Raw genomic sequence first — 56,838 nt, forward strand, 5'->3', positions numbered from 1 at the left:
TGTGCGTTTGCGTTTTCAGTGTGCGTTTGCGTTTTCAGTGTGCGTTTGCGTTTTCAGTAGAGGTTAGCTGACCTTTCGGCCAGTGATATATAATCTATATCACCCTAAGGCTGAAGTCAATCGCCAACCACAATCAGCCATGCGTGACAAGGAAAACGTTAGGTTTCACCCCGCCCGCGGCAACTCCCCCCACCGCGTCGTATACCCCCGCGACAGCAGCTCCCGCCGCATCTGCCACCCCGGATCAGCGGGCACGCGCCCAACATGCAGCGCCGCCCGCCCGTACCGCGCATTGATTCGGTCCACCACCTGCATCAGCTCGCTCGGGCGCCCCTGACCGGCAGGGGCGAAGAGGTCCGGCGTGAACTCGCCGGTCTGCACGATGCTGCCCAGCACCACCGCGCACTTCGAGTAGGCGTAGCCCTCGCGATAGATCGGGTCCAGCCCGGCCAGCGCGGCCTGCACCAGAGTGCGCGTGTCATCAGTCGGGTGCGCCAACTGGATACCGATGCTGCGGTAGTAGCGGCGCTCCTCGGGTTCGTGCTGGCCGGTCTGAATGCTCACCAACAGTGTGGAGCACAGCGACCCCTGCTCGCGCAGCTTCTCGGCAGCCCGGGTCACATAGGTGGCCATCGCCTCGCGTAGCGCCTCGAGGCGGTACACCCGGTAGCCGAACATCCGCGAGCTGATGATCTCCTTCTTCAGCGGCGGCGCTTCATGCAGGCGCATCCACTGCTCGCCGCGCAGCTCTCGCGCCGTCCGCTCCAGGACGCGGGAGAACTCCTTGCGCAGCATCCGCAGGTCGGCCCGGGCCAGCTCCTCGGCCGTGGTGATCCCGAGCCCCTGCAGCCGAGTGGTCAGCTTGCGGCCTACGCCCCACACATCACCCGCTGGTGCCAGCGGCAGCAGGCGCCCCTGCCGGAGCGAGTCGGTGAGGTCCACTACCCCTCCCGTCGCGCGCCAGGTCTTGCCGGCCCACTGGGCCAACTTGGCCAGCGTCTTGGTCGTCGAGATTCCCACGCCGACCGGGATGCCGACCCAGCGCCGGACCCGGGCCTGGATCTCCCGGCCGAGTGCGTCGAGGTCGCCCGGCATACCGGTGAGATCCGCCCAGCATTCGTCGATGGAATACACCTCAAGGTCCGGCACCATCCCCTGGATGGTGCGCATCACCCGGTTCGAGACGTCGGCATAGAGTTCGTAGTTGGAGCTGAAGACGGCCACGTTGTGCTGCCGCAGAAAGGCCCGATTCTGGAAGTACGGCACGCCCATGCCAATGCCGAGGGCCTTCGCCTCCCGGCTCCGGGCGATCACGCATCCGTCGTTGTTCGACAGCACCACCACCGGCCGGCCGTTCAGCTCGGGTCGGAACAGCCGCTCGCAGCTGCAGTAGAAGGAATTGCAGTCGATCAACGCGTAGACGCTCATGGCCGCAGGTCTCGCATCAGGAAGTCCACCACGCCCCAGAGCTCCACTTCGCCGATCAGGTCGAGAGGCCGCGGGTGGCCATCACGCCCTATCGTCGCTAGCAGCTGCTGCCGCTCCTGGGTGGTCAGCACCGTGCAGAGCCGGTGCTCACAGTCGGCCACTACGATCACTGCTCGCCCGGGCTCAACATCCCCGGCACGGTCCACGACCAGGACATCTCCCTGATGGATGCTCAGCCCCGCAAGGGCCTCGCTGTTCACCAACCAGAGCCAGAGGTTGGGTGCGCCCCAGCCAATCGCCTCATCGATCGAGAGCGGCAGCTGCGCGTGATCCTCGGCCGGGCTCTGGAAGCCGGTGATCTTCAGCCGCGCCTGGGAGAGCGCGAGCTGCGCGAGTCTGCGACCCCGTGTCTTGAAAGCGTCCATGATGGCACCTTGATACTGTACGTTTAAACAGTATAGGTGCTGGCTTTAGAGAGAGGTCAACAGACGAAGCGACGAGTGGTGTCTACTGGCGGGGAGGTAAGGGACCAGCAGCCCAGCGCATGCTGCGCGTCAACAGCAGGATGCGCCCCTGATCGGCGCTGGAAAGGTGACGGAAGGCATCAAGCATTTCTCGCTCGACTTCCACCAGGCGCACAGCGTCTTCTCGACGTTGTCGCGGCTCAGCCTGGGTGTAACTCACCTGCTCCATGGTTGCATGCCCTCACATTACTGTATTTGTATACAGTACATTTTGTGACGTAGGTCGCCAACCCTTAAGGGTTACTTAATGCGAAAAGCCCGGCGTAGAGGCCGGGCTTGCAGATCAGGACTTGGAACAGCGAGCAAGCGCTCGCTGGATCATTTCCGTAGGTGGTGGGACTTTCCAGGTGGTGCCAGTACCAACGGATTTTGGATCGTCGCGCCAGATCTCGGTCAAGTCATGCCAGCCCATCTTCGCGGCCTTGGATCGTGCCGAGCCATTGACGGCGTAGGTGGTATCGCCGACGCGCACGACGGTATAAGCCGGTGGCTCGCAATCCAGTAGCACGGCAGGCACGGTAAAGGGCCATTCCTGGCCGTACTCTTCTGCCGTGATTTTCTCGCCATGTGCAGTGGACGGCGCACCCAGAACCTTGATGAAAAACCAACCCGCGACCGTGATGAACGCCAGGCCGTAGAAGTAGTGCTTCAGACGGATACCTGGATTCTTTACCCCACAACCAGGGCAAACCTTGGCCGTCGGCGCCACCTGGTTGCTACAGGTCTTGCAGGGCGTCAGCGCCATGCGACACCTCCTGAAAAGGAGGCAGGGAGGCAGCTCGCGAGCGAGCGATGGTGATGGGTCATGGAACTACTCCTTGTGGAATCCATGCTTCCCGGCCCCCATGGCCGGGGCCGACAGGGCCTACGCCTTGTCGGAATCCAGTGCGCCGTCTGCTGCAGCCAGGGCGAAGGCCATGCGGCGCGCGGCGTCTTTACTGATTTCGGACATTCCCCGGAAATAGGTAACGAGCTCTCGCTCGTCATCCGAAAGTGCAGCTTCAAGGGCGGGCATTCGATCGCCAGTCATCACGTACCAAATGTCGATGCCGAGACGTTTTGCCTTCAGAAGATAGAGCGCATCAGGCGTTCTTTCCCCTTTTTCGTAGGCGTACTGGGTGTTTTTCCCAACCTCTAGGGAAGCGCCAAAATCCGTCTGGTTGGGACCGAGGCGGAGTCGCTCCTCCCGCAGCCGAGACCCAATTCCCAACATATCGTCCATTAGACCCTTGACACTCCCCGTATATAGGGAAAAACTAGCGGCGAATTCACACGAAACCACACGTAATCACACGAAGCCGAACTATGCCGAACGGATACCCAACAGAGCAAGCTTGTGACGCTGCACGCGACCGCCTGAAGCGTCTCGGGTTGAGCGCCAAGGAATGGGCGCAACAGAACGGACTGACCCCGAGCACGGTATACGCGGTGCTCAACGGCCAGAAAAAGTGCCTGCGAGGCGAGTCGCACCGTGCTGCCGTATTGCTCGGCATCAAGGACGGCGAGACCTCACCTGTGGCGGAACGATAGGGCCATCCGGCCCAGGGAGATACTGGAAGATGAAACGCCCCGCCCTAGAAACCCGCCGCCAGGTCATCAGCGCCGTGATCTGCGCTTATCCAGGTGGTCGCGAGTGCGCCGCAGCCCGCCTCGGCCTGCCGCTCAAGAAATTCGATAACCACGCCTACGAAACCGCCGGCTGCCGCCCGCTGAGTGATGCCCAGATCCTGCTGCTCGAGCAGGAGACCGGCACCACCCACCTGGTGGACTACCTGGCCTCTCAGTACGGCGGCTTTTTCGTGCGCCAGGCCGAGATCGGCGACCTGGACAACCTGGACCTCTACGCCCGCTCGGTGAAGACCGCCGTCAAACGTGGCCTGGTGGACCAGATCATCGGCCAGGCGCTGGAGGACGGCGTGATTGATGAGAAGGAGGTAGAGCAGATTCTCACCGCGCATCGCCGGCACATGGCGGCGCGTGAGGAAGAGGTCTGGGCGGTGATCACGCTGCACGCGGCCAGGTCATCCGGCCAAAAACACTAGCCGAAGGGCGAACCCTGAAAGCCTGCCAGGACAGCGGGCCCGAAGTCGGCGCGGAGCGCCAGAAACCGGCTAGGCCGGAGCCGCTACAGGCGGCAGGGAAGATAGATGGCTTTGTTCAAGAAACAGAAGAAGGGGCAATTCTGGTGCTGCTTCTGTGGCGCGCCCCTGGTCTGCCGGACCAGTTGGTTTGCCCATGTGTTCCTGCGGCAACAGGTTTTCCAATGTCACTTCGCGCCCTGCAGCGCGTCGTTTTATGCCCACACCGAGCTGACTCACCTGGCCAGCCCGAGTGGTTTGCCCAATGCGCCGGCGTGCGAGTTGCCCCCAAGCAACAGCCACCTGACTGCTATGGCGCAGAAGGTATACGAGAACAACGAGGCGATCCGTGAAGAGCAGCTCAATTTGCTCCAGGAAGAGCCCGAAGAAGATCAGCAGCACGTCAGAGAGGACATCGCATCGTGACCACCACCAACCACCCCGCCGACTACCTCGACACCATGCAGGCTGCTGCCCTTGCCTACCTGCGCTGCCACGAAGCCAAGCACCTCGGCCGCAGCCAGGCCCTGCAGGATGCAGCGGCCGCGCACCTGCAGCTGATGGGCGTGCCCCAGCACACTGCCGACCGCCTGGTCGCCCGCGCCAGTGATCAACTCGAAGCCCTTAAGGGCCACCGCTTCCTGGACATCGATGCCAGCACCGGCGACGTCGTTGTCCTGGTCAATCCGGCCACTGGCCTGCGCTACTGCATTCCGGTCGTGGAGATCTTCGACGCCCTGATCGACGAAGACCCCGGCACACGACAGAACGCCTCCCGCTAAGCCCCTGAATACCTGATCCATGCCCGCCTTGCGTGGGTATGGGTGAACTGCGCCTTTTTGCAGCGAGAAACATCATGCCGAACACCCTTTCCCTCCAGATCGAACTGCCACCGGCAGTCGCTGAGACCTACGCCCGCTGGCTCCAGGGCCGCGCCGACCACATCGTCAATCAGCACTGGAATGAGCCGCGCTACCTCCGGATCGAGGACACCGACAAGCGCCGCGCCTCCATCCTGCAGCGCTTCCCCTCCATGCTTGCCGCACACCAGACCGCCGCCCAGATCCGCGCTCAGCTCGCCACCCAGGAGGCCAACTGATGCGCCGCCAGCTCGATGTCACCCTTCACCGCAACGCTGGCCAGCCCCTGGTCGTTTCCAATGACGGCGCCCTGGGCAAGGAAGACTTCTGGACCCCCGCCGAGCTGCGCGAGCTCGCCCGTGCCTTGAACATCCTGGCCACCGACGCCGAACGCCATGAAGGCAGCGACCTGCGCCTGGTGCGCGACCTCGGTACCGGCCGCGCGGCGGAGTTCTGAGCATGTACCAAATGGATCACCAACTCCGCGCCGACGTGCTGCAGCGCCTCGAGGCTGACCTCGGCCTGCGACACATCAACGGCACGGACTACATGCGCAAGGGCACCTGCCCGGCATGCCACAAGACCGAGCTCTTCACCAGCCACGCTAATCCCTGGGTGGTGAAGTGCGGCCGCGAGGCGAAGTGTGGCCAGACCTGGCACGTCAAGGAGCTCTATAGCGACCTGTTCGAGGACTGGTCCGAGCGCTTCAAGCCCACCAACGACGCCCCGGCCGCCAGTGCCGATGGCTACCTCCAGTTCGCCCGCGGCTTCGATCTGGGCCTGATCAAGGGCTGGTACACCCAGGAGAACTACTGGGACCGCGACCTCGGCATCGGCTCGGCCACCGTGCGCTTTGAAATGCCCGCCGGCGGCTACTGGGAACGGCTGATCGATCGCCCGAACCGCTTCGGCAGCAAGAAGGCCCGCTTCAAGCCGGCCTGGAGCTACAAGGGCAAGCTCTGGGTGCCGCCGACCGTCGACCTGCTGCAGGTCCAGGAGCTGTGGATCGTCGAGGGGATCTTCGACGCCATCGCCCTGCTGCATCACGGCATCCACGCCGTCTCCATGATGTCGAGCGCGCCCTTCCCCGAGGAAGCCCTCAAGGAACTGGCCCGTACCCGCGGCCCCAAGCTGCCGAAACTGGTCTGGGCCCTGGATAACGAGCCGACCGCCCGGGAGAACATCCGCAAGTGGGTACGCCTGGCCAAGGACCTGGGCTATCGCAACCAGGAAGCCGCGCAGATTCCGCAACCAGGTGGCCGCAAGGTCGACTGGAACGATCTGCATCAGCGCTGGATGTTCGAGAGAGAGGACAAGCGCAAAGACCGCATCGCACGCGATCTGGAGATTGCTCATCACCAGGGCACCCTGCTGCTGGCCGACTCCCCCAAGGAGAAGGCGCTACGGATCTACGGCTTCGAGGAAGCGAGCAGCGAGTTCTACTTCGACTTCGGCAACCGCATGTACTGGGCCAAGTTCGACCTCAGCAAGCTGGACGAAGAGCAGCGCGCCATCCTGGACAGCGACGAGCCCGAGGACCGGATGCTCAACGAAAACAGCGCCCGCCGCCGCGCCCTGGAGAACGTCTGCTCGCTCAAGCTGCTGGCCAACTGCAACTTCGAGACCCTCTACAAGCAGATCAGCGAATCCACCGGCGAGGCCTGGTACTACCTCCGCGTCAACCCGCCCCACGACGGCCCGGCCGAGAAGCTGGCCTTCACGCCCAAGCAGATGGCCTCGAGCGGTGAATTCAAGGCCAAGCTCTTGCACGCCGGCGCCACCTGGCTCGGCACCCAGAAGCACCTGGACCAGATCGTCATCACCCAAACCGAGGGCGTGAAGACCGTCGAGACCATCGACTTCATGGGCTACAGCAAGGACCACCAGGCCTACATCTTCAACGACATCGCCTGCCACAACGGCAACGTGGTCAAGGCCAACAGCGAGGACTATTTCGAGCTGGGCAAGCGCCGGGTGAAGTCGCCGTCGCTCTTGAAGATCAAGGCGCAGCCCGATAGCACCGGCTACCGCGAAGACTGGTTGCCCAAGCTCTGGCTATGCTTCGGTGCCAAGGGCCTGATCACCCTCACCTACTGGTTCGGCTCGCTCTTCGCCGAGCAGATCCGCGGCCAGTACGAGAGCTTTCCCTTCCTGGAAGTGACCGGCGAGCCCGACGCCGGCAAGTCCACTCTGCTGGTCTTCATCTGGAAGCTGTTCGGCCGCAACTACGAAGGTTTCGACCCGACCAAGGGCTCGGCCTCTGGCCGCAGCCGCGCCATGGGCCAGGTTGCCGGCATGCCAGTCGTGCTCCTCGAGGGCGACCGCAACAGCGATGCCGCCAACACCAAGAGCTTTGACTGGGACGAGCTGAAAGACTTCTTCGGCGGCGGTCTGCTGCGGACCCGCGGCGTCAAGAACAACACCAACGAAACCTATGAGCCGCCCTTCCGCGGGACCATCGTCATCAGCCAGAACGCGCCGGTGACGGGCCACGAAGCCATCCTCTCGCGAATCGTGAAGCTGCACTTCACCAAGCCTAAGATCACCGAGGCCAGCAGCGCGGCAGCGGATGCCATCAACCTGATGGAGATCGAGGAACTGAGTCACTTCCTGGTCAAGGCCATCAAGGCCGAGCCCCAGGTCATGGCCCTATTCGCCGAGCGCTATCCGCACCACCGCCAGCGGCTGCGCAAGATGAGCGCCCTGCGCTCGGCCCGGGTGGTGAAGAACCACGCCATGATCCTGGCCCTGGTGGACTGCCTGGCCCTGATCCTGCCGCTGAGCGAGACCCAGCTGGCTGCCTGTGATCAGCAGCTGCTGCAGATGGCCATGGAGCGCCAGAGCGCGATCAGCGCGGATCCGGCCGAGCTGGACGAATTCTGGGCCGTGTACGACTACCTGGAATCGCGCGGCGACCACGCCATGGTCAACCACGCCAAGAAGCCCGACGAGCTGATCGCCATCAACCTCAACCAGTTCGCCGAGAAGGCAGCTGAGTTCAAGCAGAAGATCCCGGACCTCAACACCCTGCGCCGCATGCTGCCCGACTGCCGCCGGCACAAGCTCCTGGGCATCAACGTTTCCACGTCCAGTGCGATTCGCACCCGCGAAATGCTGCGCAACCCCCTGAGCGAAAAGAAAGAACCCAACGTGAAGTGCTGGCACTTCAAGCCCTGATCCATCCACCCAAGGAGAAACGCCATGCAGCAATACCACTACCGCTCCACAGACCCTGCAGTCGTCGCCATCGTCCAGGACTGCTTCAACCAACGCGAAGCCCTGCGGCTCGCTCCTGATCGTCTTGGCGAGGCCTTCGGCGGTGAGGTCGCCCTGCTGCGCGGGCTGACCCACATCAGCCCGAGCGGCGTAAAGCTGAAGGGCGACCAGGTCCTGGACATCCATTGGTGCCGGCCAGACCAGTGGGGCTTCCGTCGTCTGCGCGTCAAGCCGAAGACCACCAAGGGCATGCCCAAGCCAGAACGCGAAGCGCTCTTGATCGAGCACCAGCGGTTGGTCCACTTGTGGGAGCAGCACTGCCCGCCGGCTCTGAACGTGCACCAGTTCTGGGATCGCCTGGGCGTGAACACCGGCAACCTGCTGCTCAGTGGCGGCCTGTTCTTCACTCAGAACGGCGCGGCCTACTTCTGCCTGGGCTTCGACATCAACCAGGCCGAGCACCTGGCCAATGTCGCCGGGGGCAAGCCCAGTTCCGGCTGGATCGAAGGCGCTGAGGAGATCCTGCCCAGCCACTACGACGCCGCCCACCGCGACTACAACCGGGAGGCAGCTTGAGGGCCGGGAGCGCCCAGCTGTTCGTGATCGAGGAGAGAAGGTCCGGATCCGCTGACGGGACGCCGGAAAGAAAGAGGCCTGGGGAGCGCCAACTCGCCCAGGCCGACCACCACCACTGGAGAAACATCATGCCTAACGTAAACCAGCGCAGTAGCAACGCTCAGCCTATCACGCTCCACCCGGCCCTGGTGCAACGCTGCCAAGCCACCGCCCTGCTGGGCGAGGCGGTCATTCGCTACCAGGTCAGCCGCTCCAGCGGCGATCGCATCCACCTCCTCGCCCTGGCCAGCATGGCCAACACCCTCGGTGCGCTCACAGAGCAGGACGCCGATATCATTAACCGAACTCTGAACCGCAGCGGAGGCGCCCATTGAATACGACTTTCTTACTTATGGCTCAGTACGGGGGCGTCGCAGTCATTCCACTGGAACGCCTCTGCACCGACTACTTCAGCCACCTGACGCCAACAAAGCTCCGCAGTAAGATCGTCGCAGGCGTCATTGACCTGCCGCTGGTGCGGATCGAGGACAGCCAGAAGGCGGCCCAAGGCGTCCACCTCACTGACCTTGCCCGCTACCTGGACGTGCAGCGCGAGCGGGCCGTGATCGAGAACGACAAGCTGCACAACCGGGCACGCTAGCCTGGGACGCGCGCGCCGAGCACTACCGGCGCCGCGATGACCCTCTCCAGCCAGGGCCATCCCGCATAGGGATCGCCCTGGCCTCTCAGATGCGTATAGCGCCGCATCGAATTCCAGTCGCGATGGCCCGAGACGCTGGCCACCCGCGGAATGTCCCAGTCCATCTCGAACAGGCGGCTCACGCCGTCGTGACGCAGGTCGTGGAAGCGCAGATCCTGCAGTTCCAGGAACTGGCAAGCCCGGGTGAAGGACGACGAGATGGAGTCACCGTTGTAGGGGAAGATCTGCTCGCACTCACGTGGCATCGACTGGACGATGGCCCAGGCCTCATCCGGCAGATGACACCAGACGTGGTTGCCGATCTTCTGCCCCGGATTCTTCATGTCGCGCACCAGTACCGCCTGCCGGCGTTCGTCCAGGTCGTCCCAGCGGATCCGCGTGATCTCCTCCTGGCGGCGGGTGGAAAAGATGGCGAAGGCGATCACCTTGGGCATGTTGATCGACGCCGGCCGGCGCCGCTGCATCTCGAAGAAATGCTCCATCAGCAGATCCAGCTCCCGGAGATCCGGGCGCCGATCGCGCTCCTTGCTCTTGGTCACCATGCCCATCTTCTTCAACACCCGGCGAGCATCGGCCATGGCATGCGGATCGATTTCGTAGCCCCACGCCGGCCGCGCGATCGACAGCACAGCGGCCAGGTGCGAGAGGTCATTGCCCACCGTCTGCGCCTGCACCGCGCCGCCCTCGGCGCCCATCCGCCACTGGCCGTACTGCACTAGGCGCTGGCTGGTGAGGTCGCGGTCCTGCAGGTCACCGAGCCAGGTCTCGCCGATGGCCTTCAGCGTCGCCTCCTTGGTCCGACCGAGGGCGCCGCCATACTGCTCCAGGTACCTAGCGATCATCTGCCTCACGGTCGCCCCACCCCGCGCGGCCCGTTCCAGCGCGCCAGGTTGCGCCAGTTCCGTTTCCCGCTTTTTCACCCACGCCTGCGCGGTCTGCTTCCGCTCGAAGGTCTGGGATTCTTGATAGACTACGACTCCTTCGCGGCGGAGCCTGATCTGGGCCGTATACCTCACGCCCTTCTTGTTTTCCCGCCGTGTAATCGACCCCATTTGCCTTCCAGTGCTTAAAAAAATTTTCCAGTGCTTAAATTTAGCACTGGCATCTGAAAAACAGGCAAAAACGGGGCAAAACAGTGCTACAAACGAAGCCTCTGAATGCTAGCTGAAACCGCCTCAAAACCTGCAACCACGCGCCCTGAGCCGTCCCGCCGCTTTTCCGTGGCGCCCATGATGGACTGGACGGATCGTCACTGCCGCTATTTCCACCGCCTGCTGTCCCAGCACGCCCTGCTCTATACCGAGATGGTCACCACCGGTGCCCTGCTGCATGGCGATGCTCAGCGCTTTCTGCGGCATGACGAGACCGAACATCCCCTGGCCCTGCAGTTGGGCGGTAGCGTGCCGGCCGAACTTGCCGCCGCCGCGCGGTTGGGTGAGCAGGCGGGGTATGACGAGATCAACCTGAACGTCGGCTGCCCCAGCGACCGGGTGCAGAACAACATGATCGGCGCCTGCCTGATGGCCTATCCCGAGCGGGTGGCCGACAGCGTCAAGGCGATGCGCGATGCCGTGGCCATCCCGGTGACGGTCAAGCACCGCATCGGCATCTCCGGGCGGGACAGCTACGACGCCCTGCGGGACTTCGTCGGCCAGGTCGCCGAGGCCGGTTGCCGCAGCTTCACCGTGCACGCGCGCATCGCCATCCTCGAAGGGCTGTCGCCCAAGCAGAATCGCGAGATCCCGCCGCTGCGCTACGACGTGGCCGCGCAGCTGGTGCAGGATTTTCCGGATCTCGAATTCATCCTGAATGGCGGCATCAAGACCCTGGACACCTGCCGCGAGCAGCTGGAGGTGTTCGACGGGGTGATGCTGGGTCGCGAGGCCTATCAGAATCCCTACCTGTTGGCCGAGGTGGACGCGGCGCTCTACGGCTGCGACCGTCCGCAACAGACCCGCCACGACGTCATGCTGCAGCTGCGGCCCTATGTCGAGGCGCATCTGCAACAGGGGGGGCTCATCCACCACGTCACCCGCCATATCCTCGGCCTGGCGCAGGGGTTTCCCGGCGCGCGGCGCTTCCGTCAACTGCTGTCCACCGATCTGCATCGCAGCCCTGAACCGCTGCGCCTGTATGACGAGGCCACTGAACTTCTCAGGGGCCACTGAGTCACGTCTCCACGATGTCCATTCGCTAACCGAAGGAAAGACCTGCCATGAGCAAGCTGGAACAACTCAAGCAATACACCACGGTCGTCGCCGATACCGGCGATCTGGACGCCATCGCCCGCCTCAAGCCCTACGACGCCACCACCAACCCCTCGCTGCTGCTCAAGGCTGCTGCCCTGCCCCGCTACGAAGAACACCTGCAGGCCGCCTTCAGCGGCGCCAATGGCGACATCGGCCTGGCCTGCGATCGCTTCGCCGTGGCCGTCGGTGGCGAGATCCTCAAGCTGATCCCCGGTCGCATCTCCACCGAGGTGGATGCGCGCCTGTCCTTCGACACCAGCGCCACCCTGGATCGCGCCCACCGCCTGATCGAACTGTACGAGAAGGCCGGCATCGGCAAGGACCGCGTGCTGATCAAGATCGCCTCCACCTGGGAAGGCATCCGCGCCGCCGAGCAACTGGAAAAGGAAGGCATCCAGACCAACCTGACCCTGCTGTTCTCCTTCGCCCAGGCCGCCGCCTGCGCCGATGCCGGCGTATTCCTGATCTCGCCCTTCGTCGGTCGCATCTACGACTGGTACAAGAAGGCCGAAGGCCGTGACTACGAAGGCGCCGAAGATCCGGGCGTGAAGTCCGTGACCCGCATCTACCAGTACTACAAGGCCAATGGCTACGACACCGTGGTGATGGGTGCCAGCTTCCGCAACCTGAACCAGATCGAGCAGTTGGCCGGCTGCGACCGCCTGACCATCAGCCCCGAGTTGCTGCAGCAGCTGTCGGAAGCCCAGGGCGACCTGCCGCGCGTGCTGACCGCCGACAGCAAGGGCGGTGAGCCCAAGCAGCAGCTGAACGAGGCGGCCTTCCGCTGGGCGCACAACGAAGACGCCATGGCCACCGAAAAGCTGGCCGAAGGCATTCGCCAGTTCGCGCGCGATCAGGAAAAGCTGGAAGTGCTGCTGCCCGGCAAGCGCTAAGAGCTGACGCGGTCAGTGCCTTTCGAGGGCACTGACCAGATCGCGAAAGGCATTGCGGTTGGATTCATTGAGGCCCATCAACACTCGATGGGCTTCAAGCACGCGACTGCGCACCTCGGCTTCGGACTGGTCCTGCGGTGGCAGGTCGGTCAGGCAATCCGGGCAAGGCAATACGGTCTCGACGATATTGAACACCTGATCGAAACCCATGGAATCCAGCAGGCGCAGGATGTCCGGGTTGTTGGTGGTCAGCATGGGCAGCAGCCCGATGCGCTGCCGCGACAGGATCGACAGCTTGGCCAAGAGGCCCAGGGTGGTGCTGTCGATGCTCTGCGTCTCGGTCAGATCGATGACGATGGACGAGAAATTCAGCGACGAGAAGATGTGCTCGATGGTCGCGTCCAACGCCGAGCAGAGGGTCAGACGCACCTCGCCGGTAAACTTCAGGACGAAGGTGCCATCCTGCTCGGCAAATTGGATTTTTCCGGTGCTCATGCCAGGTTCCTGCTCAACACCAGCAAAGCGATATCGTCGGGCATCTCGGTGACGGATGCCAGATCCAGGGCTTCGCTCAGGCCTGCCAGTGTACCGCCGGCGCGGCGGACGTAGTCGGGCAAGCTGTGTTCTTTCTCTTTCAAATTGTCTCCCGGCAGCAGGTCGAAGATGCCATCCGAAAAGAGGGTCAGACTGAAACGCTCGGGCAGATCCATCTGGTGGTCATTGTAGGTCGCCTCCTGGAACAAGCCGACCGGCAGCCCCTTGCCGACCAGGAACCGCGTTTCTTCCGGGGTATGCAGGACCGGCAAGGGCAGATGGCCACCGATGCTGTACGCCAGGGTACCCGTGGTTTCGTCGATGACGCCACCCAGCATGGTCACGTGCTTGCCCAATTTGCAATCCAGTAGACCCCTGTTGATGTGACCGAGCACATCCGAGGGCTTGAATTCGGGCAGGGTGCCGTTGCGCTTGGACTCGTAGAGCAGGCGCGTGGTCATGAACTTGAGCAGCACGGTCACGAAGGCCGACGAGGCGCCATGGCCGGAGACGTCGGCCAGGTAGAAGGCGACGCGGTGCTCGTCGATGCGAAAGTAGTCGACGAAATCGCCGGACAGATACAGCGACGGGATGATCTCGTGGGCGAAGTTCAGCCCCTCGGTTTCCCAGGGCGTCACCGGCAGCATGTTCATCTGCACGTGGCGTCCGGCGTTCTGGTCTTCCTGCAACAGGCTCAGGCTGGCCTGCAGCTCGCGATTGGTGTTTTCCAGCTTGACCCGGTAGCGATCGTTTTCCAGGCGCAGGCGGGCGCGATCCAGGGCGCGGTTGACCGAGTGCTCGAGCACCATCAGGTCTTCCAGCGGCTTGATCAGGTAATCGGCGGCGCCCAGGCGCAGGGCTTCCACGACGTCGCTCATGACGCCGGCGCCGGACAGCACCAGCACCGGCGTATCGATGGACAGCTCGCTGATGCGGCGCAGCAGCGTCAGCCCATCGACCTGCGGCATGCGCAGGTCGCAGATGATCAGGTCGGGCTGTTCGCGCTCGAACATTTCCAGGCCCTGCTGGCCATTGCTGGCCTGCAGGACGTTGAAGCCACTGTCTTCGAGATAGTCGGCGAGACTGAGGCGAACCACCTCGTCATCGTCAATGATCAAGAGCGTGGCAGGCGAATTAGACATAGAGGATCCAGGCATGCACCCGAACGGCAAACCGGCGGACAGGATCCGACACGGGCCACGGTGATTACGACACGGCGGAGACACTACTCCCATCCACCGGGGCGTTCAAGCTTGCCAACCGGATGGAATTTCTTTACAGGGTGCCTTTATGGAGTTTATACCTCCAACAAACCGCCTTCCATCCTCCCAAGCAGTAGGATTGCCATGAGTACCATCGACCGTTCTTACAGTGAAAAGCGCGATTTCATTCGCATGCACGTCGACTCCCAGGCCGTATTGAAGGTCGGCGACGCGTCCTTCGAGGCGCGCTGCGTCGATCTGTCCAGCACCGGCTTCCAGATCGAGGCCGCCACCCGCCTGCAGGTCGGCGACAAGGTGACCGTGCTCATCCCCTCCAACCACGCCGAACTCCCCGGCCTGGAAGCGGACGCCGAGGTCCTGCGGGTCCAGGCCACCGATTCGGGCAAGCAGCTGCTGGGCCTGTCGGTGCTGGAAATGCGCTAGGCGCTCTGGCTACAAAAAAGGCAGCCCTTGGGCTGCCTTTTTCATTGGCGCCGGGACTAGAAGTCGTCGACCACCTGGCCATCCTTGACCTTGAACTCACGGGTCTGCAGGTAGGCGTTGCGAATGAACACGTACTTGTCGCCAGTGATCAGGCGCTCGGCCTGCAGCAGACCGGCACGGGTGTCGACGGTGCTGAGGGCGAAGGCACTGTTGCGTACGGCGACATCATCCACATAGGGATAGGCGCTGGTGTAGCTGTCCGGGATGCGACCGAGGCCGTCACGCACGCTGCTGGGGCCGAAGAACGGCAGGACCAGGTAGGGACCGCTGCTCGCACCCCACTTGCCCAGGGTTTGGCCGAAATCTTCGTCGTTGCGCTGCAGGCCGGCCTTGGTCGCCACGTCGACCAGGCCGAGGCCACCCAGGGTGGTGTTCATCAGCAGGCGCGCGGTATCGACCCCGGCGTGCTCGACCTTGCCTTGCAGCAGATCGTTGGCCAGGTTGCGCACATCCCCCAGGTTGTTGAAGAAGTTGCTCACGCCGGTCTGCACGAAGCCGGGCGTGAAGCGCTGATAGCCTTGGGCGACCGGCTTGAGGGCATAGGTGTCCAGGGTATCGTTGAACACGAAGATCTTGCGGTTGAAGCCTTCCCAGGGATCGGGATTCTCGGCTTGGGCCGCCATCGCCTGACCGGCAAACGTCAGGGCCGTTGCAAGGAGCGCTCCCCAGACCCTGGAACCACGTCGCTCGACCGTCATCGCTTCTCTCCTCGTTGAACTCAGACGCCTGAAAGGCGCCGATTATAGTCATAGCTTTGCCAGTTTGGCTTAGGGCCAGGCTCAGTCACTCGATCTTTGACCCAACGTTGCGGTCAAAGAGTCCGGACACAGGAGAAACGCCATGACCACCTCTCATCTGCAGGAACAACTCGACCACCTCCGCTACCAGCTGGACCAGGACCCACCCGCCTCGCCGGAGGACCGGGAGGAACTGGAACTGCTGATCCGGGACATCGAATTCCAGCTGGCCAACGAAGATGCCACCCATACCCGGGATGGCAGTCTGGTGGAAGGCGTCAATCTGGCCGTGGAGCGCTTCGAGGTCAGTCACCCAACCATGGCCGGCACGCTCCGCTCGATCATGAACAGCCTGAGCAGCATGGGCATCTGATCACTGCCGAACGTAACGCTCCGCGGCGGGCTGGATGGCGTCACTGCTTCGGTAGGGATTGATGTCCAGCCCGCCACGCCGCACATAGCGGGCGAACACGGTCAGCTTCGCCGGCTTGAGCAGCCGCCACAGATCCAGATAGATGCGCTCGACGCACTGCTCGTGGAAATCCGCATGCTGGCGGAAGGCGACCAGGTAGCGCAGCAGACTCGCCGCCTCCAGTGCCAACCCCTCTTCGTAATCGATCACCACGGTGCCCCAGTCCGGCTGACCGGTGACCGGGCAATTCGACTTGAGCAGATGGCTGTAAAACCTCTGACTATCCCGGGCTCCACCCACGCTTAGCAGATCCGCCTGCGGGTGGGCGTAGCGATCCAGGCTGATATCCAGCTCATCGACGCACTGGCCATCGGGGCGTTGCACACCACGGGCCGCCCAGTCGTCCAGCGACACCAGGCTGACACCGACGGTCCCCCCGGCAGCGGCGCTCAGGTCCCTGACCAGCACGGCTTCGACGTCGGCCAGGGTGGCGAACGCCGACTGGTTCAGGGAATTGAGGTAGAGCTTGAAGGACTTGGACTCGATGATGTTCGGCGAATCGGCGGGAATGGCGAATTCGCCGATGGCCACCACCGGCTTGCCGGACGGCAGCAGCCAGGACAGCTCGTAGCAGGTCCAGATGTCCACGCCGCGAAACGGCAGGCCCTGCCCGTCCAGCCCCAGCTCCGCCCACTTGGGCGCCCGCGGGATCGGATACAGCAGCTCCGGGGCATACTGGCTGACGTACTCGGTGCTTTTGCCCAGGGGCGATTGTTCTACGCTATGCATGACGCTCAGACACTCAATGACGCATGCCGCGCCCGCTCACGAGCAGACGGATGCTGACCAGATAAAGCACGACCACGGCGACCAGCATGAAGGCGATCGCCACCCCGATGCGGATGTCGGACACCCCGAGGATGCCGTAGCGGAAGGCGTTGACCATGTGCAGGATCGGATTGACCAGGGACACCTTCTGCCAGAAGGCCGGCAGCAGGTCGATGGAATAGAAGACCCCGCCCAGGTAGGTCAGGGGCGTCAGCACGAAGGTCGGCACGATGGAGATGTCGTCGAAGTTGCGCGCGTAGACGGCGTTGATGAAACCGCCCAGGGCGAAGATCGCCGCGGTGAGGATGATCACCAGCAGCATGATGCCCAGGTGATGCACCTGCATGTGGGTAAAGAACAGCGACAGCACGCTGACGATGGCGGCCACGGCCAGGCCACGCAGGATGCCGCCCATGGCATAGCCGATGAGGATGACGTGGGGCGACACCGGCGAGACCAGCAGTTCTTCCACCGAGCGCTGAAACTTGCTGCTGAAGAAGCTGGAGACCACGTTGCTGTAGGCGTTGGTGATCACCGACATCATGATCAGGCCCGGCACGATGTACTGCATGTAGGTGAAGCCACCCATGCCGCCGATGCGATTGCCGATCAGGTTACCGAAGATCACGAAGTACAGGACCATAGTGATCGCCGGGGGCAGCAGCGTCTGCGCCCAGATGCGGGTGAAGCGGCGGACTTCACGATGGACGATGGTCCGCAGCGCCACCAGATTGGCTTGGAATTCGGTACTCATCGGGCGACCTTGGCTAGATTCTTTTCCACCAGGGAGACGAACAGCTCCTCCAGGCGATTGGCTTTGTTTCTCAGGCTCTGCACCTGGATGCCGGCGGCGTCCAGCTGGCGGAACAGGGCATTGACCCCGCTGGCCTTGTCGATGGCCACCTCGAAGGAGTGATCGCCCAGCAGCCGGGTCGGATAGCCTTCCAGTTGCGGCGCCGCCGTCAGCGGCTGGACCACGTCGACGATGAAGGTCTCGACATTCAGCTTTTGCAGCAGCTTGCGCATGCTGGTGTGCTCGACCAGCTCGCCATGGTCGATGATGGCGATGTTGCGGCAGAGCTGTTCGGCCTCTTCGAGATAGTGGGTGGTGAGGATGATGCTGGTCCCCTGCCCGTTCAGCTCGGTGAGGAAATTCCACATGGAGCGGCGCAGCTCGATGTCCACGCCGGCGGTGGGTTCGTCGAGGATCAGCAGGCGCGGCTTGTGGATCAGGGCGCGAGCGATCATCAGGCGCCGCTTCATGCCGCCGGAGAGCATGCGCGAGGGGGTATCACGCTTGTCCCACAGGCCGAGCTGGGTCAGGTACTCCTCGGCCCGCTCGCCGGCGATCCGCGCCGGGATGCCGTAGTAGCCCGCCTGGGTCACCAGGATGTCGAAGGCCTTCTCGAACTGGTTGAAGTTGAATTCCTGGGGCACCACGCCGAGGCAGCGCTTGAGGCCCGCCGGATCCTTGTCCAGGTCGTTGCCGAACACCGAGACCTCGCCGCCGGACTTGTTGACCAGGGTCGAGAGGATGCCGATGGTGGTCGACTTGCCCGCTCCGTTGGGACCGAGCAGCGCGAAAAAATCACCTTCGACCACGTCGAGGTCGATGCCCTTGAGCGCGGTGAAGCCGTTGTTGTAGGTCTTGGTCAGACCACGAATGGAGAGAGCTAGACTCATGTGCCTCCCGGCAAGAACTGATTCGCAAAGAAAAGTGCTACTTCCTATAACCCCGGCAGAGGGCAAAGGTTCGATCCTAGTCGAACCAGACAATGTCGGACAGTGCCCCTATACTGCGCAGCCGCTTTTTCAGGAGACACCCATGGCCACTTCCTATCTCGCCCACCACGTTGCCCTCCTCGCCCAGCTGCGTGCGGTCCTGGCCGACGTCGGCGCGGCCGAGCAGGTGCCCTCGGAGAACCACGCGCTGTTCCTCGACCGCTTCGACGAACTAGTCGCCGGCCTGCCGCAGGCGCCCGAAGAGTACGCCTATCTCGGCCAGGACCTGCTCAGCCAGATCTTCAGCCGCTATCCGCAGATCGCCCACCGGGTGCCGCGCGACCTGCTGTGGTTCTTTGGCGGCGATTGCCTGCACTTCATGCCGGACGAAGAGCTGGCGCTCTACCAGCGACTGGACGAGCGTCGCCACGAAGCGGAATCCCGCGGCGAGGCCTTCGACTGGGCGCAGGAACAGCGCCTGATGGCCCTGCCGGACGACGCCGCGCGCCACTGAAACGCCGAAGGGCTATCGAATCGGTCGATAGCCCTTCGTACCCGCAACACGCGCTATCTCTAGTAGTAGGCGTTTTCGCGGTTGGTGTGGTCGGTGACGTCGCGCACGGCGGTGAGCTCGGGGATCCGCTCCAGCAGGGTGCGCTCGACGCCATCCTTGAGGGTCAGATCGACCTGGCCACAGCCCTGGCAGCCGCCGCCGAAGCGCAGGACCGCGACATTGTCGTCGACGATGTCCACCAGGCTGACCATGCCACCGTGGCTGGCGAGCCCCGGATTGATCTCGGTCTGCAGGTAGTAGTCGACGCGCTCGTTGAGCGGGCTGTCCTCGTTGACCATGGGCACCTTGGCGTTGGGCGCCTTGATGGTCAGCTGGCCGCCCATGCGGTCGGTGGCGTAGTCCACCAGGGCGTCTTCCAGGAAGGGCTGGCTGATGGCGTCGATATAGGCAGTAAAGCTCTTCAGCCCGATTGGCTGGTCATCGGGCTTCTCTTCGCCGGGCTTGCAGTAGGCGATGCAGGTCTCGGCGTACTGGGTGCCGGGCTGGGTAATGAAGATCCGGATACCGATCCCGGGGGTGTTCTGCTTTTCCAACAGGTCGGCCAGGTAATCCTGAGCCGCGTCGGTAATGGTGATGGCGCTCATGGTCACTCCTCAACAGGTGTGACAAGTTTACGCCACCCCACCCCTCGACGAAAGCCCTAGTGAAACAGTCGGATAATCGTCTCAGTCGAGCCGCTGCACGAAGCTGGTCACTCGGTTGCGCCCGTTGTGCTTGGACTCGTACAGGGCCTTGTCCGCCTGCTGGATCATCTGCTCGTGGTTGCCCAGGGGCACCGACAGATCGGTGATGCCGACACTGATGGTGAAGGCGATGGGCGTCCCCAGCACGTCGAGCCGCATGGCCTCGACCGCCTCGCGCAGGCGCTCGGCGAGCAACCGGGCGCCTTCCACCGCCGTGTCCAGCAGCACCACGCCGAATTCCTCGCCGCCGTAGCGTCCGGCGATGTCGGCATTGCGCACATGGGTCTTGATCACCCCGGCCAGCGCCTTGATCGCCTGATCGCCGACGGCATGACCATAGGTGTCGTTGATGCGCTTGAAGTGATCGATGTCGAGCATCATCAGCGCCAGGCGACCGCCATAGCGCTGGTGGCGGGCGAATTCCTCGGTGAGGCGCTCTTCCCAGTAACCACGGTTGGCCAGACCGGTCAGGCGATCGGTACGCGACAGTTCCTGCAGCTTGTCGTTGGAGAGCTCCAGTTGCCGCTTGTTGATGGCGACATCGGTGACGTCGTAGATCACCACGCAGATGTGGGCGATGGCACCGGTGGAATCCCGCAGCGGCAGCAGGGTGACGTTCTGGTACATGAAGGCTTCCACGCCGGTGATCGGCTGGTAGCTCTTGAAGTGGACCAGGTAGGGCCGCTGTTCCCAGATGGAAAAGGCCCGGGTACCCAGCAGCACCACGCTCTCGGCCTTGGCGCGAAACCAGGCCTCGTCGATTTCGGCGAAGACGGCGAACAGCGACTGTTGGCTGACCTCGCTGAGGATCCGTCCGGAATGGTTTTCCATGAAGCTGTTCCAGACCTCGATGCGGTAGTCGAGGTCCAGCACCACCACGCCGACATCGATGTTCTGCACGATGTCCAGCAGCCAGTGGAGTTCGTTGATATCGATCTGTGCCGCCATGCTCAACTCATCAGGTAGCCGATCTTGCGGGTGATGCGCTTCACCGAATCCTCGGTGAACAGCAGCAGCAGATCGAAGTGGACGTTATGGCCTTCCAGGCTGTAGCTGAGTTCGACCGCCAGGGTCTTCTTCCAGCGGGTCTTGTTGACGACGATGAGTTCGTCGATGGACGCATGGTGGCCGAGGATGGTCGGATGCCCCTGGGAAAAGCGGATGTCGAACTGCTCGGCGATGCCGGCCAGGCAGGCGCCGATGATGATGCTCGACAGATCCAGCAGCATCTCGATGTCACCGGACTCCCCTGCCTCGCGCCAGCGCACCAGCTTGGCCATGTCGTCGAATTCGGAGTCGTGGAAGATCAGCAGCGCTTCGCCGGCGATACCCTCGCCGATATAGCCCTGGCAGACCGCGCTGAGGCGATCCTCGCGCTGGGCGTCCACCAGCGTCATGTGCAGCTCGCTGACTTCAAGGATATTGACGTTGGGAATCGGCAGCTGGACGAAGACATCCAGCGCCTTGGCCAGCAGCGCGCCGGCCCGCCCCATGGAAACGTTGACCACCTCGCGGAAGGCGTCGCGGAAGCTCACCTCCAGCTCGGGACGTGCGACCGGTTCCGGCAGCGCCGCAGGGCTGGGGCTATAGAGACCATGGCGCTCGAGTACCGCGGCCAGTTCGGCGGGATCGGCCGGCTTGCGCAGGAAGTCCAGGGCGCCAAGTTCGCGCACCCGGGCCACCGCCTGGTCCTGGACGTCGCCGGAGACGACGATCACCTTGACTGCCAGGCCTTCGTTGCGGATGGCCGCCAGGGTGCCGTAGCCGTCCAGGATCGGCATGGTCAGGTCCAGCAGCATCACCTGACCCAGCCCCTGGCGCAGCGCCGTGAGGGCTTCCTCGCCGTTGGTGGCCTGGGTGATGGATACCGCCCAGCCTTCGGGCAGGGAGCGAACCAGCTGCTTGCGCGCCATGTTCGAGTCGTCGCATATCACCAGAGGAATCACGGCCACCTTCCATGACACTGTTTTGACGCACAGTAAACGTCGGTCAATTGCCAGTAAAGCAGCACTTGAAGGGCTTGCCCACCAGACGCGCCAGATCGTCAGACGTTTTCGCCATGAAAGACTCGCCGACCCTGCATGAGCGCTGTTCATCATGGACCGTCGCCAATACCGGGGCAGGCGCCGGCTTTTGCTATGCTGCCACCCTTTGTCCAGCGTCTCTTCATCTCTGTGGAATGCCCATGACCGATCGCAGCTCTCGCCTCGCCGCCCTCCGCCACGCCCTCGCGCAGCGCATCCTCATCCTCGACGGCGGCATGGGCACCATGATCCAGAGCTATCGGCTGGAAGAAGCGGACTACCGTGGCGAGCGTTTCGCCGACTGGCCGAGCGACGTCAAGGGCAACAACGACCTGCTGCTGCTGACCCAGCCGAAGATCATCGCCGAGATCGAAAAGGCCTACCTGGATGCCGGCGCCGACATCCTGGAAACCAACACCTTCAATGCCACGCGCGTCTCCCAGGCCGACTACGGCATGGAGGCCATCACCTATGAGCTGAATCTGGCCGGCGCCCGCGTCGCCCGCGAGGTGGCCGACGCCAAGACCCTGGAGACCCCGGATCGCCCGCGTTTCGTCGCCGGGGTGCTCGGCCCGACCAGTCGGACCTGCTCCATCTCTCCGGACGTCAACAACCCCGGCTATCGCAATGTCACCTTCGACGAGCTGGTGGAGAACTACACCGAGGCCACCCGCGGCCTGATCGAAGGCGGCGCCGACCTCATCCTGATCGAAACCATCTTCGACACCCTCAACGCCAAGGCGGCCATCTTCGCGGTCCAGGGCGTGTTCGAGGAGGTCGGCGTCGAGCTGCCGATCATGATCTCCGGCACCATCACCGACGCCTCCGGCCGTACCCTGTCGGGCCAGACCACCGAGGCCTTCTGGAACTCGGTGCGGCACGCCCAGCCGATTTCCGTCGGCCTCAACTGCGCCCTGGGGGCCAAGGAATTGCGGCCCTACGTCGAGGAATTGGCGACCAAGGCCGACACCTTCGTCTCCGCCCACCCCAACGCCGGCTTGCCCAATGCCTTCGGCGAATACGACGAAAGCCCCGCGCAGATGGCGGCGGTGGTCGAGGAATTCGCCGCCAGCGGCCTGCTCAACATCGTCGGTGGCTGCTGCGGTACCACCCCGGCGCATATCCAGGCCATCGCCGAGGCGGTCGCCAAGCATCCGCCGCGCCAGCCGCCCGAGATTCCCAAGGCCTGCCGCCTCTCCGGCCTGGAGCCCTTCACCATCAGCCGCGACTCGCTGTTCGTCAACGTCGGCGAGCGCACCAACATCACCGGCTCGGCCAAGTTCGCCCGGCTGATCCGCGAGGAGAACTACGCCGAGGCCCTGGAAGTGGCCCAGCAGCAGGTGGAAGCCGGCGCCCAGGTCATCGACATCAACATGGACGAGGGCATGCTGGATTCGAAGGCGGCCATGGTCACCTTCCTCAACCTGATCGCCTCCGAGCCGGATATCTCCCGGGTACCGATCATGATCGACTCCTCCAAGTGGGAGGTGATCGAGGCCGGTCTCAAGTGCATCCAGGGCAAGGGCATCGTCAATTCCATCTCCATGAAGGAAGGCGTCGAGGCCTTCATCCATCACGCCAAGCTGTGCAAGAGATACGGCGCGGCGGTGGTGGTCATGGCCTTCGACGAAGACGGCCAGGCCGACACCGAGGCGCGCAAGAACGAGATCTGCGCGCGCTCCTACGACATCCTGGTCAACCAAGTCGGCTTTCCGCCGGAAGACATCATCTTCGACCCCAACATCTTCGCCGTGGCGACCGGGATCGAGGAGCACAACAACTACGCGGTCGACTTCATCAACGCCTGCGCCTTCATCCGCGACAACCTGCCCTATGCCCTGACCTCGGGCGGCGTGTCCAACGTCTCCTTCTCCTTCCGTGGCAACAACCCGGTGCGCGAGGCCATCCACTCGGTCTTCCTCTACCACGCCATCCAGAACGGCCTGACCATGGGCATCGTCAACGCTGGTCAGCTGGAGATCTATGACGAGATCCCCGCCGCCCTGCGCGAGCGGGTCGAAGACGTGGTGCTCAACCGTACCCTGGCCGGCACCGATGCCCTGCTGGCCATCGCCGACGACTACAAGGGCGGCGGCGCGGTCAAGGAGGCCGAGACCGAGGAATGGCGTGGCCTGCCGGTGGACAAACGCCTGGAGCATGCGCTGGTCAAGGGCATCACCACCTATATCGTCGAGGACACCGAGGAATGCCGGCAGCAGTGCGCGCGGCCCATCGAGGTCATCGAAGGCCCGCTGATGAGCGGCATGAACGTGGTCGGCGACCTGTTCGGCTCGGGCAAGATGTTCCTGCCCCAGGTGGTCAAGTCCGCCCGGGTGATGAAGCAGGCGGTGGCGCACCTGATCCCGTTCATCGAGGCGGAGAAAGGCGACAAGCCCGAAGCCAAGGGCAAGATCCTCATGGCCACGGTCAAGGGCGACGTCCACGACATCGGCAAGAACATCGTCGGCGTGGTGCTGGGCTGCAACGGCTATGACATCGTCGACCTGGGCGTCATGGTCCCGGCGGAAAAGATCCTGCAGACCGCCATCGCCGAGAAGTGCGACATCATCGGCCTGTCCGGTCTGATCACCCCTTCGCTGGACGAGATGGTCCATGTCGCCAAGGAGATGCAGCGCCAGGGCTTCACCCTGCCCTTGATGATCGGCGGCGCCACCACCTCCAAGGCCCATACCGCGGTCAAGATCGAGCCGCAGTACAAGAACGATGCCGTGGTCTATGTCACCGATGCCTCCCGCGCCGTGGGCGTAGCTACTCAGCTGCTGTCCAAGGAACTCAAGGCCGGCTTCGTCGAGCGCACCCGCGCCGACTACGTCGAGGTCCGCGAGCGCACCGCCAGTCGCAGCGCCCGCACCGAACGCCTGTCCTATGCCAAGGCAGTGGCCAACAAGCCCGCCTTCAACTGGCTCGGCTACCAGGCGCCCACGCCCAGCTTTACCGGCACCCGGGTGCTGGAGGACATCGACCTGGCAGTCCTGGCCGAGTACATCGACTGGACGCCCTTCTTCATCTCCTGGGACCTGGCCGGCAAGTACCCGCGCATCCTCACCGACGAGGTCGTGGGTGAAGCGGCCACCGCACTGTTCCACGACGCCCAGGCCATGCTCAGGAAGCTGATCGACGAGAAGCTGATCAAGGCCCGCGCCGTGTTCGGCTTCTGGCCGGCCAACCAGGTGCGTGACGACGACCTGGAAGTCTATGGCGAGGACGGCCAGCCGCTGGCCACCCTGCACCACCTGCGCCAGCAGACCATCAAGCCCGAGGGCAAGCCCAACCTGTCCCTGGCCGACTTCGTCGCGCCCAAGGAAACCGGCGTCACCGACTACATGGGCGGCTTTATCGTCACCGCCGGCATCGGCGCCGAGGAGCTGGCCAAGGACTACGAGCGCAAGGGCGACGACTACAACTCCATAATGGTCAAGGCCCTGGCCGATCGTCTCGCCGAAGCCTGTGCCGAGTGGCTGCACGAGCGGGTGCGCAAGGAGCACTGGGGCTATGCCGCGGACGAGACCCTGGACAACGAGGCGCTGATCCGCGAGCAGTACAAGGGCATCCGCCCCGCTCCCGGCTACCCGGCCTGCCCCGACCATACCGAGAAGGCCACCCTCTTCAAGCTGCTGGACCCCGAGGCCCGCTTCAACGAGGCCGGTCGCAGCGGCGTCTTTCTCACCGAGCACTACGCCATGTTCCCCGCCGCCGCCGTCAGTGGCTGGTACTTCGCCCATCCCGAGGCCCAGTACTTCGCCGTGGGCAAGATCGACCGGGATCAGGTGGACAGCTACACCGAGCGCAAGGGCCAGGAGCTGGCGGTGACGGAGCGCTGGCTGGCGCCGAATCTGGGGTACGACAACTAGCCTGGCAGACGCCTCAGGTAACAAAAACGCGGCCCTTTCCGCGGGCGTCCCTACTAGGGTGTAGGGACTTCCATCGACGAGGACCGCGTGCCCATGAAAGGCCTTACCCTAGCCGCCGGCAGTCTCCTGCTCGGTCTCGCCACCCTGAACGCCAGTGCCGCGCCCCAGGCGCTGAGTGAAGCTCAGTGGCCCTTCACCGCCACACCACGGGCCACCCTGGACGCACCCTGGGCCATCGCCTTCCTGCCGGACGGCACCGCCCTGGTCACCGAGAAAGGCGGCGTCCTCAAGCACCTGAACGTGCAGACCGGCAAGGCCCAGGATATCAGCGGGGTACCCAAGGTGGTCGCCGCCGGCCAGGGCGGGCTGGGCGATGTCATCCTGCATCCGCAATACGCCAGCAACGGGCTGATCTACCTCAGCTATGCCGAGGCCGGCGAAGACGGCACCCAGGGCGCGGCGGTCGCCCGGGCCAAGCTGACCCTGAAGCAGGACGGCAGTGGTTCGCTGGGCGATCTCAAGGTGATCTGGCGGCAGACGCCCAAGGTCACCGGCAACGGTCACTATGGCCATCGCATGAGATTCGGCCCGGACGGCAAGCTGTGGATCACTTCGGGGGAACGGCAGAAATTCACCCCGGCCCAGGACATGAGCGGCAACCTGGGCAAGCTCATCCGCCTCAACGACGATGGCAGCACGCCGGCCGACAACCCCTTCGCCCAGCAGGGCGGCGTCGCGGCCCAGGTCTGGTCGCTGGGCCATCGCAATCCACTGGGTATCGCCTTTGACGCCCAGGGCCGCCTGTGGGAACAGGAAATGGGCCCCCAGGGTGGCGACGAACTGAATCTGATCCAGCGCGGCGGCAACTACGGCTATCCCGAGGTCTCCAATGGCGACCACTATGGCGGCAAGCCGATTCCGGATCACGCGACGCGCCCGGAATTCATCCCGCCCAAGATCACCTGGACGCCGGTGATCTCGCCGGCCGGCCTGATGATCTACGCAGGCGACCGCTTCCCCGCCTGGAAAGGCAATGCCTTCATCGGCGGGCTGTCGTCCAAGGCGCTGGTGCGGATCGAACTCAAGGGCGAAGAGGCGCGCGAGGTCGAGCGCTATGCCATGGGCACGCGCATCCGCGACGTCGAGGAAGGCCCCAACGGCAGCCTCTGGGTGCTGGAAGACGGTGCCAAGGCGCGACTGCTGGAATTGCAGCCGAAGTAGCGGCAGGAGTCACCCAGGGACGGGTGACCGCCGGCTCAGCGCAGCTCGGAAGGCGAGCGGCGAACGATCTTGATCGAGTGCTTGATCTCGGGCTTGCGGGTCACGCTGATCGGCCGTTTGGTGACGGTGTCCAGGGTGATGTTCCAGAAGCCAGTGCTCGGTACCGTGATGCGCGCCGGAAAGGTGTCGAAGGCGCCACCGTGATAGGTGTGGCGGCCGCCATTCTTGAAGCTGCGGAAATTGGCATCGTTCATCAGGCGGATGTTGCACACCCCCGAACTCTGGATGACGACCAGGTCGCCCTCGTTGAGATGCTCGCGCTGGTGAATGAACTTCATGACGGGTCCTCGTCTTGCAAAGGACTAGGATAGCATCCCTGCCCTGTCCTATTATCGCCGCCCGCCCTCGACCTGCCCTTTTCCAATGCGTATCTCCGATGTCGTCCAGTTGCTCGCCGATGCCGGCGCCAAGCCCAAGCACAGCGCCCGCATCCTGCGCGCCTGGTGTCAGGGGCTGCCCCTGGACACCGGCACCCGGCGCCAGCAGGCGGAAAACTTCCTGCCCCTGGAGGTGCGCCACGCCATTCCGGCGCTGACCGCGCGACTGGAAGGCCTGGCCCGGGTGACCTCGGAGCACCCGGGCGCCGACGGTTCGGCGCGGATGCTGGTGACCCTCGGCGATGGCCAGGCGGTGGAAAGCGTGCTGCTGCCCCGTGATGGACTCTGCGTGTCGTCCCAGGTCGGCTGCGCGGTGGGCTGCGTGTTCTGCATGACCGGCAAGAGCGGCCTCCTGCGTCAGGTGGGCAGCGCCGAGATCGTCGCCCAGGTGGCCCTGGCGCGACGCATCAGGCCGGTCAAGAAGGTGGTCTTCATGGGCATGGGCGAGCCGGCGCACAACCTGGACAACGTGCTGGAAGCCATCGACCTGCTGGGCACGGCCGGTGGCATCGGCCATCGCAACCTGGTGTTTTCCACCGTCGGCGATCCGCGGGTATTCGAGCGACTGCCGCAGCAGGCGGTCAGGCCGGCGCTGGCGCTGTCGCTGCACAGCACCCATGCCGAGCGAAGGGCCCGCCTGCTGCCCAAGGCGCCCCGGTACGAACCCGGCGAGCTGATCGAGCAGGGGGAAGCCTATGCCCGGCTGATCGGCTATCCGATCCAGTACCAGTGGACGCTGCTGGCCGGCATCAACGACAGCCAGGACGAGATGGACGAACTGCTGCGGCTGATGAAGGGCAAGTACGGCGTGCTCAACCTGATTCCCTACAACAGCCTGGAAGTGGACGACTACCAGCGGCCCACTGGCGAGCGCATCGTGCAGATCGTGCGCTACCTGCACAGCCGCGGTCTGCTGACCAAGGTGCGCAATTCCGCGGGCCAGGATGTCGATGGCGGTTGTGGCCAGTTGCGGGCCCGGGCCGAGGTGCTGCGCCCGGTGCGCGTCAGCGTCTGACCGATCGTCCTGCGACTGGCCCCGCCCATCAGATCTGGCGGAACGCCAGGCCGGGCGGCCTCTCAGAGTGCACTCGCACCATTCAGAGGGAAGCTTTTTCCATGCAGGATCGCATCAAACGCCACGACCCCTTCATCGCCGGTCTGAAGGAACGCCTGCCCGAAGAGCTGCGCGAATCCTTTACCGAGGAGCAGCTGGAAGCCCTCAAGCTGGCCTTCGGCACCCGCAGCTGGGGCAAGCACAGCGTCGATCTGCGCGGCACCGTCAAGTTCTGGCACCGCCGTTACTACTTCGTCTTCCTCGCCGGTCGCAACTACCGTCAACTCTCCCGCCTGGAGCAGGAATTGTCCCTGCTCGGCAAGGCCACCTTGCTGGCGGTGATCCTGCTGGCCTGTGGCCTGGTGGGTCTGCTGCTTCTCTATCTGCTCAAGTCGGCGCTGGGCATCGACATCTTTCCCGATTACTCCTTCGGAGTTTGGACCTGGTTCAAGGGTCTATTCGACTAGCACGGATGCTTGACCCTGGCAGGGAGGCTTGCCGCTCGGGAGACCTCCTATGCCCCACCTGAATCGCCGCCGGACCCTCGGCCTGCTGGCTGCCAGTGCCGCCCTGCCCCTGCTGGGCGGCTATCCGCTCAATGCCCTCGCAGCGGGCGACGAATACCTCGCCCTGGTCGAGAAGGAAGCCCCCGGCCTCGGCTTCTATCGCCTGGCCGATGGCAAGCGCATCGGCAGTCTGGAATTGCCCGAGCAACCCCATGAAATCGTCGCGGACCGCCAGGGTCGCTATGCCTACGTCGGCCAGTACGGGGTCAAGAGCTGGCAGGCGCCCGGCGAAGGCGGCCATCAGGTCAGCGTGATCGATCTCGCCGAGCGCCGGCTGGTGAGAGCCATCGACCTGTCGCCCTATCACCGCCTGCACGGCATGCGCCTGGACGACCAGGGTCGCCTCTATGTGCTGAGCGAGACCGACTCGCTGCTCATCCGCTTCGATCGCCCCGCCACCGCCGAATATCCCAGCCAGATCGTCCCGGTTGGTGGCACCCGCAGCCACTACTTCGTCCTGACCCGTGACGGACGCCGCGCCTACGTTGCCGACACCCTGAGCGGTCTGGTGATCCTGGTCGATGCGCACAATCCTGCAGTGCTGCCGGTGAAGAGGTACCTCGGCCAGGCGCCGGAGGGCTGCTGCCTGAGTCCGGACGAGCGCACCTTCTATGTGCTGGATCGCTTCGCCGGCATCCTACATGCGCTGGATGCCCGCGACCTGACGCCGATCCGCCAGGTCAAGCTGCGCGGCGAAGCGGTACGGGTAGCCGCCCTGCCCGATGGCCGCCTGCTGGTCTCCAACCTGTCGGACAAGAGCCTCTCGCTGCTGCGGCCCGATACCCTCGCTGAAGTTGCCTATCTGCCCATGGGCAGCGCCGTGCCCGGACTCAACCTCGATCCCCGCGGCGAGCGGCTCTTCGCGGCCCAGGAGGACAACCAGCTAGCGGTGGTCGATCTGCGCAGCTGGCGCGAGATCCACCGCTTCTCTACCGGCAAGGCGCCGGATACCGCCGTGGTCTTTCGCGCCTGAGGCTCTGCAATACGGGGATCCGCTGCCAACCAGTCAGCGGATCCGCGAGGCACGAGAATCATCCGCATTTAACAATCCGAATCATTGTGATACAAATCACCGACCTCCGGGCGCCTCTGCGCCCCTTCGCTTCTGTCGGTGATAGCTTTCATGCTCGTTCCCTTTCTGATCATGCTCCGCGAAGGCATCGAAGCGGCGCTCATCGTTGGCATCATCGCCAGCTACCTGCAACGCACCGGTCGCGGCCACTGGATGCCAGCGGTCTGGATCGGCGTCATGCTGGCCGCCGCCCTGTCGCTGTTCGTCGGCGCCGGCCTGCAACTGGCCAGCGCCGAATTCCCGCAGCGTCAGCAGGAGCTGTTCGAAGCGGTGGTCGGTCTGGCGGCCACCGCCATCCTCACCTCCATGGTGTTCTGGATGCGCAAGGCGGCGCGCTCGATCAAGACCGAACTGCACGACTCCCTGGAAAACGCCCTGTCCGCCTCGCGCAACCAGGTCTATGCCCTGATCGGCATGGTCTTCCTGGCGGTCGCTCGCGAAGGCCTGGAAACCGTGTTCTTCCTGCTGGCGATCTTCCAGCAGAGCGCCGGCCCCGGCGCGCCCCTGGGTGCCCTGCTGGGGCTGATCATCGCCATCGCCGTGGGCTATGGCCTCTATACCGGCGGCGTACGACTGAACCTGGGCAAGTTCTTCCGCTTCACCGGCCTGTTCATCCTCTTCGTCGCGGCCGGCCTGTTCACCAACTCGGTCAAGGCGCTGCATGAAGCCGGCCTGTGGAATTCGCTGCAGCAGGTGGTCTTCGACTGGAGTCACGCGCTGCCCGCCGACGGCCCGGTCGGTACGGTGCTGGCCGGGATGTTCGGCTACCAGGACACTCCGACCGTCAGCACGCTGGGCGCCTATCTGCTGTTCCTGGCCGTCACCCTGCCGCTGTTCTTCCGCACCCCGGCGCCGCCCCAGCGTCCTGCCGTGACCACCCCTGCCTCGCTGGAGCGCCCGTCTTGAATCACGCCAACCCCCATCCGCCGAAGCAGGGCTCCCTGGCGCTGCGCCTGGCCGTGGTCGGCTCGGCCACCCTGCTGATCGCAGCCGCCGCGGCCTTCTACTATGCCTCGCGCGCCGCAGGCGAGCGTCACGCCACCGTGGCCGACGGCGAAATCAAGGTCGACATCCTCGCCAATCGCTGCGAACCCAACGCCCTGCAGGTACCCGCCGGGCCGGCGCGCTTTCGTATCGTCAACCGCTCGGACCGGGCGGTGGAGTGGGAGATTCTCGATGGCGTCCTGGTGGTCGAGGAGCGCGAGAACATCGCCCCCGGCCTCAGTCAGGTCATCAATGCCACCCTGGCCCCCGGCGACTACGCCATCACCTGCGGTCTGCTGAGCAATCCGCGAGGCACCCTGAAGGTACTCCCGACCGCCGCCTCGGAAGCCGCCAGCAAGGCCGGTCCGACCCTGACCCAGTTCGTCGGCCCGCTGTCGGAATACCGCGTCTACCTGAATCAGCAGAGCCGCTTGCTGCTGCAGGGTCTCGCCACCCTGCAGCAGGCGCTGACCGCGGGCGACCTGGAGCAGGCACGCGCCGCCTATGCGGCCGCCCGCCTGCCCTACCAGCGCCTGGCGGCGACCGCGCAGCGCTTCGCCGAACTGGACAATCGCCTCAATGCCCGCGCCGACTACTACGAAAAGCGCGAACAGGATCCGGCCTTTGGTGGCTTCCATCGCCTCGAACAGGGCCTCTTCGCTGGCAACAGCACCCAGGGCCTGACAGCGGTCGCCACTCGCCTCGAGCAGGACGCCGCCGCCCTGCGCGACGCCCTGCTCGGCCAGTCGCTGCCGCCGGAACAACTCAGTGGCAATGCCGCGCGCCTGCTGCACAACCTGGCCGGCACCCGGATCTCGGGTGAGGAAGAGCGCTACAGCCAGCTCGTGCTGCCCGGCTTCGCCGCCAATCTGGATGGCACGCGCAAGGTGATCGAGTTGCTGCGCCCCCTGCTCGGCAAGGGTCATCCCGAGCTGCAGCACCGCCTGGATACCCAGGCCGACGCCTTCGCTACGGCCCTGGGCGATGTCCAGCGTCCCTACTCCACCCTTTCCCCCGACGACCGCCAGCGCATCGCCGCCGCGGCCCAGGCACTGGCCGACTCCCTCGACCAGATCGCCCCGGCCCTGGGCCTGGCCGCGACCAAGACCACGCCATGAAGAAGTCCGCTCCCGATCAGCCCAACATCGAACGTCGCCGCCTGCTGGGTGGCCTCGGCGCCGCCAGCGTGGCCCTGGCCGGTGCCGGGCTCTGCCCGATGCACGCCCGGGCGGCCAGCACCGCCGAGGTGACCCGTGCCCCCGGCAGCGCCAATACCCATCAGCGCCAGGCGTTCCTTGGCCTGCACCAGAGCGGCATCGTCACCCCACGGCCGGCGGCCGGAATGATCGTGGCCTTCGATGTGCTGGCCAGCGATCGCGAGGACCTGGAACGCCTGCTGCGGACCCTCGACGAGCGCATCCGCTTTCTCATGCAGGGCGGCCCGGTGCCCGAGGTCGACCCCAAATTGCCACCGCTGGATTCCGGCATCCTCGGTCCTGTGGTGACGCCGGACAACCTGACCATCACCGTCTCGGTGGGCGAATCGCTCTTCGATGACCGCTTCGGCCTCACCGCGGTCAAGCCGCGGCAGCTGCAGCGCATGACCGGCTTTCCCAACGACGCCCTGGAAGCGGACTGCTGCCACGGCGATCTCTGCCTGCAATTCTGTGCCAACACCCCGGACACCAACATCCACGCCCTGCGCGACATCGTGAAGAATCTGCCCGACCTGCTGGCGATCCGCTGGAAGCAGGAAGGCAGCGTGCCGGTGCAGGATCCGCCACCCGGTCAGCCCGCCGAGAGCGCGCGCAACTTCCTGGGCTTTCGCGATGGCTCGGCCAACCCCGACTCCACCGACCAGCAGGCGATGGACCGGATCGTCTGGGTCCAGCCCGGCAGCGGCGAGCCGGCCTGGGCGGCCCAGGGCAGCTATCAGGCGGTGCGCATCATCCGCAATTTCGTCGAGCGCTGGGATCGCACCCCGCTGCAGGAACAGGAAGCCATCTTCGGGCGGCGCAAGGCCAGTGGCGCGCCCATGGCCGGCGGTCACGAGACCGATGTGCCGGACTATGCCAGCGATCCCAAGGGCAAGGTCACGCCGCTGGACGCCCATATCCGCCTGGCCAATCCCCGCACCGCGGAGAGCCAGCGCAACCTGATCCTGCGCCGCCCCTTCAACTACTCCAACGGTGTGCGCAAGAACGGCCAGCTCGACATGGGCCTGCTGTTCATCGCCTACCAGGCCGACCTGGAACAGGGCTTCATCGCCGTGCAGAAGCGGCTGGATGGTGAGCCCCTGGAGGAATACATCAAGCCCATCGGCGGCGGTTACTTCTTCGTCCTGCCGGGGATCACCGATGCCAAGGACTACCTCGGCCGCAGCCTGCTGGCCGCCGCATCGCTTTAATACCTCGACAGGAGAAGTCGAATGAAACGCTCGTTCCTCGCCATTGCCCTCGGTCTGGCCCTCGCCACGCCGGCCTTCGCGGCCAACTCGCCGCTGGATCTGGTCGGCCCCATCTCCGACTACAAGATCTATGTCACCGACAACCTGGCCAAGCTCACCGAGCAGACCCAGGCCTTCACCGCGGCGGTCAAGCGCGGCGACCTGGCCACCGCGCGCAAGCTCTATGCGCCGACGCGGGTCTCCTACGAGCAGGTGGAGCCCATCGCCGAGCTGTTCAGCGACCTGGACGCCGCCATCGACTCCCGCGAAGACGACCATGAGCAGGGCGTGAAATCCGAGGACTTTACCGGCTTCCACCGCCTGGAATACGCACTCTTCACCCAGAACACCACCGAGGGCCAGGGTCCCGTCGCCGACAAGCTGCTGGCCGACGTCAAGGACCTGCAGGCCCGCGTCGACGGCCTGACCTTCCCGCCGGAAAAGGTGGTGGGTGGCGCTGCGGCGCTGATGGAGGAAGTGGCGGCGACCAAGGTGTCGGGCGAGGAAGAGCGCTACAGCCACACCGATCTCTACGACTTCCAGGCCAACGTCGATGGCGCCAAGAAGATCGTCGACCTGTTCCGCCCGCAGATCGAGAAGCAGGACCAGGCCTTCGTCGCCAAGGTCGACAAGAACTTCGCCACGGTCGACAAGATCCTGGCCAAGTACAAGACCAAGGACGGCGGCTTCGAGACCTACGACAAGGTCAGCGAGCGTGACCGCAAGGCCCTGGTCGGTCCGGTCAACACCCTGGCCGAAGACCTCTCCACCCTGCGCGGCAAGCTGGGCCTCAACTGAGGCCCGCGGTGGGCGGTGTCCGGCGCCGCCCACCCACTCTCCGCTTATCGCCGGAATAGATTTATATATAAAGAAACATCGCTTTTAAGCATATAGACCTGCTGCTATCGTGCACGGCCTAGAAAAGTCGCCAGAGCGCCCCCGGGGTGCCCAAGACTTCGATCACGCGCAGCCGTGCGCGCCGCCTGACAGCAGGATGACCATGTACGTTTACGATCAGTACGATCAACGGATCGTCGAAGAACGTGTCGCCCAGTTTCGCGACCAGACCCGCCGCTTCCTGGCCGGAGAGCTGGGTGGCGAAGAATACCGCCCGCTGCGCCTGCAGAACGGCCTCTACATCCAGCGCTATGCGCCCATGCTGCGGGTCGCCGTGCCCTATGGCCTGCTGAACACCACCCAGGTGCGCAAGCTGGCGCAGATCGCCCGTGACTACGACAAGGGCTACGCCCACATCAGCACCCGGCAGAACTTCCAGTTCAACTGGCCGGAGCTGGAAGACGTCCCCGAGATCCTCGCCGAGCTGGCCACCGTGCAGATGCACGCCATCCAGACCAGCGGCAACTGCATCCGCAACACCACCACCGACCAGTTTGCCGGCGTCGCCCACGACGAGCTGATCGATCCGCGCCCCTGGTGCGAGATCATCCGCCAGTGGTCGACCTTCCACCCCGAATTCGCCTTCCTGCCGCGCAAGTTCAAGATCGCCGTCAACGGCGCCGCGCTGGATCGTGCCGCCATCGAGGTGCACGACATCGGCCTGGAAGCGGTGCGCAACGAGGCCGGCGAGCTGGGCTTCCGCGTGCTGGTCGGCGGCGGCCAGGGCCGTACCCCCCACACCGGCGAATTCATCCGCGAATTCCTGCCCTGGCAGCATCTGCTCAGCTACCTGGAAGCCACCCTGCGGGTCTACAACCGCTACGGTCGCCGCGACAACAAGTTCAAGGCGCGCATCAAGATCCTGGTCAAGGCCCTGGGCGCCGAGGCCTTCGCCGAAAAGGTCGAGGCCGAATGGGCCCACCTCAAGGACGGTCCCATCACCCTGACCGACGCCGAGGTCGCGCGGGTCTCCGCCTTCTTCGTCGATCCGGCCTATGCCGAGCTGCAGGACCAGGACGAGGCCCTCGCCCGCCTGGACGCCGAGCACCCCGGCTTCGCCCGCTGGCGCCAGCGCAACACCTTCCGCCACAAGCGTCCGGGCTATGTCGCCGTGACCCTGTCGCTCAAGCCCACCGGCGTGGCCCCCGGCGACGTCACCGATCGCCAGCTGGACGCCATGGCCGACCTGGCCGATCGCTACAGCTTCGGCGAGCTGCGCACCTCCCACCAGCAGAACGTCATCTTCGCCGACGTGCGCCAGGACCAGTTGCTGGAGCTGTGGCACGCGCTGCGCGAGCATGGCTTCGCCACCCCCAACATCGGCCTGCTGACCGACATGATCTGCTGCCCGGGCGGTGATTTCTGCTCCCTGGCCAACGCCAAGTCGATCCCCATCGCCGAATCCATCCAGCGCCGCTTCGACGACCTGGACTATCTGTTCGACATTGGCGAGCTGGACCTCAACATCTCCGGCTGCATGAACGCCTGCGGCCACCACCACGTCGGCCACATCGGCATCCTCGGCGTGGACAAGAAGGGCGAGGAGTTCTACCAGGTGTCCCTGGGCGGCGACGCCGGCCGCGACGCCACCCTGGCCAAGATCCTCGGCCCCTCCTTCGCCCAGGACCAGATGCCCGAGGTGATCGGCAAGCTGATCAACGTCTACGTCGAGCAACGCACCGAAGACGAGCGCTTCATCGACACCTACCGCCGTATCGGTATCGACCCCTTCAAGGAGCGCGTCTATGCAAAGAATCATTAAGGGCGACCAGCTGGTCACCGACAACTGGCACCTGCTGCCCAAGGACGTCGCCTTCGCAGACGTTCCCAACAGCGACGACGTGATCATCCCGGCCGCCCTGTGGCTGGAGCACGGCCATGCCCTCACCTGCCGCGACGGCAAACTGGGCATCTGGCTGGACAGCGACGAAGAGCCGGAAAGCATCGCCGGCGACCTTGAGCATTTCGATCTGATCGCCATCAACTTCCCGGCCTTCGTCGACGGTCGCGGCTACTCCTACGCCCGGCTGCTGCGCGAGCGCTTCGGCTGGACTGGCGAGTTGCGCGCCATCGGCGATGTGCTGCAGGACCAGCTGTTCTTTCTCAAGCGCTGCGGCTTCGACGCCTATGTGGTCCGCGCCGACCGCGATCCGGAAGCGGCCCTGGCCGGTCTGCGCGACTTCAGCGTGACCTACCAGAGCGCGGTCGACCAACCGGAGCCGCTATTCCGCCGTCGCCAGGCCTGATCGCTGGCTTGGACGCAAAAAGAAACCCGCCATGGCGGGTTTCTTTTTGCCTGGCCTTCGCTCAACCGAGATCGACCACCACCCGGCCCACCATCTTGCCGGCGAGGATCTGGCTGATGGTATCGGGCAGTTCCTCCAGGCCGACCTCGCGGGTCAGGCTGTCCAGGTCGTCCAGCTTCCACTGCACCGAAAGCTTGTCCCAGAGCGCGGCCTTGGCCATCAGTGGCAACTCGACGGAATCCACGCCCAGCAGATTCACTCCGCGCAGGATGAAGGGAAAGACCCCGGCTTCGAACTTGGTGCCCGCCGTCATGCCGCAGCAGGCCACGCTGCCGCCGTATTCCAGCGACTTGATGACGTTGAAGAGGATGTCGCCGCCGACGGTATCCACCGCTCCGGCCCACTGCTGATCCAGGAGCGGCTTGCCGACGCCATCGGCCAGGGTCGCGCGGTCGAGGATTTGCCGGGCGCCCAGGCGATGCAGCCACTCCGCGCGCTCCAGCTTGGCGGTGGACGCCGCCACGTGATAGCCGAGTCGCGCCAGCAGCTTGACCGCAAGGCTGCCCACGCCGCCACTGGCGCCGGTGACCAGCACGGTGCCGGCCTCCGGGGTCAGGCCCATCTGTTCCAGTTTCTCGACGCACAGCGCCGCGGTGAGACCCGCGGTGCCCAGCACCATGGCCTCGCGCAGGCCGAGATTGTCCGGGCGCCGGATCACCCAGGCGGCCGGCACCCGGATGTACTGGCCGAAGCCGCCGGGGGTGTTCATGCCGAGGTCATAGCCGGTGACGAGGACTTCGTCGCCCACGGCGAATTCGCCCGCGCTGGACTGCTCCACCACGCCCGCCGCGTCGATCCCCGGGGTATGGGGATAGCGCCGGGTCACGCCGCGGTTGCCGATGGCCGAGAGCGCGTCCTTGTAGTTGAGCGAGGAGTAGCGCACCCGGATCAGCACCTCGCCCGCGGGCAGGTCGTCCAGGGTGCGTGTCACCACTTCTTGCCGAAAAGCACCATGGGCCCCTTCGGTTACCCAGAGCGCCTGAAAATTGCTCATCGCAGAACCTCCGTTGGAGTCTTGTTATGGGGCCGCCCGTCCTATGGACCTCAGCGCCAGCGGGTCGACTCGCCCAGACGCTCCCACCAGGTGGTCACCAGACGATCGACACCGAGACTCGCCGCCATGCCCAGGCGTTCGGGCAGGGATTTCTTCTCGACGAAACGCAGCGAAAAGACCTCGACCACCTGGGCCCGTTCGGCCAGGTATTCGTCGCTGGTACGCAGTTCGTCCACCAGTTGCTTGCCCAGCGCGGCCTGGCCCAGCCAGACCTCACCGGTGGCGACCTCGTCGATGTTGAGCTGCGGCCGGTAGTGGGAGACGAAGTTCTTGAACAGGACGTGGGTGGTGTCCAGGTCGTGCTGGAATTTCTCCTTGCTCTTCTCGTCGTTCTCGCCGAATACGGTGACGGTGCGCTTGTACTCACCGGCGGTGAAGACCTCGAAGTCCACGTCGTGCTTCTTCAGCAGGCGATGGACATTGGGCAACTGGGCGACCACGCCGATGGACCCGAGGATGGCGAAGGGCGCGCAGAGGATGCGATCGCCGATGCAGGCCATCATGTAGCCGCCGCTGGCGGCCACCTTGTCGACACAGATGGTCAGGGGGATCCCGGCCTGGCGGATGCGCGCCAGCTGGGAGGCGGCCAGGCCATAGCTGTGCACCAGGCCACCGCCGCTTTCCAGCCGTACCACCACCTCGTCCTTGGGCGTCGCCAGGGTCAGGACCGCGGTGATCTCGTTGCGCAGGTGTTCGTTGGCCGTGGCCTTGATGTCGCCATGGAAGTCGAGCACATAGACCCGCGATTTGCCGGTCTCGCTCTTGCGCTTGGTCTTCTCGGCCTTGGTCTCGCGTTTGCGCAGGGCCTTGAAGGCCTCCTTGCCCAGCACGCTCTGCTGCAACCTCAGCCGCAGATCGCGATAGAAGTCGTTGAGCTTCTGTACCTGCAGCTGGCCGGCCGAGCTGCGCCGGTTGCGGCCGCGAACGGCGGCGGTGAACAGCAGCACGGCGATGATGGCGACCACCACGGTGACGGTTTTGGCCAGGAAACTGGCATAGTCGGCAAGAAACTCCACGGACTCTCCTAGGATGGCGGCAGCAGTGCCCTGCCCAGCATACCGAGTCGCCCGACCGATAGAAACTCGGCGACTCCCGGGCGGTCTTTCTGCACAGGCCGGCCGTGGGCCGTGATCCGGCCGGGCATGCGCCCGCGCCTTTCAAACAAGCGTATGAATATCCGTTGACAGGCCTCCTGTCGCCCCCTACCCTCGGTCGAGTGCCCTGCCCCTCCGCCTGGAGTGGGCCTCATCGAAAAAGACCACAAGGACCCTCGCCATGAGCGCAGCCGAAGCCATCGCCACCCTGAAGAGCAAGTTCGACCCCTCCGCCGCGGCCGGCCTGGACCTCACCTATCAATTCGACGTCGAGGGTGGTGACAACTACTACGTGGTCGTCAAGGACGGCACCTGCGACGTCCAGCAGGGCGACGCCGCCGATCCGGATTGCACCCTGATCATGGACCAGGCCACCCTGGCCGGCATCGTCAGCGGCGAGACCGACGGCATGCAGGCCTTCATGTCCGGCAAGCTGCGCGTCGAAGGCAACATGATGCTGAGCATGAAGCTGGGCGAACTCTTCCCCAACTAAGCGCCAGTCGTGAAAAAGCCGGGCCATCGCCCGGCTTTTTTGTGCCCGCCGTCAGGGCCGCTGGGGCGTGACGTTGCCCTCCCGTGCAGTAGCGTGGAAAACGGCGCAGCCTGTTCCACTGGGGACTTCGCGGCAAAGAGCCCCCTCACCCCATCCCTCTCCCGCAGGGAGAGGGGGCTATCCACGCAAGCGTTCAGCTCCATCCGCTCCGGCGCGCCGGTGATCGGCCGTCGTGCCTCGACCGCTGGCGCGCCCGCAGCCTCGACAATCCAGAAGCTGCGCGGCTTTTTCCTGCTCAGGATCAGGGCCGCCGTGGCGGTGCGGGCGTCGTGAGATTGCCATCCCAGCCACCGCCGAGCGCGGCGATCAGCTGGACGCTGGTGCTGAGGCGACTGCCGAGCAGGGTCAGGTTGGTGCGCTCGTTGCTCAGGGCGGTGGTCTGCAGGGTGACCACGTCGAGATAGCCGATCAGGCCGGCCTGGTACTGGTTCTCGGCCAGTTGCAGGGCGCGGCGCGCGGCATCCAGGGCCTCCTGGCGCACGCCGGCTTCGTCGCTGTAGGTACTCAACTGCACCAGATAGTCTTCCACCTCGCGGAAGCCCGCGAGCACGGTCTGGCGATAACCGGCGACGCTGGCGTCGTAGCTGGCCTCGGCGGACTCCACCTGAGCGCGTCTCAGGCCGCCATCGAACAGCGACAGGGCAAAGGACGGCCCGATCGACCAGAAGCGATTTGGCGTGCTGATCAGGTTGCCCCACTGGCTGGCGCTGTAGCCACCGCTGGCACTCAGGGTCAGGTCGGGATAATAGGCGGCTTCGGCGACGCCGATGGCGGCATTGGCGGCCATGACCTGGCGCTCGGCCTGGGCGATGTCCGGACGACGTTCGAGCAGCGTCGAGGGCACGGCGCTCGGCAGCGGCGGCAACTCGGGAATCGTTTTGACCGCGGCCAGCTGGAAATTGGCCGGGACTTCGCCGACCAGCACCGCGATGGCGTTTTCCAGCTGGGCACGCTGATACCTGAGGTCGATGGCGTCGGCCTGGGTGCTCTTCAGCTGGGTGGTGGCCTGGGCCACATCCGCCGGGGTGACGATGCCGGCGCGGTACTGATTCTGGGTCAGGCGCAGGGATCGCTCGTAGGCGGCCACGGTGGCGTCGAGCAGTCGCTGCTGGGCGTCCAGTACGCGCAGTTGCAGGTAGTTGGTCGCCAGTTGCGTCTGCAGGCTCAGGCGGGTGGCCGCGAGCTCCGCGGCGCTGGCCTGGGCAGAGGCCCGATCCGCCTCCACCTGGCGCCGGACGCGGCCCCAGAGATCCAGCTCCCAACTCACCCCCAGACTGGCGTCGTAGGCGTTGCTGATGGTGCTGGAGCCACCGCTGCTGACGGTGCTGCTGGTGCCATTGGAGTTGCGGATGACGGTGTTGCTGCCCGAACCACCCCCGCGCCCGGAGCGGGTGGCGCCCAGGCTGCTGGAGAGGGTTGGGAACAGCGAAGCCCGTGCCTGGCTGACCAGGGCCAGGGATTGCCGATAGGTCGCCTCGGCCTGGGCCAGGCTCTGGTTGCGCTGGTTGAGCTGGACCATCAGACGGTCGAGGGTCGGATCGTCATAGCGCCGCCACCAGTCGCCACGGATCTCCAGGTCCTTGGGCGCCGCCGCCTGCCAGCCTTCGGCGTGGCGATAGGCGACCGGCACCGTGGTGGTCGGCCGCTGGTAGTCCGGGCCCAGGGTACAGCCGGCCAGCAGCAGAGCCAGGGTCAGCGTCGGCAGGCGCAGGGTTGGGGTCATAGCGGCGTATCCAGGGCAGCGTCGGTACGGATGCCGCGCCAGCGATTGACGCGGCGGCGCAGGCGTTCGAAATAGAGATAGACCACCGGGGTGGTGTAGAGCGTGAGAATCTGGCTCAGCACCAGCCCGCCGACGATCACCAGGCCCAGCGGCTGGCGCATTTCGGCGCCTTCGGTATCGCCGATCAGCAGCGGTACGGCGCCGAGGATGGCGGCCATGGTGGTCATGAGGATGGGCCTCAGGCGCAGCAGGCAGGCCTGACGGATGCCCTCCTCGGGCGTCAGGCCCTGCTGGCGTTCCAGCTGCAGCGCCAGGTCCACCATCATGATGGCGTTCTTTTTCACCACCCCGATCAGCAGGAACAGCCCGAGCATGGAGATCAGGCTGAACTGGCCACCGGTGAGCTGGATGGCCAGCAAGGCCCCTACCCCGGCCGACGGCAGCGTCGAGAGGATGGTCAAGGGGTGGACATAGCTTTCGTAGAGCACGCCGAGCACGATGTAGACCAGCACCAGGGCGCCGAGGATCATCAGCGGCTGCCCGGACACGGTGCTGGCGAAGATGTTGGCGGAGCCGCCCAGGCGCCCCTGCACATCGCTGGGCAGGCCGATGGCGGCCACGGCGCGCTGCACCGCCCGGGTCGCCTGTTCCAGGCTGACATCCGGCGCCAGGTCGAAGTTGATGCTTTCCGAGGCGAACTGGCCGTCGTGGGTGACGCGGTCCTCGGCGAGGCTGTTGGTGTAGTAGGCGAAGGCCGCCAGCGGCACCTGGGCGCCGCTGGCGGTGATGACCCGCACCTGCTCGAGGACGGTCGGGTCCTGGGCATAGCGCGGATTGATCTCCATCACCACCTTGTACTGGTTGAGCGGCTCATAGATGGTCGAGATCTGCCGCTGGGCGAAGGAGTTGTTGAGTACCGCAGCCACGGTCTCCATGTCCACGCCGAGGCGCTTGGCCTTCTCGCGGTCGATCTGCAGGGTGATCTGCTGGGTGCTGCCTTCGCGGCCGTCCACCGCGGTCAGCTCCGGCAGCGCCTTGAGCGCGGCCAGCACCTTGGGCTGCCAGGTTTCCAGCAGCCCGACGTCGCCGGAGAGCAGGTTGTACTCATAGGACGAGGTACTCTGCTGGCGCCCGCCGAATCTCAGGTCCTGGTCGGCCATGAGGAACAGCTGGGCGCCCGGCACCTTGGGCGCATTGGCGCGGATGCGCTCGATGACCTTCTGGGCATCCAGCTGGCGCTCGGTGATGGGCTTGAGGCGAATCAGCATCACCGCGTTGTTCACCCCGCTGCCGGAGCCGGAGCTGCCAACGAAGCCGGAGGCACTGGCCACTGCCGGATCGGCCAGCAGCGACTTGCGCAGGATCTCGATCTTCGGCTGCATCACCTGGAACGACAGGGCGTTGTCGCCGCGGATGAAGCCGATCAGCTGGCCGGTGTCCTGCTGCGGCATGAAGGTCTTGGGCACCACCACATAGAGCGCCACGTTGAGCGCTATGGTGGCGAACAGACTGAGCAGGGTCAGGCGCCGATGGCGCAGCGCCCAGCCGAGGCTGCGGTCGTAACCCGCCACCAGGCGACGATGGGCGCGCTCGCTGAAGCGCTGCAGGCGGCTTTCGGTGGCCGGATCATGAGGCCTGAGCCAGCGTGCGCAGAGCATGGGCGTCAGCGTCAGGGACACCACCAGCGACACCAGGATGGCCGCCGCCAGGGTCAGGGAGAATTCGCGGAACAGCTTTTCGACGATACCGCCGATGAACAGGATGGCGACGAAGACCGCCACCAGGGAGACGTTCATCGACAGCAGGGTGAAGCCGACCTCGCGGGTACCCTGGTAGGCCGCCTTGAGCGGCGCCATGCCGTTGTCGATGTGGCGGGCGATGTTCTCCAGCACCACGATGGCATCGTCCACTACCAGCCCTGCCGCCAGGATCAAGGCCATCAGCGACAGGGTGTTGAGCGAAAAGCCCAGGATGTACATGACGGCGAATGTACCCACCAGCGAGATGGGTACCGCCAGGGCCGGGATCACCGCGCTGCGCAGCCGACCGAGGAACAGCCAGACCACGCCGATCACCAGGAAGACGGCGATGATCAGGGTCAGCTCGGCCTCGTGCAGGGTCGCCTTGATCACCCCGGATCTGTCCATGGCCACTTCCAGACGCGCGCTGGCCGGGACGATGGCTTCCAGCGCCGGCAGGCGCGCCTTGAGCGCGGCGATGGTCTCGATGATGTTGGCGTTGGCCTGGCGATTGACCACCAGCAGCACGGCGCTCTGGTCGTTGTAGAAGCCGGCGTTGTAGCGGTCTTCCACGGCGTCGCTGACCTTGGCGACATCGCGCAGGCGCAAGGCCGCGCCATCCTGGTAGCGGATGATAAGGGGCGCGTAGTCGGCCGCCTTGAACAGCTGGTCGTTGGCCTGGATCTGCCAGTTGTGCTCGTCATTGGCCACCGCGCCCTTGGGCCGGCGCTGGTTGGCGCTGTTGATGGCGGTGCGGACGTCATCCAGCGCCAGGCCATAGTGCTCCAGCTGCCGCGGCTCCAACTCGACGCGCACCGCTGGCAGGGAGCTGCCGCCGATCTGCACCTCGCCCACGCCGTTGACCTGGGACAGGCTCTGCGCCAGCACCGTGGACGCCAGGTCGTACAGCTCGCCCTTGCTCAGCGTCTTGGAAGTCAGGGAGAACACCATGATGGGTGCCTGGGACGGATTGACCTTGCGATAGCGCGGCATCTGGCGCATGCCGCTGGGCAAGAGGTTGCGCGAGGCGTTGATGGCCGCCTGCACCTCGCGGGCGGCAGTGTTGACGTCCTTGTCCAGGTCGAACTGGATGATGATCTGGGTCGAGCCCTGGCTGCTGCGGCTGGTCATGGAGCTGATGCCGGCGATGGTGCCCAGGGAACGCTCCAGCGGCGTGGCGACGCTGGAGGCCATCACCTGGGGACTGGCGCCGGACAGGGTCGCCGAGACCGTGATGGTGGGAAAGTCCATCTGCGGCAGGGGCGCCACCGGCAACAGCCGGAAGGCGATGGCGCCGAGCAGCAGCAGCGCCAGGCTCAGCAGCAGGGTCGCGACCGGCCGGGCGATAAAGGGCGCCGAGAGATTCACCTCAGGCCGTCCTGCGCCGACCCAGGCGCTCGCCCAGGCTGTCGAAGGCCAGGTAGATCACCGGGGTGGTGAACAGCGTCAGTACCTGGCTGACCAGCAGGCCGCCGACCATCACCAGGCCCAGCGGCTGGCGCAACTCGGCGCCGGCGCCGGTGGCCAGCATCAGCGGCACCGCGCCGAACAGCGCGGCCAGGGTGGTCATGAGGATCGGCCGGAATCTCAGCAAGGCGGCCTGATAGATGGCCTCTTCAGGCTTCAGCCCCTGGTGCCGTTCGGCATCGAGGGCGAAGTCGATCATCATGATGGCGTTCTTCTTGACGATGCCGATCAGCAGGATGATGCCGATCACCGCGATCAGGCCGAGGTCGTTGCCGGTGAGCAGCAAGGCCAGCAGCGCGCCGATGGCCGCCGAGGGCAGCGTCGAGAGGATGGTCAGGGGATGGATGAAGCTCTCGTAGAGCACTCCCAGGACGATGTACATCACCACCACCGCCGCCAGGATCAGCAGCAGGGTACTGGACAGCGAGGCCTGGAAGGCCGCCGCTGCGCCCTGGTAGTGGGTGTTGATGCCCACCGGCAGGCCGATCTCCTGCTTGGCCGCATCGATGGCCGCCACGGCGGCGCCGAGGGAAACGCCGTTGGCCAGGTTGAACGACAGGGTCACCGCCGGGAACTGGCTCAGGTGGTTGATCACCAGCCGGGTCGGTCGCTGCTCCATCTTCACCAGGCTGGACAGCCGCACCGGCGCGCGACTGGTGTCCGTGGTGGTTTCGCTGGTGGTGGCCGTTCCGGTGCCGCTGCTGCCGCTGGACGAGGTACCACCGCCCGCCTTCACCCAGACCTGGCTGAGGGCATCAGGCCCGAGGCTGTCGGCGGCGGCGCTGGCCAGCACCACCCGATACTGGTTGGCCTGGGTGTAGATGGTCGAGATCTGCCGCTGACCGAGGGCGTCGTAGAGGGCGTCGGTGATGGCCGAGACCTGGACACCGAGGCGCGCCGCGGCGTCTCGGTCGATGGTCAGGTACAACTGCAGGCCCTTGTTCTGCAGGTCGCTGGTGACATCCGTGACTTCCGGGCGTTGCTGCAGGGCCTGGGTCAGGCGCGGCACCCAGGTGTCGAGCAGATTGGCATCGGGCGAGTCCAGGCTGAGCTGGTACTGGGTCCGGCTGACCCGGTCTTCGACGCTGAGGTCCTGCACCGGCTGCATGTAGAGGGTGATGCCCACCACCTTGGCGACCTCGGGACGCAGGCGGTCGATCACCTCCTGGGCCGTCACGTCGCGCTCGCTCTGCGGCTTGAGGTTGATCTGCATGCGGCCGCTGTTGAGGGTGACGTTGTCGCCGTCGACGCCGATGTAGGACGACAGGCTCGCCACCGCCGGGTCCTGCAGCACCACCTCGGCCAGCGCCTGCTGGCGCTCGCTCATGCCGCGGAAGGAGATGGACTGGGGCGCCTCGGTGATGCCCTGGATGGAGCCGGTGTCCTGGGCCGGAAAGAAGCCCTTGGGCACCAGCAGGTAGAGCACCGCGGTGAGCACGAAGGTCGCGACCGCCAGCAGCAGCATCAGCGCCCGGTTGGCCAGCGACCAGCGCAGCGCGCGACCGTAGCCGGCGATCAGCCGCTCCAGCCAGACCAGTCGATGTTCCGCGGCCTCCTCGCGCTTGAGCAGCCGGGCGCACATCATCGGCGTGAGCGTCAGGGAGATCACCAGGGAGATGAGGATGGCCACCGCCAGGGTGATGGCGAATTCGCGGAACAGCCGGCCGACCACGTCCTGCATGAACAGCAGCGGGATGAGCACCGCGATCAGCGAGACGGTCAGGGACACCAGGGTAAAGCCGATCTGGCGGGCGCCTTTGAGCGCCGCTTCCAGGGGCGTGGCGCCCTCTTCCAGATGCCGGGAGATGTTCTCCAGCATGACGATGGCGTCGTCGACGACGAACCCGGTGGCGATGGTCAGGGCCATCAGCGACAGGTTGTTCAGCGAGAAGCCGGCCAGGTACATGGCGCCAAAGGTGCCGATCAGCGACAGCGGCACCGTCACCGAGGGGATCAGGGTGGCGCTGAAGCGGCGCAGGAAGACGAAGGTGACCATGACCACCAGCCCCACCGCCAGCAGCATCTCGTGCTGGACGTCGGTGACCGCCGCGCGGATGGTCTCGGTACGGTCGCTGAGCACGGCGATGTCGAGACCGGCCGGCAGGCTTTCCCTGAGGCTGGGCAAGAGCGCCTGGATGCGGTCGACGGTCTGGATGACGTTGGCGCCAGGCTGGCGCTGGACATTGACCAGGATAGCGCCGCTGCGATTGGCCCAGGCGGCCAGGCGGTCGTTCTCCGCGCCCTGGGCGATGGTGGCGACGTCACCCAGGCGCAGGGCGCCGTTGTCGGCGTAGTTGAGGATCAGGTCGCCGTAGGCCTTGGGGTCGCGCAACTGGTCGTTGGCGTCCAGGGTGGCGACCCGGGTGGGACCGTCGAAGCTGCCCTTCGGCTGGTTGGTGTTTTCGCTGGTGACCAGGCTGCGCACGTCGGCCAGGGTCAGGTTGTGGGCGGCGAGCTTGTCCGGATCGACCTGGATGCGCACGGCCGGGCGCTGGCCACCGGCCAGGCTGACCATCCCCACCCCGCTCACCTGGGCCAGCTTCTGCGCCATGCGGGTATCGACCAGGTCGTAGAGCGTGGGCAGCGGCAAGGTCCTGGAGCTGATCGCCAGGGTGACGATGGGCGTATCGGCCGGATTGACCTTGTTGTACACCGGCGGCGCCGGCAGGTCGTTGGGCAGCAGGTTGTTGGCCGCGTTGATCGCCGCCTGGACCTCCTGCTCGGCGACCGACAGGTCCAACTCGAGATTGAATCTGAGGGTGATGACCGAAGCCCCGCCGGAGCTGGTGGAGGCCATCTGCGACAGGCCGGGCATCTGCCCGAACTGGCGCTCCAGCGGTGCGGTGACGGCGCTGGTCATGACGTCGGGACTGGCGCCCGGATAGAGGGTGAGCACGCGGATGGTGGGATAGTCCACCTGCGGCAGGGCCGCGACCGGCAGCAGGCGATAGGCCAGCAGACCGGCGATGAGCAGCGCCACCATCAACAGGGTGGTGGCGACCGGGCGCAGGATGAAGGGGCGCGAGATATCCATCGCGGCCGGTCAGCCCTGGGTCTTGCCGGGCTTGCGTACCGCCGGCTTGGCCGGTTCGCTGGGCGCCGCCGAGGCCCCGGTGACCACCTCCACCTCGTTGCCCTCGCGCAGGCGATCGGTGCCTTCGGTCACCACCCGGTCACCGGCGGCCAGGCCCTCGGTGACCACGGTCAGGCTGCCGTCATCCGGCCCCAGCTTGAGGCTGCGCACCTGGATCTTGTTGTCGGCCCCGACCACGTAGGCGAAGGTGCCATTGGAGCCGAACTGGATGGAGGCCGAAGGCACCACCAGCGCCTGCTCCAACACCTGTTCACGCACGCGCACGGTCACGAACTGGTTGGGGAACAGCGCCTCGTCGCCGTTGGCGAAACGGGCGCGGAACTTGAGGGTGCCGGTGGCGGTGTCGATCTGGTTGTCGAAGCTCTGCAGGGTGCCGTCGGCGACCTTGCGCGAACCGCCGCGATCCCAGGCTTCGACCGGCAGGGTCTGGCCGGCGCGGGCACGCCTGAGCAATTCGCCCAGCTGGCTTTCCGGCAGGGTGAAGACCACCGAGATCGGCTGGGTCTGGGTGATGACGGCCACCACGGTGCTGTCGTTGGCGGACAGCAGGTTGCCGCCGTCCAGCTGGCGCAGGCCGACGCGCCCGGCGATGGGCGCCTTGATCTGGGTGAAGGCCAGATTCAGCTTGGCATCGGCCACCGCCGCCTGGCTGTTCTTGAGGGTGCCACGGTACTGGTTGACCAGGGCTTCCTGGGTATCCAGGGTCTGCCTGGCGATGCTGTCTTCGCGGAACAGCCCCTGGTAGCGCTTCAGGTCCAGCTCGGCATTACGCAGCTGCGCCTGGTTCTGCTGCAGGGTGCCTTCGGCCTGTTGCAGCGCCACCTCATAGGGACGCGGATCTATGCTGGCCAGCAACTCGCCGGCCTTGACCTTCTGGCCCTCCTCGAAGGCCACCCGCACCAGTTCTCCGGCGACGCGGGTGCGGACATTGACGGTATTGAGCGCCGTCACGGTGCCGATGGACTTGCGCACGATGGGAAAGCTGCGCTGCTCCACCGCCATCACCCGTACCGGCGTGGGGCCGGTCATGCCGAAGGGCGAACGCGCGCCCTTGCCGCCAGCGGCCTCGTTCTTCTGGCCGTGCTGGTGATACCAATACCAGCCACCCGCAGCCACCAGCACCACGAGGACGAGCAGCCACACCAGTCGGCGACGGGAGGAAGAGCGAGGCGAAGAGTCGGACATCGGAAGATACGTACACGCTGGGAAAGGCGGAAGATAAGCAGTAGCGAGACGGCTAACCAGCCCCTTTACCGCGATTTTACCTAAAGCAAAACGGGCAGACACAAAAGGCGCCTGCCCGTTTCGAAGCGCCCACCGCGCAGAGCGGTGGGTTGGCGGCGATCAGCCGAGAACGGCGAGTGCGGCCGCGTAGTCCGGCTCCTGACCGATCTCGGGGACCAGCTCGCTGTGCAGCACCTTGTCCTGCTCGTCCAGCACCACCACGGCGCGGGCGGCCAAGCCTTGCAGCGGACCGCTGGCCAGGGCGACGCCATAGTTGTGCAGGAATTCGGCACCGCGCAGGGTGGAGAGGTTCACCACCTTTTCCAGGCCTTCGGCGCCGCAGAAGCGCTTCTGGGCGAACGGCAGGTCGGCGGAAATGCACAGCACCACGGTGTTATCCAGCTTGTCGACTTCGGCGTTGAACTTGCGCACCGAGGTGGCGCAGGTCGGGGTATCGACGCTGGGGAAGATGTTGAGCACCTTGCGCTTGCCGGCGAGGCTGGCCAGGGTAATGTCCTGCAGATCGCCGTTGACCAGGCTGAACGCCGGGGCCTGCTGGCCGACCTGCGGCAGGTTGCCCTGCACCTCGACCGGGTTGCCACGCAAATTGACGGTTGCCATGAACTGCTCCTTTCTCATGAGACGGGACAGGGAGTAAACACGTTTTCCGCACCCGATCAAAGCGTTACGCGTCCTTGCGTCAAAAATCGCGGCGATAGAAGAAATCCAGGGAGTTGGCCAGACCGCTGGCGATCTCCAAATAGAGCCGGCGGGTGAGCTGGTAACGCAGGGCGACGGTGTTGGCCGAATCGAACACCCCTACCCCATAGCGCACCGACAGCCTGTCGGTGAGATTGCCCGAGGCCACCACGCTGGTCTTGTCCCCCGAACCGGCGGTATCCAGCTGGAAGTTCTGGATACCCAACCGTTGCGCCAGGGCGCCGGCAGTACCTGAGCTGCCGGCCAGGCCGAGGGCCAGTGCCGCCTGACCGAGCACGTTGTTGTCCCCTTCGCTGCCGCTGGAAAGCGGGCGTCCCAGCACCAGGTAGGCCAGCGCCTGCTCCTGGCTCATGCTGGGTTCGGAGAACACCTCGATGCGCGGCTGCTGGGCGAAACCCGAAAGCCGCAGGCCGGCGGTGACGTTCTGCTCCTGCACCACCCGCACGGCTTCCACATCGATATAGGGCTGGGCGATGGGCCCCTGGAAGAACAGCCGTGCGCGTCTCATGGTGAGGCGCTGACCATAGGCGTTGTAGCGACCGTTGCGCAGGTTCAACTCGCCGCGGGTGTCGAGGTTGTCGCCGATGTGCACCTTGCCAACGATTTCGGCGGACAGGCCGAAGGCATCGAAGGTGAGCTTGTCGGATCCGACCAGCACGTCGACGTCCATGGCGATCTGCATCGCCGGCTGCTTGGCCGGAGCCTCCTGGCCGACGATGACGGCATCGTCCGACACCTTGACCGTGGATGGCGGCAGCTGCTGCACCTGGATGCGCCCGCGCGGCACCCGCACCTCGCCGGCCAGGGCCAGGCGGCCGTCCTTCATCAGGATCTTGAGATCGGGCGCCACTTCCAGCTGCGCATAGGGCTCGACATTGACCGGCAGCTTGTCGCCGGTGACCGCCACATTGACGTCCAGGCCGTTGGCCCAGCCGACGCTGCCCCGGATCTGGCCGCGCCCCTGGGTGCCGCTGCGCCAGCCGCCGTCGAGCAGCGCGGTGTCGCCCTGGATGCGGGCGGTCAAGCCGAGGTCCTGCAGGCGCGTCGGCACGCTGCCGCCGCCGATGTCGCCCCCGCTGAGCTGGATCTGGCCGTTGACCCTCGGTTGCAGCAGGGTGCCACCCAGCTCGCCGGCACCGTTGATCTTGCCTTCGAGGTGTTCGATGCCTTCGACGAAGGCCTTGCCGAGGGCCAGATTCAGGCCCTGCAACTGGAAGCGACCGGCCAGCGCCTGGTTCGGATCGCGGGGATCCAGCCGCGCCTGGATGTCGAGTCGGCCAAGATCGGCACTGGTCAGGCGCACCTGGGTGTCCACCTGCTGCGGCTTCAGGGCGCTGGTGACGTCCAGGCTGTCGTAGCTGAAGGTCTGCCACTGGCCAGCGGCGTCGCGCAGCTTGAGGCTGCCACGACCGGCCTGGAGCCGGATTTCGCCATCGGGTCCGGCCTTGGGCAGGCGCAGGTCGACGTCGCCATCGAGGGTGCCCTGCCAGGCCAGTTCCGGGGGCAGCAGCGGTTGCAGACTGGCGAGCGGGAAGGCGCGCAGGTGCCAGGCGAGACGGGTGTCGGGCAGCAGTTGCTGATCGTCGCCACAGAGGCTGGCCGCGCCGGACCGCCAGCAGTGCCGGCCCAGTTCCAGACGCCCGTTGGCCAGGCGCTCGATGCGCGCGGGGCTTTGCAGGGTCCAGTTCTGGCCACTGGCGGCAACCGAGCCGCGGGCCAGTTGGCCTTTCCAGTCACCGTTGTCGGCCAGGGTACCGCCGGCCGTGAGCGCCAGGTTGAGCTGTGGCCCCTTGAGCGACAGCTCGGCCTGCTGCTGGCGGCGATCGCCCTGCCCCTGCAGGCGCAGGACGCCGAAATCGCGCCCGGCCGCCTGCAGACCCTGGGCAGTCAGCTCCAGGTTGCCGCGCTGGCGGTCATCCAGGGTCGCCGCCAGCGCCAGGCTGCTCATGCGGTTGTCGGCATAGGCGAGCTGGCGCCCGTCGAGGCGCAGCTGGCCAGCCGGCGCCTTGAGGGTGCCGGCCAGATCCAGGCGGCCCTGGACGCTGCCGGACAGATCGGGCCAGAGCTGGCCGAGGCGTCGCAGATCCAGTTGCAGCTGGCCCTGCAGCCGTTGATCGAGGGCGCCCTGCCCCTGGATGCGGTTGTCACCCAGGCGGATGTCCAGCTGCGAGACCTGCCACTGCTCGCCGGCGCCCTTGGCCTTGGCTGCCAACACGGCCGGCTGGTTGCGCAGCCGACCCTTGAGATCCAGGTCGGCATCCAGCTGCAGGCGGCCATCCTTGAAGGCACCGGAACTGCGCAGCGGACCGGCCAGGCTGCCGGGCAACTGGGCGACCCAAAAGGCCGGATCCAGGCGGCTCAGATCCAGGGCCACCTGCCAGCTCACGCCCTCGGCGAAGCCCAGGTTGACCTTGCCCTGCGCCCGCCCCTGGCCGGCTTGCAGGTCCAGCGAGGGCAGATTGAGCTGGGTGGTATCGCCGCTGAAGGGGGTGGCCAGGGTGAAGGCGCCGGCCGGACCGGTCGCCGCAGCCTTGAGATTGCCCAGGTAGGCACCATCCCTATAGGCCACCTCGCCCTGCAGACGCTGCAGACTTACCGGGGGCTCCGCCATGGGATACAGCCGGCGCCAGGGAAAGTCGCGCCAATCCAGGGTGGCGTCGGCGGCGAGCCCCTGCTGCCAGTCGATCTGGCCAGCCAGCGCCACACGCTGCTCGGGCGCGGCCTGGAGGCGCAAGGCCGAGATCCGCGCGCCCTTGGCATCGACGCGACCCTCCAGATTCAGGTCCACCGGACCGCCCTCGCCCGGCAGTTTCGCCTGGCCGACCAGGGCGTAGCCCGCAGCCAGATCGCCTCGCGCGGTCAGCTTGAGGTCGTTCAGCCGCAGGGTATCGGGCAGGCTGGCGGCCGCCTTGAAGCCATCGGCCACCAGTTGCAGATCGGCCGGGACGTTGTCCGCCAGCGGCTGCACCGTGCCGGTCAGGCGGCCGGGCAGATAGCCGCTGCTGTCGGCCTCCAGCTGCAAGGTCTTCTGCAATTCGCCGTTCAGCCTGAGCGCCAGCGACCAGGGCGCGGCCTCCGGCGCAGGCAGGCCGAGGGTGCCCTGCAACTGCAGCGGCCAGGCGCCGCTGGGCTGCAACCGGCCGTGGGTATCCAGGGTGATGCCGTGCGCCATTCCGGCTAGGCGCTCGATGGCTATCCCATCAGCCTGCCAGCGGGCCTGGAGCTCCAGGTCGCGGGCCTGTTCGGCGTCGTTGTAGCGGATCTCGCCGATCCGTACCTCACCTAGCTGCACCCCCAGCGGCAAGCCGAGGCTGGGCAACTGGATGGGCCCGCTCTTCTCCGGCGCCGGCTCCGGACTGGGCGCCTGCTCGATGGCGACGCGCGAGGCGACCAGGGTATCGATGCACAGCTGCAGCCTGAGCAGGCAGGCGGGTCGCCAGGCGAATTCGGGCGCCTCGACCGTTACCCGGGTGGCGCCCCCCTCCCAGACCAGCTGCCGGGCCTGCCAATGGCCACCCAGGCGCCCCTGGAAGTCCGTCAGGGTCAGACCCGGCACCCGTTCCAGCACCAGCCGGCTGACGCCGGCGTTGCCCAGCACCAGGGCGAGAAGGAGGATCAGCGCGCCCAGCAGGGCCGCCAGTACGCCGAGGATGACACCGCCTACCGACTTCACAGCTCAGGCCCTATGGAAAAGTGCAGGCGGATACCGCCGGGTTCGTCGAGACCGTGCGCCAAGTCGACGCGGATCGGGCCGACCGGCGAGACCCAGCGTACGCCCACGCCGACGCTGGTCTTGAGTTCGTAGTTGTTGAGGTCGTTGAAGGCGCTGCCCTGGTCGATGAAGGTGGCCAGCCGCCACTTGTCGCGCAGGGGATACTGGTATTCGACCCCGCCGGCGACCAGGTAGCGACCGCCCACGTAGTCGCCTTCGTCGTTTTCCGGCGACAGGGTCTGGTAGTCGTAGCCGCGAACGCTCTGGTCACCGCCGGCGAAGAAGCGCAGCGATGGCGGGACCTTGTTGTAGCCATTGGTGAAGTTGCCGCCCAGCTGCAGGCGTCCGAGGAAGCGGTGCCCGTCGCCCACCGTGATCAGGCCACGGGCCAGCGCCGTGGTGTGGATCATGTTGGCATCCGAGAGCAACCCCTCCTTCGCCGCCGAGACGCCGAATTGCAGGCGATAGCCGCGATTGGGGTCGATGCGGTTGTCGCTGCGCAGCAGGGAGAAATCCACCCCAGGCATCACCAGGTTGGAGGTGCCCTCATCGTCGCCCAGCCGATAGCTTTCGTTGCGCCACTTGAGCGAGAGCACCCGCTCCCAGCCGTTGGGAAACTTGCGATGCCACTCGGGACCCACGGTCAGCAACTGGCTGAGGGAGTCGTCGTTGGCGATCTGCTCGTACTGGTAGCCGCCGGCGAAGCGGAACTTGTCGTTGATCGGGTCCTGGCCGGGAATGTCGTACCAGGTGGCGATGCTCTGGCGTGGCGCCGACAACTCGGCCTCGGCGCCCAGGCTGTGGCCCTGGGGATTGAGCCAGTGATTTTCCCAGGTGAATCTCAGCCGCGGACCGACATCGGTGGAGTAGCCGGGGCCGAAACCGAAGGTGCGCGGCTTGCGCGTGCGCAGAGTAACCGTCACCGGCACCTCGGCGGCGCCATCCTGCTTGGGATAGGTATCGAGCCGCGCCCCATCGAAGAAGCCGCTGGCCAACAGATTGCTCTGGAAATCGGCGATCAGCTCGGAATCGTAGGGCGTCCCCTGGGCGAAGGGCACCATGCGCTGAAGCAGATCGGGATCGAAGGGCGCATCCCCTTCGAAGGACACCTTGCCGAGGACGAAACGCGGCCCGCTGTCGAACACCAGGGCGATGTCGGCAAATCCGGTGGCAGGGTCGATCCGGAGCTGGTGCTGGGTAAAGGTGCCGCGAAAGAAACCATACCGTTGCGCCTGATTCTGGATCAGGCTCTTGGCGTCTTCGTAGAGGCCCTGGTTGAGCGGCTGGCCAGCCTTGAGTCCGGCCGGTATCGGCTGGCGAAAGGCGCGCAACTCGCGCGCCGGGCCTTCGATACGGATATCCACGTTGCGCAGCCTGACCGGCTCGCCGGGGCGTACCTCGACCACCAGCCGTGGCGTCTCCCCCGGCTCGACGCGGGTCTCGATCTGCGCATGGTAGTAGCCGAGCGCCTGGGCCGCCTGCTCGGCCTGCCGCTCCGTCGCCGGGCGTAGGCGTTGCAACCCAGCGACATCGCGCCCTTCGACGGAGCCGATATACGCCTGGATGTTGTCTCGCAAGGCGTTATTGGCAGGCTGGACGCGAACGCTGACTTCGGCGGGTGCCGCCCAGGCCACGCCGTGCAGACAACAAATTCCAATCAGGGCGCGGCGTAGAGCGTTCGGCTTATTCATACAGGGATGCTAACGGGCGTTGCGCTGTGAGACAAACGGGAGTGGCCAGGGTTCGCCTGGCTGCCGCTTCGGCGACAGGCTTTCTGCTAGGCTAGGGCCATCCACGTTTAGGGAGGGCGTCATGAAGGTAGTTTGCTTCAATATCAATGGCTTGCGCGCAAGACCTCATCAACTTTCTGCCATCATCGAACGCTATGAGCCGGATGTGATCGGACTGCAGGAAACCAAGGTCTCGGATGACCAGTTTCCCCGGGCCGAGGTCGAGGCCCTGGGTTATCACGTGCACTACCATGGCCAGAAGGGTCATTACGGCGTGGCCCTGCTGTCGCGCCTGGCGCCCCTGGAGTTGCACAAGGGCTTTCCCGGCGATGGCGAGGAGTCCCAGAAGAGATTCATCTATGGCGTCTTCACCGACCGCCAGGGTCAGCCGCTGGTGGTCATGAACGGGTATTTTCCCCAAGGCGAGAACATCGCCCATCCGACAAAATTCCCTGGCAAGAGGAAGTTCTACGCGGATCTTCAGAATCTACTTGAAGAACGTTTCTCGCCGGACACGCCCTTGCTGCTGATGGGCGACTTCAATATCTCGTCCCAGGATCGCGATATCGGCATCGGCGCCGCCAATGCCAAGCGCTGGCTGCGTACCGGCGCCTGCAGCTTCCAGCCAGAAGAACGCGAATGGATGCAGCGGCTGCTGGGCTGGGGTCTGGTCGACAGCTATCGCCATCTGCATCCCGAAGTCGACGATCGCTTCAGCTGGTTCCCCTATCGCAGCCGCGGTTTCGAGGACGAACCCAAGCGCGGCCTGCGCATCGACACCATCCTCGCTTCGCGGGCCTTGCGCGAGCGCATCGTCTCCGCCGGGGTGGACTACGAGATCCGCGGCATGGAGAAACCCTCCGACCATGCGCCGATCTGGCTGGAATTGGCGTGAGCGGCTGTCACATCGACGTCATGCGGCATGCCTAAGGTGTCGGCCTCGCCTTTAGGCTCGAGGCCGACCCATGAATTGCTCCGCCCCGGTATTCCGCCGCGCCTTTCTGCGGCGAGCGGTGCTCGCGACCCTGCTTCCTCTGCTGCCCTCACCCCTGTTGGCCAGCGAATCCACGACCATCCTCCTGCGCCTGCAGGGCTCCAACACCATCAATGCCCGGCTCGGGCCACGTCTGGTCGCGGCCCTGCTCGCCGAACGCGGCTATCGGGATCCACAGGTGGTGCCCACCGCCGTCATGGACGAATGGCACCTGATGGCCCGAGCCCCGCAGGGCAATACCGTGGCCGTGCAGATCGCGGCCCATGGCTCCAGTACCGGCTTTACCGCCCTAGCCGCGGGCGCGACCGATCTCGCCGCGGCCTCGCGCCCCATCACCGATAGCGAAGTGAGTGCCCTGGCCAATCTGGGTGACCTGCGCAGCAAGGAAGCGGAATACGTCATCGGCCTGGATGGTCTGGCGATCATCGTGCATCCCGGTAATCCGCTGCGGCAACTCGATCTGCAGCAGCTGGCGCAGGCCTTCTCCGGCGACGTTGGCGACTGGCAGCAACTGGGCGGCACGCCCGGCCCGATCCGGATCTATGCGCGGGATGACCGCTCGGGTACCTACGACACCTTTCGCGAGCTGGTCCTGAATCCGGCTGGCAAACGCCTGAGCGCCGCCGCCCGGCGCTTCGAGTCCAACGAGGAATTGGCGCAGCGGGTGGCCGACGACCCCGCCGGCATAGGCTTCACCAGCCTGGCGGCGGCTGCCGGGTCGCCAAAGCTCGCCCTGCGCGACGGTGAAGGCCGCGCCATCGCCCCCAGCGAAGCCAGCATCGCCACCGAAGACTATCCACTCGCCCGCCGCCTCTTTCTCTATGCACCGCCGGCCCAGCGTTCGGACTGGACGCGGAGCCTGCTGGAATTCAGCCAGACCCCGGCGGGCCAGGCGGTGGTGCAGCAAAGCGGCTTCGTCGCCCAGCGCATCGAGCCTCTGACCATAGGCGACACCCGCGGCATGCCCCCGGCCTACAGCGAGCTGGCGCGCCGGGCGCAGCGCCTCACGGTCAACTTCCGCTTCACCGCCGGCAGCGCACGTCTGGACAACAAGGCGCTGCGCGATGTCGAGCGGCTGGCCGCCTTCATGCGCCAGCCCGAGAACGCCAACCGGCAGCTGATCCTGGTGGGCTTC

53 protein-coding genes (1 of these 53 only partly in view) are annotated in these 56,838 nt (G+C 65.4%); 29 read left to right on the forward strand and 24 right to left on the reverse strand.

Annotated features, from left to right (window positions below; translation table 11 throughout):
* Positions 1–165 precede the first annotated feature (165 nt).
* The 4 genes from DBY63_RS22395 to DBY63_RS22410 all read right to left on the reverse strand — a co-directional run bounded on the left by DBY63_RS22395 (position 166) and on the right by DBY63_RS22410 (position 3,174).
* Positions 166–1,428, reverse strand: a complete 1,263-nt coding sequence (locus DBY63_RS22395; protein WP_108582887.1) for a Y-family DNA polymerase — start codon at positions 1,426–1,428, stop codon at positions 166–168.
* On the reverse strand, positions 1,425–1,853 hold the full coding sequence (locus DBY63_RS22400) for a hypothetical protein (RefSeq protein ID WP_108582886.1): 429 nt from the start codon (positions 1,851–1,853) through the stop codon (positions 1,425–1,427). Before DBY63_RS22400 ends, DBY63_RS22395 begins: the two co-directional genes overlap by 4 nt.
* 382 nt (positions 1,854–2,235) lie before the next feature.
* Positions 2,236–2,697 (reverse strand): DUF2511 domain-containing protein, encoded by a 462-nt coding sequence (locus tag DBY63_RS22405; protein WP_108582885.1) that lies wholly within the window; start codon positions 2,695–2,697, stop codon positions 2,236–2,238.
* A gap of 120 nt (positions 2,698–2,817) precedes the next feature.
* Positions 2,818–3,174 (reverse strand): helix-turn-helix transcriptional regulator, encoded by a 357-nt coding sequence (locus DBY63_RS22410; protein ID WP_108582884.1) that lies wholly within the window; start codon positions 3,172–3,174, stop codon positions 2,818–2,820.
* An 83-nt stretch (positions 3,175–3,257) separates the two neighbouring features.
* Here DBY63_RS22410 and DBY63_RS22415 point away from each other — a divergent pair, with 83 nt between their 5' ends.
* The 10 genes from DBY63_RS22415 (at position 3,258) to DBY63_RS22460 (ending at position 9,322) form a co-directional block, all read left to right on the forward strand.
* Positions 3,258–3,482: a DNA-binding protein gene (locus DBY63_RS22415; protein WP_017640599.1), complete on the forward strand. Its 225-nt coding sequence runs from the start codon at positions 3,258–3,260 to the stop codon at positions 3,480–3,482.
* A gap of 29 nt (positions 3,483–3,511) precedes the next feature.
* Complete coding sequence (locus tag DBY63_RS22420; RefSeq protein ID WP_108582883.1) at positions 3,512–3,994, forward strand: YmfL family putative regulatory protein; 483 nt, start codon at positions 3,512–3,514, stop codon at positions 3,992–3,994.
* A gap of 105 nt (positions 3,995–4,099) precedes the next feature.
* Complete coding sequence (locus DBY63_RS22425; RefSeq protein ID WP_108582882.1) at positions 4,100–4,456, forward strand: hypothetical protein; 357 nt, start codon at positions 4,100–4,102, stop codon at positions 4,454–4,456.
* On the forward strand, positions 4,453–4,812 hold the full coding sequence (locus DBY63_RS22430; protein WP_108582881.1) for a hypothetical protein: 360 nt from the start codon (positions 4,453–4,455) through the stop codon (positions 4,810–4,812). The genes DBY63_RS22425 and DBY63_RS22430 overlap by 4 nt, the downstream gene beginning before the upstream one ends.
* Positions 4,813–4,886: 74 nt before the next feature.
* Positions 4,887–5,129 (forward strand): hypothetical protein, encoded by a 243-nt coding sequence (locus tag DBY63_RS22435; protein WP_108582880.1) that lies wholly within the window; start codon positions 4,887–4,889, stop codon positions 5,127–5,129.
* Positions 5,129–5,347, forward strand: coding sequence for a hypothetical protein (locus DBY63_RS22440; RefSeq protein ID WP_108582879.1), 219 nt, complete (start codon positions 5,129–5,131; stop codon positions 5,345–5,347). Before DBY63_RS22435 ends, DBY63_RS22440 begins: the two co-directional genes overlap by 1 nt.
* 2 nt (positions 5,348–5,349) lie before the next feature.
* Positions 5,350–8,067, forward strand: a complete 2,718-nt coding sequence (locus tag DBY63_RS22445; protein WP_108582878.1) for a toprim domain-containing protein — start codon at positions 5,350–5,352, stop codon at positions 8,065–8,067.
* Between the two features lie 24 nt (positions 8,068–8,091).
* Positions 8,092–8,682: a hypothetical protein gene (locus tag DBY63_RS22450; protein ID WP_108582877.1), complete on the forward strand. Its 591-nt coding sequence runs from the start codon at positions 8,092–8,094 to the stop codon at positions 8,680–8,682.
* A gap of 128 nt (positions 8,683–8,810) precedes the next feature.
* On the forward strand, positions 8,811–9,056 hold the full coding sequence (locus tag DBY63_RS22455) for a hypothetical protein (protein ID WP_108582889.1): 246 nt from the start codon (positions 8,811–8,813) through the stop codon (positions 9,054–9,056).
* Positions 9,053–9,322 carry a pyocin activator PrtN family protein gene (locus tag DBY63_RS22460; RefSeq protein WP_108582876.1) on the forward strand — a complete coding sequence of 90 codons (270 nt, stop codon included), beginning with the start codon at positions 9,053–9,055 and terminating at the stop codon, positions 9,320–9,322. The genes DBY63_RS22455 and DBY63_RS22460 overlap by 4 nt, the downstream gene beginning before the upstream one ends.
* On the opposite strand, the gene DBY63_RS22465 is transcribed toward DBY63_RS22460, so the two are convergent.
* Positions 9,319–10,434, reverse strand: a complete 1,116-nt coding sequence (locus DBY63_RS22465; RefSeq protein ID WP_108582875.1) for a tyrosine-type recombinase/integrase — start codon at positions 10,432–10,434, stop codon at positions 9,319–9,321. The genes DBY63_RS22460 and DBY63_RS22465 overlap by 4 nt on opposite strands.
* A 105-nt stretch (positions 10,435–10,539) precedes the next feature.
* Between DBY63_RS22465 and dusA the strand changes: the two genes are divergently transcribed.
* The gene (gene dusA, locus DBY63_RS22470) at positions 10,540–11,550 is read left to right on the forward strand and encodes a tRNA dihydrouridine(20/20a) synthase DusA (protein WP_108582874.1); all 1,011 of its coding nucleotides are present in this window, start codon (positions 10,540–10,542) and stop codon (positions 11,548–11,550) included.
* Between the two features lie 47 nt (positions 11,551–11,597).
* Positions 11,598–12,524, forward strand: coding sequence for a transaldolase (gene tal, locus DBY63_RS22475; RefSeq protein ID WP_027599427.1), 927 nt, complete (start codon positions 11,598–11,600; stop codon positions 12,522–12,524).
* 12 nt (positions 12,525–12,536) lie between these two features.
* Here the strand turns inward: tal and rssC are convergent, their stop codons facing one another.
* On the reverse strand, positions 12,537–13,019 hold the full coding sequence (gene rssC, locus DBY63_RS22480; protein WP_007158388.1) for an anti-sigma factor antagonist RssC: 483 nt from the start codon (positions 13,017–13,019) through the stop codon (positions 12,537–12,539).
* Positions 13,016–14,200 (reverse strand): two-component system response regulator RssB, encoded by a 1,185-nt coding sequence (gene rssB / locus DBY63_RS22485; protein ID WP_007158389.1) that lies wholly within the window; start codon positions 14,198–14,200, stop codon positions 13,016–13,018. Before rssB ends, rssC begins: the two co-directional genes overlap by 4 nt.
* 204 nt (positions 14,201–14,404) lie before the next feature.
* On the opposite strand from rssB, the gene DBY63_RS22490 reads away from it, so the two are divergent.
* A complete protein-coding gene (locus tag DBY63_RS22490; RefSeq protein ID WP_108582873.1) occupies positions 14,405–14,704 on the forward strand; it encodes a PilZ domain-containing protein in 300 nt (99 codons plus the stop codon).
* Positions 14,705–14,760: 56 nt separating this feature from the next.
* Here DBY63_RS22490 and DBY63_RS22495 read toward each other — a convergent pair whose 3' ends face one another.
* The gene (locus tag DBY63_RS22495) at positions 14,761–15,387 is read right to left on the reverse strand and encodes a VacJ family lipoprotein (RefSeq protein WP_256594499.1); all 627 of its coding nucleotides are present in this window, start codon (positions 15,385–15,387) and stop codon (positions 14,761–14,763) included.
* Between the two features lie 217 nt (positions 15,388–15,604).
* Here DBY63_RS22495 and DBY63_RS22500 point away from each other — a divergent pair, with 217 nt between their 5' ends.
* On the forward strand, positions 15,605–15,874 hold the full coding sequence (locus DBY63_RS22500) for a DUF4404 family protein (protein WP_108582871.1): 270 nt from the start codon (positions 15,605–15,607) through the stop codon (positions 15,872–15,874).
* Here the strand turns inward: DBY63_RS22500 and queF are convergent, their stop codons facing one another.
* Genes queF through DBY63_RS22515 form a run of 3 tightly spaced genes read right to left on the reverse strand, consistent with a single transcriptional unit; the run spans position 15,875 to position 18,424 of the window.
* Complete coding sequence (gene queF, locus DBY63_RS22505; RefSeq protein ID WP_108582870.1) at positions 15,875–16,702, reverse strand: NADPH-dependent 7-cyano-7-deazaguanine reductase QueF; 828 nt, start codon at positions 16,700–16,702, stop codon at positions 15,875–15,877. It abuts the gene before it with no gap.
* 13 nt (positions 16,703–16,715) lie between these two features.
* Complete coding sequence (locus DBY63_RS22510; RefSeq protein ID WP_027599433.1) at positions 16,716–17,495, reverse strand: ABC transporter permease; 780 nt, start codon at positions 17,493–17,495, stop codon at positions 16,716–16,718.
* Positions 17,492–18,424 (reverse strand): ABC transporter ATP-binding protein, encoded by a 933-nt coding sequence (locus DBY63_RS22515; RefSeq protein WP_027599434.1) that lies wholly within the window; start codon positions 18,422–18,424, stop codon positions 17,492–17,494. Before DBY63_RS22515 ends, DBY63_RS22510 begins: the two co-directional genes overlap by 4 nt.
* 142 nt (positions 18,425–18,566) lie before the next feature.
* On the opposite strand from DBY63_RS22515, the gene DBY63_RS22520 reads away from it, so the two are divergent.
* On the forward strand, positions 18,567–18,977 hold the full coding sequence (locus tag DBY63_RS22520; protein ID WP_007158396.1) for a PA2817 family protein: 411 nt from the start codon (positions 18,567–18,569) through the stop codon (positions 18,975–18,977).
* A 59-nt stretch (positions 18,978–19,036) separates the two neighbouring features.
* Here DBY63_RS22520 and nfuA read toward each other — a convergent pair whose 3' ends face one another.
* From nfuA to DBY63_RS22535, 3 genes are all read right to left on the reverse strand, one after another.
* Complete coding sequence (gene nfuA / locus DBY63_RS22525; protein WP_007158397.1) at positions 19,037–19,621, reverse strand: Fe-S biogenesis protein NfuA; 585 nt, start codon at positions 19,619–19,621, stop codon at positions 19,037–19,039.
* Between the two features lie 81 nt (positions 19,622–19,702).
* Complete coding sequence (locus DBY63_RS22530) at positions 19,703–20,668, reverse strand: diguanylate cyclase (protein ID WP_007158398.1); 966 nt, start codon at positions 20,666–20,668, stop codon at positions 19,703–19,705.
* A 2-nt stretch (positions 20,669–20,670) separates the two neighbouring features.
* On the reverse strand, positions 20,671–21,672 hold the full coding sequence (locus DBY63_RS22535) for a response regulator (RefSeq protein ID WP_108582869.1): 1,002 nt from the start codon (positions 21,670–21,672) through the stop codon (positions 20,671–20,673).
* A 233-nt stretch (positions 21,673–21,905) separates the two neighbouring features.
* Here DBY63_RS22535 and metH point away from each other — a divergent pair, with 233 nt between their 5' ends.
* Both metH and DBY63_RS22545 read left to right on the forward strand, forming a co-directional pair.
* On the forward strand, positions 21,906–25,616 hold the full coding sequence (gene metH, locus DBY63_RS22540; protein WP_108582868.1) for a methionine synthase: 3,711 nt from the start codon (positions 21,906–21,908) through the stop codon (positions 25,614–25,616).
* A 93-nt stretch (positions 25,617–25,709) separates the two neighbouring features.
* Positions 25,710–26,837, forward strand: a complete 1,128-nt coding sequence (locus DBY63_RS22545) for a PQQ-dependent sugar dehydrogenase (protein ID WP_108582867.1) — start codon at positions 25,710–25,712, stop codon at positions 26,835–26,837.
* 35 nt (positions 26,838–26,872) lie between these two features.
* Here the strand turns inward: DBY63_RS22545 and DBY63_RS22550 are convergent, their stop codons facing one another.
* A complete protein-coding gene (locus DBY63_RS22550; RefSeq protein ID WP_017640573.1) occupies positions 26,873–27,175 on the reverse strand; it encodes a DUF1883 domain-containing protein in 303 nt (100 codons plus the stop codon).
* A gap of 85 nt (positions 27,176–27,260) precedes the next feature.
* Between DBY63_RS22550 and DBY63_RS22555 the strand changes: the two genes are divergently transcribed.
* The 9 genes from DBY63_RS22555 to DBY63_RS22595 all read left to right on the forward strand — a co-directional run bounded on the left by DBY63_RS22555 (position 27,261) and on the right by DBY63_RS22595 (position 36,539).
* Positions 27,261–28,289, forward strand: a complete 1,029-nt coding sequence (locus DBY63_RS22555; protein ID WP_027599440.1) for an RNA methyltransferase — start codon at positions 27,261–27,263, stop codon at positions 28,287–28,289.
* A gap of 101 nt (positions 28,290–28,390) precedes the next feature.
* Positions 28,391–28,795 (forward strand): 3-phosphoshikimate 1-carboxyvinyltransferase, encoded by a 405-nt coding sequence (locus DBY63_RS22560; protein ID WP_108582866.1) that lies wholly within the window; start codon positions 28,391–28,393, stop codon positions 28,793–28,795.
* Positions 28,796–28,844: 49 nt separating this feature from the next.
* The gene (locus DBY63_RS22565) at positions 28,845–29,867 is read left to right on the forward strand and encodes a twin-arginine translocation pathway signal protein (RefSeq protein ID WP_108582865.1); all 1,023 of its coding nucleotides are present in this window, start codon (positions 28,845–28,847) and stop codon (positions 29,865–29,867) included.
* Positions 29,868–30,017: 150 nt separating this feature from the next.
* Positions 30,018–30,872 (forward strand): iron uptake transporter permease EfeU, encoded by an 855-nt coding sequence (gene efeU / locus DBY63_RS22570; protein ID WP_027599442.1) that lies wholly within the window; start codon positions 30,018–30,020, stop codon positions 30,870–30,872.
* A complete protein-coding gene (gene efeO / locus DBY63_RS22575) occupies positions 30,869–32,068 on the forward strand; it encodes an iron uptake system protein EfeO (RefSeq protein ID WP_027599443.1) in 1,200 nt (399 codons plus the stop codon). The genes efeU and efeO (DBY63_RS22575) overlap by 4 nt, the downstream gene beginning before the upstream one ends.
* The gene (efeB, locus tag DBY63_RS22580; RefSeq protein ID WP_027599444.1) at positions 32,065–33,357 is read left to right on the forward strand and encodes an iron uptake transporter deferrochelatase/peroxidase subunit; all 1,293 of its coding nucleotides are present in this window, start codon (positions 32,065–32,067) and stop codon (positions 33,355–33,357) included. Before efeO (DBY63_RS22575) ends, efeB begins: the two co-directional genes overlap by 4 nt.
* A 21-nt stretch (positions 33,358–33,378) precedes the next feature.
* A complete protein-coding gene (gene efeO / locus DBY63_RS22585; RefSeq protein WP_027599445.1) occupies positions 33,379–34,194 on the forward strand; it encodes an iron uptake system protein EfeO in 816 nt (271 codons plus the stop codon).
* A 202-nt stretch (positions 34,195–34,396) separates the two neighbouring features.
* Positions 34,397–36,055 (forward strand): nitrite/sulfite reductase, encoded by a 1,659-nt coding sequence (locus DBY63_RS22590; RefSeq protein ID WP_042134031.1) that lies wholly within the window; start codon positions 34,397–34,399, stop codon positions 36,053–36,055.
* A complete protein-coding gene (locus tag DBY63_RS22595) occupies positions 36,039–36,539 on the forward strand; it encodes a DUF934 domain-containing protein (RefSeq protein ID WP_027599447.1) in 501 nt (166 codons plus the stop codon). Before DBY63_RS22590 ends, DBY63_RS22595 begins: the two co-directional genes overlap by 17 nt.
* A 61-nt stretch (positions 36,540–36,600) precedes the next feature.
* On the opposite strand, the gene DBY63_RS22600 is transcribed toward DBY63_RS22595, so the two are convergent.
* Together DBY63_RS22600 and sohB are read right to left on the reverse strand one after the other, a co-directional pair.
* Positions 36,601–37,593, reverse strand: coding sequence for a YhdH/YhfP family quinone oxidoreductase (locus DBY63_RS22600; protein ID WP_007158412.1), 993 nt, complete (start codon positions 37,591–37,593; stop codon positions 36,601–36,603).
* A gap of 50 nt (positions 37,594–37,643) precedes the next feature.
* Positions 37,644–38,669: a protease SohB gene (gene sohB / locus DBY63_RS22605; RefSeq protein WP_108582864.1), complete on the reverse strand. Its 1,026-nt coding sequence runs from the start codon at positions 38,667–38,669 to the stop codon at positions 37,644–37,646.
* A gap of 259 nt (positions 38,670–38,928) precedes the next feature.
* Between sohB and DBY63_RS22610 the strand changes: the two genes are divergently transcribed.
* Positions 38,929–39,240: an SCP2 sterol-binding domain-containing protein gene (locus DBY63_RS22610; RefSeq protein ID WP_007158414.1), complete on the forward strand. Its 312-nt coding sequence runs from the start codon at positions 38,929–38,931 to the stop codon at positions 39,238–39,240.
* 301 nt (positions 39,241–39,541) lie between these two features.
* On the opposite strand, the gene DBY63_RS22615 is transcribed toward DBY63_RS22610, so the two are convergent.
* The 7 genes from DBY63_RS22615 to DBY63_RS22645 form a co-directional block, all read right to left on the reverse strand.
* The gene (locus tag DBY63_RS22615; protein WP_042134029.1) at positions 39,542–41,023 is read right to left on the reverse strand and encodes an efflux transporter outer membrane subunit; all 1,482 of its coding nucleotides are present in this window, start codon (positions 41,021–41,023) and stop codon (positions 39,542–39,544) included.
* Complete coding sequence (locus DBY63_RS22620) at positions 41,020–44,130, reverse strand: efflux RND transporter permease subunit (RefSeq protein WP_108582863.1); 3,111 nt, start codon at positions 44,128–44,130, stop codon at positions 41,020–41,022. Before DBY63_RS22620 ends, DBY63_RS22615 begins: the two co-directional genes overlap by 4 nt.
* Before the next feature lies 1 nt (position 44,131).
* A complete protein-coding gene (locus DBY63_RS22625) occupies positions 44,132–47,263 on the reverse strand; it encodes a multidrug efflux RND transporter permease subunit (RefSeq protein ID WP_108582862.1) in 3,132 nt (1,043 codons plus the stop codon).
* A 9-nt stretch (positions 47,264–47,272) separates the two neighbouring features.
* On the reverse strand, positions 47,273–48,508 hold the full coding sequence (locus DBY63_RS22630; RefSeq protein WP_108582861.1) for an MdtA/MuxA family multidrug efflux RND transporter periplasmic adaptor subunit: 1,236 nt from the start codon (positions 48,506–48,508) through the stop codon (positions 47,273–47,275).
* A 159-nt stretch (positions 48,509–48,667) separates the two neighbouring features.
* The gene (gene tpx, locus DBY63_RS22635) at positions 48,668–49,168 is read right to left on the reverse strand and encodes a thiol peroxidase (protein ID WP_108582860.1); all 501 of its coding nucleotides are present in this window, start codon (positions 49,166–49,168) and stop codon (positions 48,668–48,670) included.
* 79 nt (positions 49,169–49,247) lie between these two features.
* Complete coding sequence (locus tag DBY63_RS22640; RefSeq protein ID WP_108582859.1) at positions 49,248–52,940, reverse strand: translocation/assembly module TamB domain-containing protein; 3,693 nt, start codon at positions 52,938–52,940, stop codon at positions 49,248–49,250.
* The gene (locus DBY63_RS22645; protein WP_219860232.1) at positions 52,937–54,670 is read right to left on the reverse strand and encodes an autotransporter assembly complex family protein; all 1,734 of its coding nucleotides are present in this window, start codon (positions 54,668–54,670) and stop codon (positions 52,937–52,939) included. The genes DBY63_RS22640 and DBY63_RS22645 overlap by 4 nt, the downstream gene beginning before the upstream one ends.
* Before the next feature lie 121 nt (positions 54,671–54,791).
* Here DBY63_RS22645 and xthA point away from each other — a divergent pair, with 121 nt between their 5' ends.
* Together xthA and DBY63_RS22655 are read left to right on the forward strand one after the other, a co-directional pair.
* Positions 54,792–55,604, forward strand: a complete 813-nt coding sequence (xthA, locus tag DBY63_RS22650; RefSeq protein ID WP_108582858.1) for an exodeoxyribonuclease III — start codon at positions 54,792–54,794, stop codon at positions 55,602–55,604.
* 70 nt (positions 55,605–55,674) lie between these two features.
* Positions 55,675–56,838: the 5' portion of a substrate-binding domain-containing protein gene (locus DBY63_RS22655; protein WP_108582857.1), read on the forward strand. The gene runs 192 nt beyond the window's last position; the window shows 1,164 of its 1,356 coding nt (coding positions 1–1,164); it begins with the start codon at positions 55,675–55,677; the stop codon falls past the right edge of the window.

The organism is Pseudomonas sp. RIT411, from assembly GCF_003057735.2.
Lineage (GTDB): Bacteria > Pseudomonadota > Gammaproteobacteria > Pseudomonadales > Pseudomonadaceae > Chryseomonas > Chryseomonas oryzihabitans.

Coding starts and splice junctions, on each gene's coding strand:
- DBY63_RS22395 (WP_108582887.1), bottom strand. CDS start 1,428: ATGAGCGTCTACGCGTTGATCGACTGCAATTCCTTCTACTGCAGCTGC.
- DBY63_RS22400 (WP_108582886.1), bottom strand. CDS start 1,853: ATGGACGCTTTCAAGACACGGGGTCGCAGACTCGCGCAGCTCGCGCTC.
- DBY63_RS22405 (WP_108582885.1), bottom strand. CDS start 2,697: ATGGCGCTGACGCCCTGCAAGACCTGTAGCAACCAGGTGGCGCCGACG.
- DBY63_RS22410 (WP_108582884.1), bottom strand. CDS start 3,174: ATGGACGATATGTTGGGAATTGGGTCTCGGCTGCGGGAGGAGCGACTC.
- DBY63_RS22415 (WP_017640599.1), top strand. CDS start 3,258: ATGCCGAACGGATACCCAACAGAGCAAGCTTGTGACGCTGCACGCGAC.
- DBY63_RS22420 (WP_108582883.1), top strand. CDS start 3,512: ATGAAACGCCCCGCCCTAGAAACCCGCCGCCAGGTCATCAGCGCCGTG.
- DBY63_RS22425 (WP_108582882.1), top strand. CDS start 4,100: ATGGCTTTGTTCAAGAAACAGAAGAAGGGGCAATTCTGGTGCTGCTTC.
- DBY63_RS22435 (WP_108582880.1), top strand. CDS start 4,887: ATGCCGAACACCCTTTCCCTCCAGATCGAACTGCCACCGGCAGTCGCT.
- DBY63_RS22440 (WP_108582879.1), top strand. CDS start 5,129: ATGCGCCGCCAGCTCGATGTCACCCTTCACCGCAACGCTGGCCAGCCC.
- DBY63_RS22445 (WP_108582878.1), top strand. CDS start 5,350: ATGTACCAAATGGATCACCAACTCCGCGCCGACGTGCTGCAGCGCCTC.
- DBY63_RS22450 (WP_108582877.1), top strand. CDS start 8,092: ATGCAGCAATACCACTACCGCTCCACAGACCCTGCAGTCGTCGCCATC.
- DBY63_RS22455 (WP_108582889.1), top strand. CDS start 8,811: ATGCCTAACGTAAACCAGCGCAGTAGCAACGCTCAGCCTATCACGCTC.
- DBY63_RS22465 (WP_108582875.1), bottom strand. CDS start 10,434: ATGGGGTCGATTACACGGCGGGAAAACAAGAAGGGCGTGAGGTATACG.
- dusA (WP_108582874.1), top strand. CDS start 10,540: ATGCTAGCTGAAACCGCCTCAAAACCTGCAACCACGCGCCCTGAGCCG.
- tal (WP_027599427.1), top strand. CDS start 11,598: ATGAGCAAGCTGGAACAACTCAAGCAATACACCACGGTCGTCGCCGAT.
- rssC (WP_007158388.1), bottom strand. CDS start 13,019: ATGAGCACCGGAAAAATCCAATTTGCCGAGCAGGATGGCACCTTCGTC.
- rssB (WP_007158389.1), bottom strand. CDS start 14,200: ATGTCTAATTCGCCTGCCACGCTCTTGATCATTGACGATGACGAGGTG.
- DBY63_RS22490 (WP_108582873.1), top strand. CDS start 14,405: ATGAGTACCATCGACCGTTCTTACAGTGAAAAGCGCGATTTCATTCGC.
- DBY63_RS22495 (WP_256594499.1), bottom strand. CDS start 15,387: ATGGCGGCCCAAGCCGAGAATCCCGATCCCTGGGAAGGCTTCAACCGC.
- DBY63_RS22500 (WP_108582871.1), top strand. CDS start 15,605: ATGACCACCTCTCATCTGCAGGAACAACTCGACCACCTCCGCTACCAG.
- queF (WP_108582870.1), bottom strand. CDS start 16,702: ATGCATAGCGTAGAACAATCGCCCCTGGGCAAAAGCACCGAGTACGTC.
- DBY63_RS22510 (WP_027599433.1), bottom strand. CDS start 17,495: ATGAGTACCGAATTCCAAGCCAATCTGGTGGCGCTGCGGACCATCGTC.
- DBY63_RS22515 (WP_027599434.1), bottom strand. CDS start 18,424: ATGAGTCTAGCTCTCTCCATTCGTGGTCTGACCAAGACCTACAACAAC.
- DBY63_RS22520 (WP_007158396.1), top strand. CDS start 18,567: ATGGCCACTTCCTATCTCGCCCACCACGTTGCCCTCCTCGCCCAGCTG.
- nfuA (WP_007158397.1), bottom strand. CDS start 19,621: ATGAGCGCCATCACCATTACCGACGCGGCTCAGGATTACCTGGCCGAC.
- DBY63_RS22530 (WP_007158398.1), bottom strand. CDS start 20,668: ATGGCGGCACAGATCGATATCAACGAACTCCACTGGCTGCTGGACATC.
- metH (WP_108582868.1), top strand. CDS start 21,906: ATGACCGATCGCAGCTCTCGCCTCGCCGCCCTCCGCCACGCCCTCGCG.
- DBY63_RS22545 (WP_108582867.1), top strand. CDS start 25,710: ATGAAAGGCCTTACCCTAGCCGCCGGCAGTCTCCTGCTCGGTCTCGCC.
- DBY63_RS22550 (WP_017640573.1), bottom strand. CDS start 27,175: ATGAAGTTCATTCACCAGCGCGAGCATCTCAACGAGGGCGACCTGGTC.
- DBY63_RS22555 (WP_027599440.1), top strand. CDS start 27,261: ATGCGTATCTCCGATGTCGTCCAGTTGCTCGCCGATGCCGGCGCCAAG.
- DBY63_RS22560 (WP_108582866.1), top strand. CDS start 28,391: ATGCAGGATCGCATCAAACGCCACGACCCCTTCATCGCCGGTCTGAAG.
- DBY63_RS22565 (WP_108582865.1), top strand. CDS start 28,845: ATGCCCCACCTGAATCGCCGCCGGACCCTCGGCCTGCTGGCTGCCAGT.
- efeU (WP_027599442.1), top strand. CDS start 30,018: ATGCTCGTTCCCTTTCTGATCATGCTCCGCGAAGGCATCGAAGCGGCG.
- efeB (WP_027599444.1), top strand. CDS start 32,065: ATGAAGAAGTCCGCTCCCGATCAGCCCAACATCGAACGTCGCCGCCTG.
- efeO (WP_027599445.1), top strand. CDS start 33,379: ATGAAACGCTCGTTCCTCGCCATTGCCCTCGGTCTGGCCCTCGCCACG.
- DBY63_RS22590 (WP_042134031.1), top strand. CDS start 34,397: ATGTACGTTTACGATCAGTACGATCAACGGATCGTCGAAGAACGTGTC.
- DBY63_RS22595 (WP_027599447.1), top strand. CDS start 36,039: ATGCAAAGAATCATTAAGGGCGACCAGCTGGTCACCGACAACTGGCAC.
- DBY63_RS22600 (WP_007158412.1), bottom strand. CDS start 37,593: ATGAGCAATTTTCAGGCGCTCTGGGTAACCGAAGGGGCCCATGGTGCT.
- DBY63_RS22610 (WP_007158414.1), top strand. CDS start 38,929: ATGAGCGCAGCCGAAGCCATCGCCACCCTGAAGAGCAAGTTCGACCCC.
- DBY63_RS22615 (WP_042134029.1), bottom strand. CDS start 41,023: ATGACCCCAACCCTGCGCCTGCCGACGCTGACCCTGGCTCTGCTGCTG.
- DBY63_RS22625 (WP_108582862.1), bottom strand. CDS start 47,263: ATGGATATCTCGCGCCCCTTCATCCTGCGCCCGGTCGCCACCACCCTG.
- DBY63_RS22630 (WP_108582861.1), bottom strand. CDS start 48,508: ATGTCCGACTCTTCGCCTCGCTCTTCCTCCCGTCGCCGACTGGTGTGG.
- tpx (WP_108582860.1), bottom strand. CDS start 49,168: ATGGCAACCGTCAATTTGCGTGGCAACCCGGTCGAGGTGCAGGGCAAC.
- DBY63_RS22645 (WP_219860232.1), bottom strand. CDS start 54,670: ATGAATAAGCCGAACGCTCTACGCCGCGCCCTGATTGGAATTTGTTGT.
- xthA (WP_108582858.1), top strand. CDS start 54,792: ATGAAGGTAGTTTGCTTCAATATCAATGGCTTGCGCGCAAGACCTCAT.